Below are 52370 nucleotides of genomic sequence, written 5' to 3' on the forward strand. Positions count from 1 at the left end.
CCTATAGGTGCCCAACTGGGGGGCATAGAAGTCTGTAGGTCACGGGGGCGGCCGCATTAAGCGCATCAGGGATGCGGGAAATGTGGATACGCCGCAAGTTTGCGACCGTAAACACAACATACCGAAGCGCACCGCGCCTCGGCTGTGGGTCATGTTTCGGCTCTTCCCCTTCGTTGCTGCAAGGATGCGTGCCGCCCGATCTGGATTTCTGCCAGCGGGGCGCATGTGAACGGAGGGAGAGACGAGATGATACACAAGCGACAGGCCCTGCCACTGGCCTTCTGCGGGGCAAGAAATGCCCGGTTCGACCGCTCTGCCGTTCGGCGCTCCAATTCTCAGATTGAAACAGCATCCACTTCCAAGACGGCCGCGTTGCGCGCCGCGTGCAACACCGCTCAGGAGATTTCACAATGATTAGAACACTTGATTTCAATGCGTTCAGCGCAGGCACCATCATTGACGACGAATATGCGGATCTGGGCGTGACCGTCTCGGCCAGCGGCGGCTCTGGCGATGCGATGATCTTTGACAGCAGCAACCCGACGGGCGGCGACAGCGATCTGGCCTCCGACACGCTTGAGGGGCTGTTGATCGTCTCCGAAGACGGCGACCAGAGCGACCCGGATGACAACGCCGGCGGCGGCAGCCTGTTCTTTGACTTCGATGAGATGGTGCGCATGAAGGGCGTGACCTTCAAAGACATCGAAGAGACCGGCGGCGAGGGCACCCGTGTCATCTTTTACGATGACAATGGCAACGTGATCCAAAATCACTATGTGCAGCCCACCGGCGATGGCGGTGAGCGTTTCGTGCAGTTCAACATCGACGGCGTGTCGCGCTTCGAAGTGCGTTTTGAAGGCTCGGGCGCGATCGACAATGTGGTTTTCGACGATGGCCAACCGCAGGGCGGCGGCAATGATGCGCCAGTGGCCGAGGACGATGTGCTCGAGATCGACGAAGACACCTCCGGCACCGTCGACGTGCTGGGCAATGACAGCGACGCCAATGGCGACACGCTGACCGTCACCATGGCAAGCTGCCCGGCGGGGCCGGTCGTCATCAATGACGACGGCACGTTGACCTTCACGCCGGACCCGGATTTCAACGGCGAGACCACGATCACCTATACCGTGGATGACGGCAATGGCGGCACCGACACCGGCACCGTGAATGTCACCGTGAACCCGGTGAATGACGCCCCCGTCGCCAATGATGACACCGCCGACACCACCGGCACCGATCCGGTCGTGATCCCGGTTCTCGACAATGACACCGATGTCGACGGCGACACCCTGAGCGTGACAGATGCCTCCAGCGATGATGGCACCGTGACCATCAACGACGATGGCACCATCACCTTTGTCGCCAATGACGGCTTCACCGGCGATGCGACGATCACCTATACCGTGTCCGACCCCGACGGCCTGACCGACGAAGGCTCGGTGACCGTGACGGTGGGCGACGGCGGTTCGACCCGTGACGGCTATGTCGACGGCACAGCGGGCGCAGACTTGATCGACACCGCCTATACCGGCGACCCCGATGGCGACATGATCGACAATGACGACGCGATCCTGCCCGATGCGGAAGGCGACGACGACTATGTTCGCGCCGGCGATGGTGACGACACCATCCTTGCAGGCGACGGCGATGATATCGTCGAGGCGGGCGCAGGCTCCGACGTGGTCGAGGGCGGTGATGGGGACGACATGATCACCACCGGCAACGATGACCTCGCCCCCGATCTGGGCTACCCGGAAAGCGACAGCGACGATCTGGGCTTTGACCCCGACGCCGACCCCGAGAATGACCGCGACTCCGTCGATGGCGGGGCGGGCAATGACACGATCAGCACCGGCGACGACCGCGACACCATCACCGGCGGCACCGGCGATGACGTGATCAACGCAGGCATCGACGACGATATCGTCGACGGCGGTGACGGCGATGACCGGATCGTCGGCGGAGAGGGCAACGACAGCCTGCTCGGCGGCGCTGGCAACGACACGATCTATGCGGGCAACGACCCCGATCTGGGTCTCGACGTGCTCGACATCCCCGACGAAGAGGATGCGTCCAACCCCTTCACCCCCGACCGCAACCCGAACAACGGGATGGACACGGTCGACGGTGGCGCGGGCAATGACGTGATCTATGGCGCCGATGACGCCGACCTGCTGCGCGGCGGCTCGGGCGATGACTATATCGATGGTCAGGTCGACGATGACATCATCGAAGGCAATACCGGCAACGACACATTGCTGGGCGGTCAGGGCGACGACAGCCTGTCGGGCGGTCAGGGCAATGACGAGCTTGACGGCGGCACCGGCGACGACACCCTGCGCGGCAACCGCGACGATGACCTGCTGGTCGGCGGCGGAGGCAATGACCTGCTCGACGGTGGCGGTGAGAATGACACGCTGATGGGCGGCGAAGGCGACGACACGCTGATGGGCGGTCAGGGCGACGACCTGCTCGACGGTGGCGCAGGCGTTGATGTGATGACCGGCGGTGCCGATCAGGACAGCTTTGTCAATGTCAACGCAGGCGACGATGTCGACGGCGGCAGCGCGGGCGTGGATTACGACACGCTCGACCTGCGCGGCTCTGCCCCCGAGGGCGGCCGTTTGGAGATCACCTATACCTCCGACGACCGCGAAGACGGTTTCGTTGACTACTTCAACGAAGATGGCAGCGATGCCGGGCGTCTGAACTTCGTCGAGATCGAGAATGTGATCCCCTGTTTCACCCCGGGGACCAAAATCGCCACGCCGCGCGGCGAGGTGCCGGTCGAGGCGCTTGAGGTCGGTGACCGGGTCATCACCCGCGACAACGGCATCCAGACAATCCGCTGGGTCGGCGCGCGTGAGATGACCGGGGCCGAGTTCGAAATGGCCGCCCATCTCAAGCCTGTACTGATCCGCAAGGGCGCGCTTGGCAACGATCTGCCCGAGCGTGACATGATGGTCAGCCCCAACCACCGCGTCTTGGTCGCCAATGAGAAAACCGCGCTCTACTTCGAAGAGCGTGAGGTTCTGGTCGCGGCGAAACATCTGACCGGGATGGAGGGCATCGACGTGGTCGAGGTGTCGGGCACCAGCTACATCCATGTGATGTTCGACCGCCACGAGGTGATCCTCTCTGACGGCACATGGACCGAGAGCTTCCAGCCCGGTGACATGTCGCTGGCCGGTATCGGTGAAGAGCAGCGTCAGGAGATCTTCGAGCTGTTCCCCGAACTGGCGACGAAGGACGGGATCGAAGGCTACACCGCCGCGCGCCGGTCGCTGAAAAAGCACGAGGCCAGCCTGCTGGTGAAGTAATCCGGCAAAAGCCGAGCGTAACACGGTTTGAGAACGGGGCGGGCGACCGCCCCGTTTTTTCATGCGCGGGCTATTTCTGCTCTGCGCGCCATGCCGCCCAGTCCTCGGGCGTGTCGAGGTCGCGCCGCGCGCGCTGGCCGGGCAGGGGCACAAGCTGCATCCGGTCTGCGGCAGCGCGCACGATCGCGCGGCCCCCATCATCGCCGTGCAGCTGTTTCAACTGATCGAAAAGCGCGGCGGCAAAGACGATGGGATGCCCGGGCTTGCCGTCCTCCGTGGTCGCGCGCCAGATCAGGGTCTCGCCCGTCAGGTCCACCGCAGCCGCGAGATGGGAGAGATCACTGGCCTCAAGTGCGGGCATATCGGCCAGCAGGACCATGGCGGCAGGCGTGTCCAACGGCAGGGTAGCAAAGGCGCGGCGCAGGCTGGCGCCCATGCCCTCAGCGGCCTCGGGGATGGGCAGCGGCGTGATGTCCAATCCGCTGAGCACCCTGTAGCGCGGATGCGGCGCGGGCGGCAGGGCGACGGTGACGGGGCCAATGCCCCGTGCCAGCCGCGCCTGACGGCGCAGCAAGGGCTCACCGCCGATGTCCTCCATCAATTTGTCACGCCCCCGCATCCGAGTGGCGGCACCGGCAGCGAGGAGGATCACGGGCAGAGAGGCTATTGTCATGCCGCCAGACTAGCGGGCGGGCAAGGCGAGGATAAGTGTTTTCTTGTGCCGCACGGGATTGCAGATTCCCGCTAAGCTGCCGTTGGCAGGGCGCTTTTTCGTGCTACCCTTGCCCCATGAATATCAAAGACCTGATCCCGCACACCCTGTTTCGCAAAGCCCGCGAGTACTCTCGCAAACTTTGGGTGCGGGTGGTCTTCATGGGGCTGCTGGCCTTTGTCGCCCTTGGGCTGACCCAGCTTTTCGAGCCTTTGGTGCCCAAGGAAGTCGCCACGAGGCTGACCGGCGAAGCGGCGGATCGTCTGTTGCAGATCATTGCAGATGCGATGCTGGCGGTCACCATTTTTTCGATCACCATCATGGTCACGGTCTACCGCTCGTCCTCGGCCCAGTTCACGCCACGGGCGCATCGTCTGATCATTCAGGACCGCACCACGCAGAACACGCTGGCGGTCTTTATCGGCGCCTATGTCTATGCGCTGGTGGCGATTATCATGCGCGAGTTGGGCATCTATGTCGATGAACGCTCCTTTGTGCTGTTCCTGACCACGGTACTGGTGCTGGCGATCATCGTGATTTTCCTGATCCGCTGGGTGCTGCATCTGCAAAGCTTCGGCAGCCTGATCGACACCACCCGCCAGATCGAGGCGGTGACCACCTCATTGTTCAAGGAGCGTCTAAAGACGCCCTGCATGGGCGGGCATCCCCTGACCGGCCCGGTGCCCGAGGATGCGCGCCCGATCTTTGCCCCCGAGAGCGGCTATATCAAACATATCTACCCCGAGGCGCTGGACCAGCAGGCGCGCGACCATGGGGCCGCAATCTATATGCCCCGGCGGATCGGTGATTTCGTCTTTGTCGGTGAGCCTCTGGTCATGGTCACCCGGCGGGGCCGCCCGCAGGACGATGAGCATGATTGGGACAGTCTTGAGCAGAAGGTCTTTGACACCGTGCAACTGGGCGATCTGCGCACCTTTGACCAAGACCCGCGTTTCGGCCTGCGGGTGCTGGGCGAGGTTGCCTCGAAGGCGCTGTCGCCGGGGATCAACGATGGCGGCACGGCGATTGACGTGATCACCCGCATCGGGCGCGTGCTGTCCTATTACTCGGATGAATCCAAACCGGGCGGCGAGGTCACGCTGCCGTACCTGCATATCCCGCCGATCCCGGCGGATGCGCTGATCGAAGACGGATTTGGGGCGCTGGCGCGCGATGGCGCCTCGGTCGTCGATGTGCAAATGGTCTTGCAGGAGGTGCTCACAGGGCTGATGCAGCACCCCGATCCCGGCCTGTCGACCGCCGCCCGTGAGGCGGCAGAGGATCACCTGCGCCGCGCCTTCGAAGAGGTGCCCTTCGGCCCCGACCGCGCGCGCATCTGGTCCGCCGCCTGCAAAGAGGTGCAGACCGCGGTGGAAACGCCAGCCTAGGCCGGATCAGAGCGGGCGGATCTTGAGCTGGGTGATCCGGTTGCCATCCCGCTCGATCACCTCAAAGCGGAAGTTGTGGAAGGAGAAGACCTGCCCCACGGTGGGGATCATCTGCGCCTCATGGATCACCAGCCCGGCCACGGTATTGGCCTCATCATCGGGCAGGGACCAATCGGTCGCGCGGTTAAGGTCGCGGATGGTCATTGCGCCTTCGACCATCAGATGCCCATCTTCGGATTGTTTAAGCGGGTGATCCGCATCGGGGTCAAACTCATCCGTGATCTCGCCCACGATCTCTTCGAGGATGTCTTCGAGCGTGATCAGGCCTTGGAGCGAGCCATATTCGTCCACCACCAGTGCAAAATGCGTGCGGCGGCGCAGGAATTGGCGCATCTGTTCGTCCAGGGTCGAGGTTTCGGGCACGAAATAGGGTTTCATCACCACGTCGGCCACGTTGAACCCGTTAAGCGCTGCGGCATCGCCGTTGGGGCCGCCGATCAGCTTGTACATGGCGCGCAACAGGTCTTTCGCATGGATCACGCCGATGATGTTCTCCGGGTCATCGCGAAAGACCGGCAGGCGGGTGTGGTTCGATTGCAGGCATTTCTCCATGATTTCGGTCGGGTCTGAATCCGCGTCGATCATCTCGATCCCCGAACGGTGCAGCATGACCTCTTCGACCGCGCGTTCGCGCAGGTCGAGCGCGCCCAATATTCGGTCGCGGTCTTCCTTTTCGACGACACCTTCGGAATGGCCCAGTTGCAGCGCCCCGGCGATTTCCTCGCGCACCGCCAGAATGTTGCTGTCGGGGTCGATCTGCACGCCGAAAAGCCGCAGCACCCCGCGCACGAAATAGCGCACCGCCGTCACCACGGGCGAGAAGACAAGCACCACGATGCTAATCGGGCGCGAGACCAGCGCCGCCGCCGTTTCGGCATTGGTGATGGCATAGGTCTTGGGCAGCACCTCGGCAAAGACCAGCACCAGAAGCGTCATCACCAGCGTCGCCAGCGCCACGCCGCTTTCGCCGAAGAGCCGCGTAAACAGCGCCGTCGCCATCGAGGCGGCAAGGATGTTGACCAAGTTGTTGCCCAAAAGGACTGAGCCGATCAGACGCTCGTTATCCTCGGTGATCTTGAGCGCGCGGATCGCGCCGCTTGCGCCCTTGTCGGCCTGCGCGCGCAGCTTGCCGCGCGAGGCGGCGGTCAGGGCGGTCTCGGAGCCCGAGAAGAAGCCCGACAGGACAAGGAGGAGCAGGATAATTCCGGTGCTGATCCAGAAAGCGGTGTCAAAAAGGGCGGGGCCCGTTTCCATGAGGTCTAAATCCATTCATTATGTGTTGCGAATGTTATGGGCGCAGGGGCTGCGTCATTCAAGGGTTGCAACGGGGCAGGGTGGTGCGATGCAGGCGAAAATCAACTGCGCGGAGCTTGGGGTTTTGGACGGGCCGCTGCTGCTTTTTGGCGGGCCCTATTCCAACCTTCAGGCGGTCGAGGCGCTGGCGGCTTTCGCCGCGACACGCGGCATCGACGGGGGGCAGATGATCTGCACCGGCGACAGTGTCGCCTATTGCGGCGCGCCGCGCGAATGCGTGGCGGCGATCCGGGCGCTTGGCTGTGCCGTGGTGGCGGGCAATTGCGAGGTGCAACTGGCCAGCGGCGCCGAGGATTGCGGCTGCGGCTTCGCGCCGGGCAGCAGTTGCGATATGCTGTCGGGCGCGTGGTACGCCCATGCGGCAGCCCAGTTGGACGCAGGCGCGAAAAATTGGATGGGCCGCCTGCCGGATGTGGCGGTGTTCCGGCATCAGGGTCAGCGCTATGGCGTGATCCACGGCGGGGTGCGCGATGTAGCGCGGTTCATCTGGTCCGAGACTGCGGTGGCGGTGTTCGAAGAGGAATGGCGGGCGCTGGAAGACATCGCGGGCCCCGTCGATCATATCATCGCAGGCCACTCCGGTCTGCCCTTCATCCACGAGACAGCGCGCGGGCGGTGGATCAACGCGGGCGTGATCGGCATGCCGCCCCATGACGGCGGCCAGCAGACGCGGCTGGCGCTTCTCGACGGGGGCGAGGTGAGCTTTCACCGGCTGAGCTACGATGTGGCCGGTGCCCTGGCCGATATGGCCAAGGCAGGCTTGCCGCGCGCCTATGCAGACGCACTGAAAAGCGGTTACTGGCCTTCGGAAGACGTGTTGCCGTCGGGCTTGCGGGTGCCCTCCTTGGCGAGGGGGTGACGCTCCAGCACGAGGTCCGAAAGGCGCTCTTCCAAAACATGGGTATAGATCTCGGTCGTGGCGACATCGGCGTGGCCGAGCATGGTCTGGATCGCCCGCAGATCGGCGCCATTGGCCAGCAGATGCGTGGCGAAGGCGTGGCGCAGGGTGTGGGGCGTGACTTTCTCGGGCGGCACGCCGCCGGTGACGGCGAATTCCTTGATCAGCAGATAGAAGCGATGCCGCGTCAGATGGCCCATCGCCCCGCGTGAGGGGAAGAGGTGCCGCGCGGGCGGTTTGCCCTTGGCCTGGGCCGCCTCATCCGCCTTGTCGCGCGCCACAAGCCAAGCCGCCAGCGCGTCGCGGGCAGGCTCTGACAGGGGCACCAGCCGCTCGCGGCCGCCCTTGCCCGAGATCAGCAGCAGCCGCGGATCGCCCCGCGCGGCGCTGACCGGCAGGCTGACCAGCTCGCTGACCCGCATGCCGGTGGCATAGAGCAGCTCCATCAGGCAGGTGTTGCGCAGTTGATCGGCCAGCGACCGGCCAGAGTTGCGCGCGGCATCCAGCAGCCGGTCGACCTCTTCCTCGGACAGGATCTTGGGCAGGCGTTTGTCCTGCCCCGGTCCGGCGATCTGCACCGCCGGGTTGTCTTCGCGCAGCCCTTCCTCAAAGGCGAAACGGTAGAGTTGTTTGATCGCCGAGAGCCGCCGCGCGCGGGTGGACTTGGCCAGCCCCTGCGCATCGCAATAGACAAGGTAATCTTCGACCTCACCGCGGCTGGCGGTCAGGAAATCATGGTTGCGCTGCGCCAGAAAGGAGTCAAAATCCTTCAGGTCGCGGCCATAGGCCAGCTGCGTATTGGTGGCGGCACCCTGTTCGGCGGCGGCGGCCTCCAGAAAGCTGGAGATCCAATGAAAGGTCGGGGTCTGGGACATCATCATTGCTGGAGCAATACAATCTGCAAGGCGGCACGTCGGGCGGTGTCTTCCAACCCGAGGGCGCGCAGGGTGGCTAGGGCGTCGCGGAGCGCCGATGTGTCACCACTCGCCCCGTCATGCAAGAGCGACAATAGGCGCAAAATCGCCATGCCCAATTCCTTGTCCCGCGCCAGCGCCATCAGGTCGGCCCGGGGGGCGGGATTGGAAAAAGCGTCATGCACCGCCGCGGCCAATGGCGCATCGGGCGCGGGGCCATTGGGCGCATCGCCCACCGCCACGGCGCGCAGCAATTCGTCCTCGGGGGACTTGCCGATCACCCGCGCCGCGGCGGCTTCGTAGTCGGGCGACAGCAGGGCCACATCCCGCGCCAGACGCGCAGTTTGGCCCGCCAGCGGAATGGTCGAGAGCGGTTCGGCAAAGAGCGCGGCAAAGGCCACTTCGAGAGAGGCTTCCCGCATCGCCTCCCACGCGGGCGGCAGGGTCTTGGCCACCGCTTCGGCGCTGCTGGTGCGCAGGGCCGTCTCAAACCGTTGCAACGCCGCGACCCGGTCCCAGACCCCGCCAGAGGCGGCGGGCTGACGGTCGGTGTAAAGCCCCAGCAGCAGGTTGTCGGGCAGGGCGCCCGCACGGGTCAGCCGCTCGGCAGCCTCAAGCTGGGCCTTCCATCCGGCGATGTCGCGCAGATCGGCCACCGCATAGGCGCGCGGCAGGATGTTGGAGGGCAAGGGCTCGCCAATGGTCTCAAACAGGCGGAAGGTCATCGGGTCCATCTGACGCGGCACGCGCAGGGGTTCGGCCCCTTCGTAGAAATCCGGGTTCAAGAAACGGTCGAAGAGTTCGAGCTGCGCCTCGGGCAGCAGGCCGAGCGCTTGGGCCGAGCCAAAGGTGAGGGCTGCGTTCTCCCAATTGCCGGCGCGGGCGTTGCAAAAAATCCGGGTGCCATAGTCGCGGGTCAGATGCGGCGATTTCATCAGCCGCTCGCAGACGCGATGCTCGGTCCCGGTGAGCAGGGAAAGCTGCATCCACAGGTCGAAATGCGCGGTCGAGGTGGTCACCCCGGCCTGTTCGATCAGCGACAGCGCCGGGTCGAGAGCGCCGAGCTCCATCAGCTTTTCGCCCCGCGCCAGCGCCAAAAGATCGCCGTTGCGCGCCTCGCCCTGCGGGGCCTGCGCCTCGGCCAGAAGCACGGTGTAGAGCAGCGCCTGAGCGGCGGGCAGATGCAGGTCCGGCAAGTCGCGGATGCGGTCGATCAGGGCGGTCGTGTCGCTGGCCAGCCAGATGTCCCCGCGCAGCCCGGTGACCGAGCCGGGCACCAGCCCGATGCGGCGCGGCGCGCCATCGCCCAAGGGCGTGACCTGCACGGGCGGCGGCAGCGCACTGTTGGCCACGGGCGGTTCCGGGACCCGGCCCGGGTTGGGCGGGCGTTTGGGCCGGTTTTCGGGCGGCGACTGCGCGCCCAGCCAGTCGATCACCGAAAGCGGCTGATCATTGGCCGGGGATGGCTTTTCCTGCTTTTCAGAGGCTTGCCGCGATTCGCGGCCCAGATTGCGGTCTTCTTCGGATTCGGCCAGCAGGGCCGTGGCGCTGACCGAGCAAATCAACGCAGCACAAAGGGCCCATTTGCCTTTGGACAGGGCGTTTAACACGCCGCTCAATCCGCAGTCAGCGTGACAGGCTGGCGCGTCTCAATTTGTTCGGGCGAAAAATCCACGCCAAAGAAAGGCCCGACATAGGCATAGCCCACAAGACCGATGAAGCCGACAATCAATAGAAATATCAAAAGCTTGAAAAGTTTACCCATGATTTATGCCTGCCCGGAATTCTGCTATTTTGCCAAACTATATATGGCCTTTTCGGCAAGATCACGTCATTCAGAGAAAAATGAGCGGAATTAAGCACAGCATGACCGATGGCGAAGAAACGCCGCCCCGCTACCGTCTGAACAAGACGGTGGCGCTGGTTGGCATGATGGGCGCGGGCAAGACGGCGGTGGGGCGTGCGGTCTCGGCCAAACTGGGCGCGCCTTTTCTGGACAGCGATGCGGAAATCGAAGCGGCGGCCAATCTCAGCGTGCCGGAGATTTTCACCCGCGACGGGGAGCCGTTCTTTCGCAAACGCGAAACCGAGGTGATCGCGCGGCTATTGGCCGAGGAGCGCTGCATCCTGTCGACCGGTGGCGGCGCCTTTCTGGCCGAGGTGAACCGCGACAATATCGCGGCTTACGGCGTGGCGCTCTGGCTCGATGCGGATTTGGAGCTGCTGTGGAACCGGGTGCGCTACAAAGACAGCCGTCCGCTGCTGCGCACGTCTGATCCAAAGGCCACGCTGGCGGCGCTTTATCGCGACCGGGTGCCGCTGTACCGGCTGGCGGATCTTTCGGTGCGCTGCGATCCGCGCCTGTCGATTGACGCCATGGCCAACCGGGTGATCGACAAGCTGCTGACAAGGCCCGATGTTTTGGAGAGAGTGGATGCGTGAGACGGTTTCCGTCGCCCTGCCGGGGCGGGAGTATGACGTGGTCATCGGGCCGGGCTTGCTGGCGGACGCGGGCGCGCTGATCGCACCGCTGCTGCGCCGCAAGCGGGTGGCCGTCATCACCGAAAGCCGCGTCGCCGAATTGCATTTAGACGCGCTGCGGGAGGGATTGGCGGCCGAGGGCATCGCGATGTCGGCGCTGGAACTCGCCCCCGGCGAGGGGACGAAGGATTGGGCGAATCTTCAGCGCTGCGTGGACTGGCTGCTTGATGAACAGGTGGAGCGCGGCGATATCGTCGTGGCCTTTGGCGGCGGGGTGATCGGTGATCTGGTGGGCTTTGCCGCCGCCGTGCTGCGGCGCGGGGTGCGTTTTGTGCAGATCCCCACCTCTCTTCTGGCGCAGGTCGACAGTTCGGTCGGCGGCAAGACCGGGATTAACGCGCGCCAAGGGAAGAACCTGATCGGCGCCTTCCACCAGCCCAGCCTCGTGCTGGCGGATACCGAGGTGTTGGGCACCATGCCCGACCGGGATTTCCTTGCCGGTTATGGTGAGGTGGTGAAATACGGGCTGCTTGGCGACGCGGCGTTCTTTGATTGGCTGGAAGGGCAGGGTCCAGCCCTTGCGGCAGGCGATATGGCCGCCCGGATCGAAGCGGTGCGCCGGTCGGTTCAGATGAAGGCCGATATCGTGGCGCGGGACGAGACAGAGCAGGGCGACCGTGCGCTGTTGAACCTTGGCCATACTTTCGGCCATGCGCTCGAAGCGGCGACGGGCTATTCCGACCGGCTGCTGCACGGCGAGGGCGTGGCAATTGGCTGTGCGCTGGCCTTTGAGCTTTCCGCCCGGCTGGGGCTTTGCCCGCAGGAAGACCCGAGCCGTCTGCGCGCCCATTTGGTCCAGATGGGGATGAAGACCGACCTGCGCGACATTCCCGGCAACCTGCCCGAGGCCGAGGAACTGCTGCGGCTGATGGGGCAGGACAAGAAGGTCGTCGATGGCCGTTTGCGCTTCGTTCTAGCGCGCGGCATCGGGCAGGCTTTTGCCGGGGTCGAGGTGGAGAACGCCGAGGTGCTTGGGCTGCTGCGGGATGCGCTCGGCTGAAGCCCCACGGCTACGGCTTCGCGTAAAGGGCCATCGCCTGCAGTTAAAATTCGGGCTAGGTAATTTTCGGATCAGTTGGCCTGAGACGTGTCTCTGCGCGAGGCGGCTGTCTAGCCGAGGGCCATCGCCTGCCCGTGGGGCGGCGATCCAACCTCGCTTCGTGCCACTTTATGCTTCAACCGTGATGTGCGCTCGCAAAGTCGCGGCTAACCTCACCAAATCGCCTAACCGGTGGGGCGGGCAGGCGATGGCCCGGCGCCTTCGGCTTGATTCCGGGCTGGGTGGTAATCTTGAGCCGTCGCTCAAGGCGGGCAGGGCGCTCCAGCGCCCCACCCAATAGTCTAAATCAGAACGGAATCTCGTCATCGAGGTCACGGCTGCCGCCACCGCCGCCGCCGCCCGAAGAGGACGGGCCGCTGTCATAGCCACCGCCGTAGTCATTGCCGCCACCGCCGTAGCCGCCACCGCCGCCACCACCGTAGCCGCCACCACCGCCGCCGCCCGAGCCGCCGCCGGGACCGTCGAGCATGGTCAGCGTGCCGCCAAAGCCTTGCAGCACGACTTCGGTGCTATAGCGGTCCTGACCGCTCTGGTCTTGCCATTTGCGGGTCTGCAACTGGCCTTCGATATACACTTTGGAGCCCTTCTTGAGGTATTGCTCAGCCACGCGGACGAGCCCTTCTTGAAAGATCGCCACCGAATGCCATTCGGTCTTCTCGCGGCGTTCGCCGGTGTTGCGGTCTTTCCATGTCTCCGAGGTGGCAATGCGCAGGTTGCACACTTTGCCGCCGTTCTGGAACGACCGCACCTCGGGGTCGCGCCCGAGGTTGCCGATAAGGATCACTTTGTTCACTGAGCCGGCCATCTTGCCCCCTCGTTTGTCATTGCTGTGTCATTGCGTCGGGCGCGAATCCGAGCGCGCCCAATTCGGCTGTTTATATCGTGCTTGTTCGCCGGATGACACCGGCTTTCCATCCCGCTGCCCATCGCCGCGGCCCGCGAAACGGCTGGGATTTCGGGGGCTGGTAGAAGGGGCGCATTTGAGTATACTGCGCGCAATGCAACGGCAGGGGGTAGATATGCGAAAGACGGGACTTTTGGCCGGTCTGGCGGCGGTGAGTTTGACGGCAGCCGGAATGATCGCGACGGGGGCGGCACCAGCGGCTGCCGATATGTTCGCCAGCAAGAACCGGGCGGGGCTCTTCGCGTCGCAGAAAAGCATCCTCGATAATCGGGCGTCGAAACAGTATTCCGCCTCCGTGCGGCTGCAGCCGCCCACAGTCGTCACCCCGACGAAATGGGACGTGCCGAAATACAACGGTTCGTACAAAGGAGCCTTTCTCACCCATGCACGCGCCGCGGCCACGCGCCATGGCATCCCGGTCGATCTGTTTTTGCGGCTGGTGCAGCAGGAAAGCGGGTGGAACCCCAAGGCGCTGTCGCACAAGGGGGCAATGGGGCTGGCGCAGTTGATGCCGCAGACCGCGCGGGCGCTGCGTGTCGATCCCGCCGATCCGGTGCAAAACCTCGAAGGCGGGGCGCGTTACCTCAAAATGCAATACCGCGCTTTCGGCAGTTGGGAGCTTGCGCTGGCCGCCTATAACGCGGGTCCGGGGGCGGTGAAGAAATACGGGGGCATCCCGCCCTATAAGGAAACCCGCAATTACGTTAAAGTGATCGCGGGCAGCTAAGTTATTGATATCTAAAGGGTGGTCGCTGCGCTTGAGCGTTTGTCCGCCTATTTGCGCCCGCGTTGGCCCCTCTGGCGTCGGCCTCCTTGGGAACCGCCGGGGCAATCGTGGTGTTCTTTGATCAGAAACTTTGCCGCGGGGCATTCTCGCCGCCAAGATGAAAGTTCAAAGGAGAACGACATGCTGACGAATATCAAAAACATCGCCCTTGCCGCTGGTGTAAGCGCTATCGCGCTGAGCGGCTCTGCCTTCGCTGACAACGAGATCATGGTCTCGAAGATCGACGTTGAATCCTCGGTCGCCGCCGCCGACAGCAATGCCATGGATTTCTATCCTGATCTGGAAGAAGACCTGCGCGCCGAAGTGGCAGAGCGCGTGCCGCTGAGCAGTGACGGCTCCGACCCGCAGATCAAGATCGACATTCGCAAAATCTCTTTGAACGGCGCGACAATGCTGCCCGACAGCAAAGAATTCAATGAGTTGGAAGGCGTTGTTGATATCACAAGCCCCACCGGCGACAATGCGGGCCTGAGCTTCCCGGTGATGATCTCGGCCTATAGCGGCGATGAAATCGCGCCCGAAGGCTATGTCAACGTGCAGCCCTCCGACACAGAGTTCTATGTGGCGCTCGTCTCGACCTTCGCGGATGTCGTGGCCGAAGGTCTGGCCAATGTGAACACCGCCGGCTCGCCCGTTGATCCCTAAATCCGGGCCTGATTTGGCCATACAGGCCGGATCGTCATAACCTCAGGCCGTTCCCCCTTAGACAGCCTGAGGCATGAGGCGTGGTTCTTCGGAACCGCGCCTTTTTTCATTCCGCCGCTGCGCCTGTCTCGATCACCGGCTCCATCTCGGCGAATTGCTGAGCGGTGAGGTGGCATTTGATCTGATGGCCATCGGCCAAGGACACCATTGGCGGCACCTCGCGTTCACACAAATCGCCCGGCACCTGCGATTTCCACCGGCAGCGGGTCTGGAAGGGGCAGCCCGGGGGCGGGTTCATCGCCGAAGGCACGTCACCTTCCAGCACGATGTGTTTCTTTTTGACCTTGGTATCGGCAATCGGCACCGCGCTCAGCAGCGCTTCGGTATAGGGGTGATAGGGCGGGGCGAAGACCTGATCGGTGTCGCCCAATTCGACCACATGGCCCAGATACATCACCATCACCCGGTCCGAGAGGTAGCGCACGATCGACAGATCGTGAGAGATGAACAAAAGCGTCGTCTTTTGCTCGCGCTGGATTTCCATCAACAGATCGGTGACGGCGGCCTGCACGCTCACGTCGAGCGCCGAGACGGGCTCGTCCGCGACGACGATCCGCGCATCCCCGGCAAAGGCGCGGGCGATGCCGACGCGCTGCTTTTGCCCGCCCGACAGTTGGCGCGGCATCCGGCCTGCGAATTCGCGGGGCAGTTTCACCAGATCGAGCAGTTCCAGCATGCGCTGACGGCGCTCTTTCTCACTCTTGCCGATGCGGAAGATCTCCAACGCGCGGATGATCTGCCGCCCCACGGTCATCGAGGGGTTGAGCGTGTCGAAGGGGTTTTGGAACACCATCTGCACATCGGCGACGTTCTTGGTGCTGCGATCGTCGATCGGCACGCCGCCGATGTCTTGCCCGTCGAGGTAGATATGCCCCTCGGTCGCCGTCTCAAGCCCCATCAGCACCTTGGCGAATGTGGACTTGCCACAGCCCGACTCGCCCACGATGGCGAGGGTTTCGCTTTCATGGGCCTCGAAGCTTAGGGATTCATTGGCTTTCACCACTTTGGTATTGCCGCCGCCAAACATGGCATTGGCCGCGACTTGGTAGTATTTCTTGAGCCTGTCCATCTTGAGGACGACCTCGCCGACATCGCCCTTTTCCTTGACCTCGGCCAGTTCCAAAGGCGCTTGCCAGTCGATTTCCTGAAAGCGGATGCAGCGGGTCTCGTGCCGGTGGTTGCCGGGCACGCTCTCCATCGGGATCGGCGCGGCGTCGCAGCGGCCGGGGACGAAATAGTCGCAGCGTGGGGCGAAGTTACAGCCCGGCGGGCGTTCATGGGGCAGGGGAAAATTGCCCGGGATCGCCTTCAGGGGCCGCGCGTTCTTGTCGGCCCCCGGCAGCGGGGTCGAGCGGAACAGCGCCTGCGTATAGGGATGCTGCATCTCGTCGAAGACATCGTGAATCGAGCCTTTCTCCACCGCCTCGCCCGAATACATCACGCAGATCCGGTCGCAGGTCTCCAGCACCAGCCCAAGGTTGTGCGAGATGAAGAGCATCGACGTGCCGTATTTCTTGCCCAGATCCTTCACTAGGTCGACCACCGCCGCCTCAACGGTCACGTCGAGCGCGGTGGTCGGCTCATCAAGGATCAGGAGCGAGGGTTCGGACATCAGCGCCATGGCAATGACGATGCGCTGCTGCTGCCCGCCGGAAAGCTGATGCGGATAGGCCTTCAGAATGCGCTCGGGGTCGGGCAGTTTCACGTCCCTAACCACCTGCAGCGCCCGGGCATGGGCCTCCTTCTCGGACATGCCGGCGTGGATCATCGGCACTTCCATCAACTGCTTGCCGATCCGCATGGCGGGATTGAGGCTCGCCATCGGTTCTTGGTAGATCATCGCGATCTCGCTGCCGCGAATGTCGCGCAGCTCCTCGCGCGACATGGTCGACAGGTCGCGCCCCTTGAACCTGATCGTGCCGCCCACGATCCGCCCGTTGCGCCCCAGATCCTGCATCACGCCCAACGCCACGGTCGACTTGCCGCAGCCGCTTTCGCCCACCAGCCCCACGGCCTCCCCCGGTTGGACATTGACGGAGAAATCCATCACGGCGGGAATCTCCCGCAGGCGGGTGAAGAAGGAGATCGACAGGTTGTTGATCTCAAGAATGGGACCGTCGTAATCAGTCTTTGGCATTTGGCTCTCCCAGTCGGGGGATCAAAAGGGGCCGGGAGGACTGGCCCCCCGGAGGATGTTTCTTAGTCGCGCAGGGATTCTTCGCGCAGCCCATCGGCCAAGAGGTTCAGGCCCAGAACGAGGCTCAGCAGAGCCAGCGCCGGCGCGATTGCGGCATGGGGGTAGAGAGACAGCAGGCGGCGGCCTGCGTTGATCGTGCTGCCCCAATCGGGGCTCTCGCTCTCCAGCCCGAGGCCGAAGAAGCCGAGTGTGCCCAGAAGGATCGTGGTATAACCGATGCGCAGGCAGAAATCGACGATCAGCGGGCCGCGTGCATTGGGCAGGATCTCCCACAGCATGATGTACCACGGGCCTTCGCCACGGGTTTGGGCCGCTGCCACATAGTCGCGGGTTTTGATGTCGAGTGCGAGGCCGCGCACGATGCGGAACACCGTGGGCGCGTTGACAAAGACCACCGAGACGAAGACCACCAGCACGCCGGGGTCGATATCGAAAAGGTCGATGGCGCGCGGCAGGCCGGGAATGCGGTAGCTGTCGGTTTGCACGATCGCGCCCCCGGTTGAGACGAGCGACAGGTAGAGCCAGCCCAGCACCCCCAGCACCACGATCAGAAGCGGCGTGCGGAACGAAGGTTGCGTGTAGTAGCGCGCGTTCAACAGCACGGCGAGGAAGATCAGCGGGAAGATGAACAGGAACACCGCCATGTAGTTCGGAATGCCCGTAAGCACGATCTCCGGCGTGACCAGCAGGTAGAACAGCAGGATCACCGGGAAGGCGAGGATCAGGTTTGCCAGAAAACTGAGGATCGTATCCAGCCGCCCGCCATAGTAGCCCGCAGGCAGGCCCAGCGTGATCCCCACCATAAAGGCAAAGAGCGTCGCGATCGGTGCGATCTGCACCACGACCCAAGATCCTTTGATCAGCCGGGAAAAGACATCGCGGGCAAGGTTGTCACCGCCCAGAAGAAACCAAGGGTACTCCCCCTCATCCGGGCTGCGCAGGGGCGTTCCGGGCAGTTTGTTCTTCATCCCCGAGGTCTGGCTGAGGCTGTCATGCGTCACCAACAGATCGAACAGCCCGCCGAAGATACCGGTGTAGACCCAGAACATGACGATGGCGAAACCGATCATGCCGACGGTGCTGTCGAACAGCTTGCCGTAAAGGCCGAGCCGCCGTTTGAAGTGGATAGAGAGCGCGAAGGTCAGGATCAGCGCGATCCACACGGGCAGCATCTGCTGCGACATGCCGCCGATGATGCCCGCCTGTGGCCCCATGAAGGCGCCTGCGATGATATAGATCAGCAGCAGGAGGATCAGCAGCGCAAAGAGCAGGATCACCGCACGGTTCACCCCGCCTGCCAGCCCGCCTTGCCGGGCGACGGTGCCATCCGGGTTGATCTGGCGTGCCTCACTGGCGGGAAAGAAGGAAACGACGATCTGCACCGCCAAGGCCAAGGCCAGAAGCAGCGCGAGACCGAGGAAGATGATGTTGAGCCCCGCAAGTGAGCCGGTCCATGTCAAAGGTTCCATGTCCAAGCTCCGTTAAGAAATGCGAATGCGCGGGTTGAGGAAAACGTAGCCGATGTCGGAGATCAGCTGCGTGACGAGGACGACGATCACCGACACGACCGACACCGCAAGCAGCAGTTCGATGTCGTTATTGGCCGCCGCTTGCACCAGCAGCCAGCCGAAGCCCTTGTAGTTGAACAGGGTCTCGACGATCACCACGCCGTTCAAGAGCCAAGGGATTTGCAGCATGATCACGGTGAAGGGCGCAATCAGCGCGTTGCGCAGCGCGTGTTTCAGCACGATCTCCGAGAATTTCACCCCCTTCAGCCTTGCGGTGCGGATATATTGCGCGGTCATCACCTCGGTCATCGAGGCCCGCGTCATCCGCGCGATATAGCCCATGCCGTAGAGCGAGATGGTCAGCACCGGCAGGAAGAAGTTCCAGAAGTTCGCGTCTTTCATGGCAGAGGTGGCCGAACCCAGAAACAGCGTCTTGCTGTCGATCCAGCCCCAGTCGGCCAAGAGCGGCGACAGGCCGAAGCGTGAGGAGGCGAGCACCGCGATGAAGATCACGCCCGAGACATATTCCGGCGTCGCCGTGGTGGCGATGGAGAAGGTCGAGAGCGAGCGGTCGAGCTTGGAGCCTTCGCGCATCCCCGCCAGCACGCCCACGATCAGCGCCGAGGGCACCATCAGCACCAGCACCCAGAACATCAGCTTGCCGGTCAGCGCCAGACGGGTAAGGACGGTTTCGCCCACCGGCTCCTTGAAGACGGTCGAGAACCCCCAATCGCCTTGCAGGATGCCGCAGCGGGTGGGGCGCGCCTCAACCGGGGTGCCGGGGGCGAAACAGCGGCCAAAGGTTTCCTCGGGTGTCTCGCCTTCGGTCACCCAGCCGGGGAGCACGCCCAGCCATTCGCCGAACTTGTCGACCGTGGGCTGCAAATAGCCGCGGTTTTCGAGATAGCTGGCCACGGCCTCGTCCGACATGCGGAAGTTGCCTTGAGTCTTGGCGAGTTTTTCGAGGTTCGGATAGAGATTGGTCAGCCAGAACACGATGAAGGTCAGGCAAAGCGCCGTCAGCAACATCACACCCAGCCGGCGCAAAATGAATAGTCCCATGTAGTCCCCTGTAGCAGGGTCGGGCGGTGACTTGGCCCGACGATGCGGCCTTTTGGCCTTTTTAATTCGTGCGGCGCCTTAAGGGCGCCGGTCCTCTGTGCGGCAGTTTTTCTGCCTTGTTGCGTTGGTATGCCGAAGACCTTTTCGCGGTCTTTCTGGCAGTCTGCGCTTGTTCATTGCCCCGCCCCTTTGTGGAGCGGTTCAGCCATGAGGCACGGAAATTGGTCGCGCGTCAACAATCGGCGCGGGGGCTTCGAGGAGTTTTTGCGACATTGCAAAGGTCTGAAAGCGACATTTCGGCCCGGCTCTCAGCGCAGCTTGCTGGGGGGAAGGCCGCTGTGCTGTTGCATGAAACGGGTGAAATAGGCGGCAGAGCCGAAGCCCAAGGTGGCGGCGATCTCGGCAGCGGTGTGGTCGGTTTCAGCCAGCAGACGGCGGGCGGCGTGGCAACTGCGCTCGGTCAGAAGGTCGGCGGCGGATTTGCCGGTGGCCGCTTTGACGGCGCGAGTCAGATGGGTTGGGGTCACGCCGAGAGCTGCGGCGTGTTCGGCCATGCTGGTGCCCTTGGGGGCGTGTCGGGTGACCAAGGCGCAAAACCGCGCGCTCAGCCTGTCGCCTGCCTTGGGCCGGGGGGCGGTATGCGCCTCTGCCATCATCTGGCGGCGCAGCCAGACCGACATCAGCGCCACCTGCGCTTTAAGCGCATCTTGGTGCAGGGGGCGGCCCTGCTGGACCTCCCTTTGGGTCTGTTCGATGAGGGCCGAGATCTCCGATTGCGCGGCCCCGTCTCGGATACGCAATTGGTGCGGGGTCTCGGGCAGGCTTTGATCGCTGTCTTCGGGGATCAGCACCGCATGGCCCAGACATTGATAGCCCAGTTCCAGCGCGAAGAGCGACCGCGCCGGTATCCAAAGTGCGTTATGCGGGCTGATGCCGCGGCGTTGACCATCGAGCAACAGCCGCCCTTGGCCCCGGGTGATCCAGATTAAAAGATGGTGGTCCCGGTCATGGGCGAGGGTCAGCCGCCAGTCTTGCCCCGCCGAAAGCTGGGCCAAGGACTGGGTTTGAATCTCTGTCTCGGGCACGCGGCGCTTTCGTTGAGAAATGGAAACCTTACAAGGGCAATCATCAACGTCAGGCTAGCGGAGGGTTGGGATAACGCAAGAAATTCCGCCCGCTCGGCGGCTATTCCGGCGTCACCCGCTGCCAATCTGCCATCTTGCTGCGCATCCAAGTGCGCTGTCGCTTGGCAAAGCGGCGGGTGGCGACCACGGCGGCTTCGCGGGCGCGGTGCAGCGGCCAATCGCCGTCGAGGTGGCGGATCAGTTCCGGCACGCCAATGGCGCGATGGGCGGGCAGGGATGGGTCATAGCGCGGGCGAAGGGCGGCGACCTCTTCCAAGGCGCCTTGCTCTAGCATCAGGTCAAAGCGCTGCGCGATGCGGGCGTTCAGCCAATCCCGCTCGACATCGAAGACGATCGGCAGGCAGTCCGCCAGCGGCAAAAGCGGCGCGCCGGTGTCGCGCTGCCAGTCCGACAGGCCGCGCCCGGTGGCCTGCCACACTTCCCAAGCGCGCTGCACCCGCGCGCGGTTGCGCTGGTCGATGCCGGCGGCGGTCTCGGCGTCCAGCCCCGCCAACAGGTCTTCGAGTGCCATCTCGTCGCCTTGGGCGCGTACCTCTACCGGGGTGGCCGGAATCTCGGCCAGCCCCTGCGTCAGGGCGGAGAAGTAAAGCCCGGTGCCCCCGGTGATGATCACCCGCTGGTCGCCGCCCAGCAGCGGGGCCACCTCGCGCAGCCAATGGCCAGTGGAATAGGGCGCGTCTTCGGGCAGATGGCCATAAAGGAGATGCGGCGCGCGGGCCTCTTCCTCGGGCGAGGGGCGGGCGCTGATGATGCGCAGGGGGGCGTAGACCTGACTGGCATCGGCGTTGACGATCACGCCGCCCTGCGCCTCGGCAATGGCGAGCGCGAGGGCGGATTTGCCACTGGCGGTCGGCCCGGCGATCAAAACGGGCCGTTCGGCCGGCAAGCCTTGCAACAGGGCGTCCATCTGGGCCTTGGGAATATCCGGCATTTCTTTGCGTCTTCCTTACGTCCCGCATTGAACCTTGGGCGTATTTGCGACATTTTGGCGCGAAATGAAAACCCTTCACCGCCGCAAGGCTAAAATCTCCCCCGGTTGGTGAAATAATTAGGTGTGCCCGATGTCCCAAGACACCCCCCAAGTCTCCTTTAACCGCGTGATGCTAAAGATTTCCGGGGAGGCGCTGATGGGTGACCTCGGCTATGGTCTGCATCCGCCAACCGTCGAACGTATCGCCCGTGAGGTGCAATCGGTGCACCGTCTGGGCGTCGAGATCTGCATGGTGATCGGCGGCGGCAACATCTTCCGCGGGCTGCAGGGCTCGGCACAGGGGATGGAGCGGACCACGGCGGATTACATGGGGATGCTCGCCACCGTGATGAATGCGCTGGCGATGCAATCGGCACTCGAAGGCTTGGGCATCCACACCCGCGTGATCAGCGCCATCACCATGAACGAAGTGGCCGAGCCCTATATTCGCCGCCGCGCCGTGCGCCACCTTGAGAAGAAGCGGGTCTGCATCTTTGCCGCGGGCACCGGCAACCCCTATTTCACAACCGACACCGCCGCGACCCTGCGCGCGAATGAGATGTCCTGCGAGGCGATCTTCAAGGGCACCAAGGTCGACGGTGTCTATGACAAAGACCCGGCCAAGTTCGAAGATGCGAAACGCTATGATCTGGTGAGCTATGACGATGTGCTGCAAAAGCGGCTCGGCGTGATGGACGCCTCTGCCATCGCGCTGGCGCGGGACAACAACCTGCCGATCATCGTCTTCTCGCTGGACGAGCCGGGCGGCTTCCAAGGTATCTTGGCGGGTCAGGGCACCTATACCCGCGTCGGGTAATTCCGGCCCAGATTGCAGGGCATCGCCCCACGGCGGGGCGATTGGCCTCATGCTGCCCGCGCCTCTCACAGCAGGGGCGCGGTGCGCATATGGTGGCGCAACAATGGGCAGTTGTGAAAGCGCCGCGCCACCGTTAGAAAGCCGTAACGCAAGGAAACAACAAGCAGGCTCGCCATGTCAGACGAATTTATGCTCGATACCGATGATCTTGAACGGCGGATGAACGGCGCGATTGCGTCGCTTCGGACCGAGTTCGCATCGCTGCGCACGGGGCGTGGCTCGGCCTCCATGCTGGAGCCGGTGATGGTCGAGGCTTACGGCCAGATGACCCCGGTGAACCAAGTCGGCACCGTCAACGTGCCCGAGCCGCGCATGGTCACGATCAACGTTTGGGACAAAGGTCTCGTCGGCAAGGTTGAGAAAGCCATCCGCGAAAGCGGTCTGGGCATCAACCCGCAGCTCAATGGCACCATCATCATGCTGCCGATCCCCGAGCTTAACGAAGAGCGCCGGACCCAGCTGACCAAGGTCGCGGGCCAATATGCCGAACACGCCCGCGTCTCGATCCGCAACATTCGCCGCGACGGGATGGACCAGATCAAGAAGGCCAAGAACGACGGCGCCATGTCCGAGGACGACCAGAAAATCTGGGAAGGCGAGGTGCAGGATCTGACCAACCGTTTCATCACGCTTATCGACGACCAGCTTGAGACGAAACAGGCCGAAATCATGCAAGTCTGACCCCGCCAAGACGCCGGGAAACAGAACTTGAAAGAAAAGGTCGAGACATGAGCACCGCCGAAATTCAGCCCCAAACGATACCCGGCGGGCCACGCCATGTGGCGATCATCATGGACGGCAATGGCCGTTGGGCCACCCAACGCGGGCGGCCCCGGCTTTTTGGGCATCACGCCGGGGCAAAACGCGTGCGCGAGATTGTCGAATGCTGCCCCGATGTGGGGGTGGAGTATCTGACGATCTTTGCCTTCTCGACCGAGAATTGGAAACGCACGCAGGTCGAAGTGGCGGGGCTTATGTCCCTGTTTCGGCGCTATATTTCCAAGGAAATGCGCAGCCTGAGCGACTATGGCGCGCGGGTGCGGTTCATTGGGGACCGCGACCGGCTGGATGACAAGCTGATCAAGCTCATGGGAGAGCTTGAGGCCCATACCGCCCATAACACACGCATCAATCTGACCATCGCGCTGAACTATGGCGGCCGTGACGAGGTGGCCCGCGCCACCCATCGCTTGGCCCAAGATGTCGCCAGCGGCAAGCTCGATCCTGACTCGGTGGACGAAGAGACCCTGCCGCGCTACCTCGACACCCATGTGCTGCCCGACCCCGATCTGGTGATCCGCACCAGCGGCGAGGCGCGGATTTCGAACTTTCTGCTGTGGCAATCGGCCTATGCGGAATATGAGTTCATCGACACGCTGTGGCCGGATTTCACCCGCGAGGAATTCGCCCGGCTCTGCGCCGCCTATGGCGGGCGCGACAGGCGGTTCGGTGCGGTCAAGACCTGAGGAGAGCTGCGATGAAATCACCTGAACAATGGTCCGACCTGCGCGCCCGCATGCTGTCGGCCAGCGCGATGATCCTGATCGGTCTCTTGGGCATCTGGCTGGGCGGGACCGTCTTTCATCTGCTGGTCGCGCTGATCTGCGGCATGATGGTCTGGGAATTGGTCGGTATGTTGCGCGGGCCGGGGCAGGCGGCAGCTTGGCAACTGGGGCTGGTGACCGGCGCGGCGGTGCTGGCGGCAATCTATCTGCCGGTGGGCTTTGGCCTGCCGCTTTTGCTGGCCCCGGCGCTGGCGGGCTTCGCGCTATTGAGCGCCAACCGCACGCTTTACATGAGTTTCACCGCACTGATCCTGCTGGCGGGCTTTGGCCTTATCCAGTTGCGCGATGACATGGGCTTTGGCTGGTTGATGTGGCTGGTTCTGGTGGTCGTGGTGACCGATGTGGTGGGCTATTTCGCGGGCCGCGCCATCGGTGGGCCCAAGTTCTGGCCCAAGGTCAGCCCCAAGAAAACATGGTCCGGCACCGCCTCGGGCTGGGTCGGGGCGGCTGTTGTCGGGCTGATTTTCTCGTTCAACACGGGCTTTGGCCTGCAACTCGTCGGCATCTCAGTGGCGCTGTCGATGGCCTCTCAGATGGGCGATATGGCGGAGTCGGGCATGAAGCGAAAGATGGGCGTCAAAGACAGCTCGGCGCTGATCCCCGGGCATGGCGGTCTGTTGGACCGTTTTGACGGGATGCTGGGCGCTGCCGTCTTCTTGCTGATCGTCGGGCCGCTGATCGGTTTCCCGCCGGGTGTGAATTGACCCGCTATGCCGCGCAAGATTTCGATACTGGGGGCGACCGGGTCCATCGGTCAGAACACGATTGACCTGATCCGCCGCGCGCCCGACGCCTATGAGGTCGCGGCCCTGACTGGCGCGGGCAATATCACGCAATTGGCGGCGGATGCCATCGCGCTGAAGGCCGAGGTTGCGGTCACCGCCCGCGAAGACCTGCTGGAGGAACTGCGCGATGCGCTCAGCGGCAGCGGGGTCGAAGCCGCAGCGGGGGCCGAGGCGATCACCGAAGCCGCATCGCGTCCGGCGGATTGGACCATGTCGGCGATCATCGGAGCGGCGGGGCTGGCTCCGGGTTTGGCGGCGCTGCGCCAAGGTGGCACGCTGGCACTGGCCAACAAGGAATCGCTGGTCTGCGCCGGGGCGCTGATCATGGGCGAGGCCGACCGCCACGGCGCCACGATCCTGCCCGTGGACAGTGAACATTCCGCCGTGTTTCAAGCGCTGGTCGGCGAAGACATGGCCGCCGTCGAACGCGTTATTATCACCGCCAGCGGCGGCGCGTTTCGCGATTGGCCGCTCGAAGACCTTGCCCATGCCACGCTCGACCAAGCCTCTAGCCATCCCAATTGGGACATGGGGCAGCGCATCACCATCGACTCGGCGTCGATGTTCAACAAGGCGATGGAAGTTATTGAAACACGTGAGTTTTTCGGCGTCTTGCCGGAGACGATCGAGGTGCTGGTGCATCCGCAGTCGATGATCCATGCGCTGGTGGGCTTTTGCGACGGGGGGCTGATGGCCCATGTCGGCCCCGCGGATATGCGCCATGCCATCGGCTATGCGCTGCACCACCCCGCGCGGGGGCATCTCCCGGTCGAGCGGTTGGACCTGACCAAGATCGGGCGTTTCGATTTCACCGCCCCCGATGACGCCCGCTGGCCCGCGCTGCGGCTCGCGCGCGAAGTTATGGCGGCGGGCGGTCTGATGGGCGCGGTTTTCAACGCGGCCAAGGAGGTGGCGCTTGACGGGTTCATCGACGGGCGGCTGCGCTTCACCCAGATGGCCGAGATCGTCGAAGAGGTGCTGGAGCGTCGCGCCGAAGAGGCCGCGCAGGGCCGCGACGACATGACACTTGAACTGGTGGCGCAGGCGGACCATCTCGCACGCAAGGCGGCAGAGGCCGCAATTCAGAAAAAGGCAGGGTAGCACGTTGGACATCATGGGGTTTTTGCCGGAGTTCGGCGGGCTGATTTGGACGATTCTGGCCTTTGTCGTGGCGCTGTCGGTGATCGTGGCGATCCACGAATACGGCCATTACATCGTGGGCCGTTGGACCGGGATCAAGGCGGATGTCTTCAGTCTCGGCTTCGGCCCCGTGCTCTTCTCTCGCGTCGACAGGCGCGGCACGCGCTGGCAATTCGCGCTGCTGCCCTTTGGCGGCTATGTGAAATTCGCAGGCGACTCCAACGCGGCCTCAGGCAAGGATGAGACCGCGATGGAAGCGCTGGCCGACGACCCCGAGGCGCTGCGCCACACGATGCACGGCGCGCCGCTCTATGCCCGTGCGCTGACCGTGGCGGCGGGGCCGGTGTTCAACTTTGCCCTGTCGATCCTCATCTTCTTTGCCGTGGCGATGACAGCGGGCACCGCCCGTGATCCGCTGACCGTGGGCGCGCTGCGCGCGCTGCCCAGTGATGCCTATGAGCTCGCCCCGGGCGATATTCTGCGCGCGGTCGAAGGCACCCCGGTGCCGTCCCTCTCTGCCGGGGAAGGCTATGGCGATTTCCTGACCAACCTGCCGCAGGAAGCGGTTCTGAGCTATGACATCACCCGCGATGGCGAAGAGCTGACCGTGCCCGGCCCCTATCTGATGCCGCCGCTGGTCAGCAATGTCGCCCCGCAATCTGCAGCGCAAGAGGCCGGTCTGCGCAGCGGCGATGTGATCACTGCGGTGAATGGGCAAGAGATCGTGGCCTTCGGGGAATTGAAAGAGGTGGTCGAAGCCTCGGAAGGGGCGCCGCAGGAATTGACCGTCTGGCGCGATGGCGAGAGCCTGCCTTTCACCCTTGTCCCCAAAGCCACGGATGAGCCGCAGCCCGATGGCAGTTTCAAACAGAACCTGCGCATCGGCATCGTCGGCGGCATGGCCTTTGTGCCTGCGACCGACACCCCCGGCGTGGGCGAGGCGCTCGGCACCGGCTTGGGCAACACTTGGCGCATCATCACCGGGTCGATCTCGGGCCTGCGTGAGATGATTGTGGGCAATATCAGTACCTGCAATCTCAGCGGCCCGGTGGGGATCGCTCAGACCTCGGGCGCGATGGCCAGCCAAGGGGCGCAGTCCTTCATCTATTTCATCGCGGTGCTGAGCACGGCGGTCGGCCTGCTGAACCTGTTCCCGATCCCGGCCTTGGACGGCGGGCATCTGGTGTTCTACGCCTATGAGGCGGTGACCGGCAAACCGCCCAGCGATGGCGCGCTGCGTTTCTTGATGAGCATCGGCATCGCCTTGGTGCTGACCCTGATGCTCTTTGCGCTCGGCAACGATCTGTTCTGCCCCTGAGCGGCACGTCGACTGCGAAAGACAGCCTGCGCCTTGCCCTTCGGGGCAGGGCGCAATGCCTTCAAATGGCCACAATTGAACAAAATCGTGCCGCAATCCTTGGCTATGGTTCTCTTTCATCGAGAAGGAACCGGAAATGCACGTCTTGCAAGGAACATACCGCGGCCTGAGCCTGCTTTTGGACCTGAACTGGGACCGTGCCTTCTTTGGTGCGGCCATCGCCGCCGCGCTTTCCGCCGGGGCTTTCGTCGCCTCTCTCTGACCGCCTCCCCATGCCCTGAACGTGCGCATTTGAGCGTTATCGGCTCATGATGTCATTCCGGCCCAAGCTGCCGCATGATATGGACTATTTTTCCCGCCGTTGCTTTTGACAAACCCCGTTAACCTGCGTAGTCAGGTTGACAACAATGTCGTAAAAAAACGGGTCGGTGTAATGGGACTGAGGAACGAGGGCAGAATGCCCGTCGAATGGGCAGAGCGCAGCAATATCGGCAAGACCCTTCGGGGGGCATCGCTTTGTGTCATGTTGTCCGTCGCCTGGCTCGTGCCCGGCAGCCAAGCGCAGGCACAGCAATATCAGTTCGACACGGTCGTCATCGACGGCAACGAGCGGATCGGTGACAGCGCCATTCTGCGCCGCGCGGGCATCGGGCGCGGGCAGGCGGTGACGGGCGGTCAGCTGAACGACGCCTATCAGAACCTGCAAAACTCGGGCCTGTTCGAATCTGTCTCGCTTGAGCCGCAGGGCGGCACGCTGGTCATCACCGTGGTCGAACTGCCCACGCTGAACCGTGTCAGCTTTGAAGGCAACCGCCGCATCAAGGATGAGATGCTGGCAGAGCTCATCGGGTCGACCGAGCGCCGGGTGTTCAACCCCAGCCAAGCCGAACAAGACGCCGCCGCCATCGCGGAAGCCTATAGCAACGAGGGCCGCCTGTCGGCCCGCGTACAGCCGCGCATCATCCGCCGCGACCAGAACCGCGTCGATCTGGTGTTTGAGATTTTCGAGGGCGACAATGTCGAGATCGAGCGTCTGAGCTTTGTTGGCAACCGCGTCTATTCCGACCGCCGCCTGCGCCGTGTGTTGGGCACCAAACAGGCCGGTCTGTTCCGCCGTTTGGTCAAACGCGACACCTATGTCGAGGGCCGCGTCGAGGCCGACAAACAGATGCTGCGGGATTTTTACCTGTCGCGCGGCTATGTCGATATGCGGACCGAGGCGGTGAATGCCGAGTTGACCGAAGAGCGTGATGGCGTCTTTGTGGCCTATAACATCACCGAGGGGCAGCAGTTCCGTTTCGGCGAGGTGAAGCTGGAATCCGACGTGCCCGGCCTGAATGCGGCGGCTTACCGCGATTTGCTCAAGATCCGCCCCGGCGTGATCTACTCGCCCACTCTGATCGAGAATGACATCGCCCGGATCGAGCGCCAAGCGATCCGCGATGGTGTCGATTTCCTGCGCGTCGAGCCGGTGATCGACCGCAATGACCGCGATCTGTCGCTCAACGTGACCTACAGGCTCTCTCGTGGGGAGCGCATTTTTGTCGAGCGGATCGACATCGAAGGCAATACCACCACGCTCGACCGTGTGATCCGGCGCGAGTTCGACAGCGTCGAGGGTGACCCTTTCAACCCGCGCGAAATTCGCCAAGCGGCGGAACGCATCCGCGCGCTGCAGTATTTCGAGACGGCAGAGGTCAACGCCCGCCAAGGCTCCAGCCCCGAGCAGGTCGTGATCGACGTGGATGTCGAAGAGAAGCCCACAGGCTCGCTGAACTTCGGCGGCTCCTTCTCGAACAACGACGGTTTCGGTGTGGCGGTCAGCTTCCAGGAGGAAAACTTCCTCGGGCGCGGCCAGCGGCTGAATCTGTCGATCTCCACCGCCGAGGATGCCACCCGCTATGGCGTGACCTTCGTCGAGCCGCGCTTCCTTGGCCGCGACGTGGCGCTTGGCCTCAAACTGGACTATGCCGAGACCAATTCCTCCTACACCAGCTATGACACCGAACGTCTGGTGTTCCAGCCCAGCCTGACCTTCCCGGTGAGCGAGAATGGCCGTCTGTCGACGCGCTATACCTTTGAAGGGATCGAGATGCTGGAGCGGGATGATCAGACGGCAACGCCTGTTCCCCAAACCAACAGTGCCACGATCCAGAACGAAATCGACGCGGGCGCGCTCTTCTCCTCCTCCGTCGGCTACACCTATACCTATGACACCCGTCGCAGCGGGCTGGACCCGACGCAGGGCGTTCTTTTCGAGTTCGGGCAGGACTTCGCCGGTCTGGGTGGGGATAACGAATATATCAAGACCACGGCCAAAATCGCGGGCGAGAAACGTATCTTTAACGAGGAAGTCACCCTGCGTGCCACGCTCGAAGGCGGTGCGCTGTCTTGGAACAGCGGCACCAACCGCGCGGTCGACCGCTTTATCCTTGGCCCGTCCATCATGCGCGGCTTCGAGCCGGGCGGCATTGGGCCGCGCGACCAGAGCAACGGTGTGGACGACGCGCTTGGCGGCAACCTCTTTGCCGTGGCTCGTTTCGAGGCGGAGTTCCCGCTGGGTCTGCCTGAGGAATATGGCATCACCGGCGGCGTCTTCTATGACGTGGGCAACCTGTGGGATCTGAGTGACGTCAACACCACCGGCGGCAGCATCGTCGGCGAAAGCGGTTCGTTCCGTCATGTGATCGGCCTCTCGCTCTTTTGGGACACGCCGCTTGGCCCACTTCAGTTCAACGTCTCCGACGCGCTGAAGAAAGAGAGCTTTGACAAAGAGCAAAGCTTTGAGGTCACCCTGCGGACCACGTTCTAAGCCGATGCGCCGCGCTTTCATCCCCTTGGTGATGATGCTGGCTGGGGCCACCCCCGGCCTTGCGCAGCAGGCGCCCGGCACAGAGCCTCAGACAAACACGCCCGCCCCGGCGCGGGGCGGCGTGATCAGCCCGGTGCTCACCATTGATTCCGAACGCCTGTTCCGCGAGAGCGCCTTTGGCCAGCGCGTCAGCCGCGAGATCGAAGCCCAGAGCGAGGATCTGGCCACCGAGAACCGCGAGATCGAGGCGGCGCTTGAAGCGGAAGAGCGCGAACTTACCGAAAAGCGATCCCAGATGAAGCCGGCGCAGTTTCGGCTTTTGGCCGATGCGTTTGACGAAAAGGTTCAGCGCACGAGGGCAGAGCAGGCGGCAAAGAACCGGGCGCTGAGCGAGGCGCTGGATCTCGAGCGGGAGCGGTTTCTGGCGGCGGCGGCCCCGGTGCTGGAGCAGTTGATGCGCAATTCCGACGCGGCGGTCATTCTGGAACGGCGGCGGGTCTTCGTCTCTTCCTCCGCGATCGAGGTCACGGATGAGGCGATTGCGCTTCTGGACGAGACGATTGGCAGCGGGCTGGCGGACACCGAGTAGCCGCGGCACCCTGCCGCGATGCTTGCCCCCAGCCGTCCGAATTGGTAGCCCTTCAGCAACCTTCTGAGACAAAGGACAGTCCATGACCGAAGAGCTGCTGCGCGCCGATATCCAAATGATCCAGCGCATCCTGCCGCACCGCTACCCGTTTCTGCTGGTCGACAAGGTCGAAGAGATCGCGGGCACCCAGAGTGCTGTCGGCTACAAGAATGTCACCATGAACGAGCCGCATTTTCAGGGCCATTTCCCCGGCACGCCGATCATGCCGGGCGTGACCATCGTCGAGGCGATGGCCCAGACCGCGGGCGTGATGGTGGGCACGGCCCTTGGCATGCAGGACCGCGACATGCTGATCTATTTCATGTCCATCGACAAATGTAAGTTCCGCCGCAAGGTCGGCCCCGGCGATGTGCTGCGGATGGACCTCAAGACCCTGCGCGGCAAGCCTGGGGCGAAGATCTGGAAATTCGGCGGCGTGGCCACCGTCGAGGGCGAAATGGCCGCCGAGGCCGAGTTCATGGCGATGTTGGATCTCCCGCAGGACGCAGCATGAGCAATATCCACCCCAGTGCCGTGATCGAAGAGGGCGCGCAGATCGACCCCTCGGCGCGCGTCGGCCCCTTCTGTGTGGTCGGGCCCGAGGTCGTGCTGAAGGCGGATGTGGAACTGAAATCCCATGTCGTCGTCACCGGCCGGACAGAGGTCGGCGCGGGCACGGTGATTTTCCCATTCGCGGTGATCGGTGAGATCCCGCAGGATCTGAAGTTCAAGGGCGAAGCCAGCCGTCTGATCATCGGGGAGCGGAACCGCATCCGCGAACATGTCACCATGAACTGCGGCACCGAAGGTGGCGGCGGGGTGACCCGCGTGGGCAATGACGGGCTCTTCATGGCTGGCTGTCACATCGCCCATGACGCCGTGGTCGGCAATCGGGTCATCGTGGTGAACAACGCCGCCGTCGCCGGGCATTGCGTGCTCGAAGACGACGTAATCATTGGCGGGCTGTCGGGCATTCATCAATGGGTGCGGATCGGGCAGGGTGCGATCATCGGCGCGGTGACGATGGTGACCAATGACGTGATCCCCTACGGCCTCGTGCAAGCGCCGCGTGGTGATCTGGATGGGCTGAACCTTGTCGGCCTGAAACGCGCAGGCGTGGCGCGCAGCGACATCACGGCGCTCAGGGCCGCGTTCCAGATGCTGGCGCAGGGCGAGGGGACATTCTCGGACCGGGCGCGGCGTTTGGGAGACGAGACCCAAAGCGATTACGTCCGCCAGATCGTCGATTTCGTCATGGCCGACACGGGCCGCCATTTCCTGACGCCGAAATGAGCCTTGCGCTGATCGCCGGGCGCGGTGGCCTGCCCGCGCGGGTGGCGGCGGCGCAGGAGGTGCCGCCTTTGGTCTGCGCCTATGAGGGCTGCGCCCCCGATGGGCTGAAGGCCGATCTGACCTTCCGGTTGGAGACTTTGGGCAGCCTGCTTGCGCATCTTCTGGGCCTTGGCATCCGTGAGGTGTGCCTCTGCGGGGCGATTGACCGCCCTACGCTCGATCCTGCCAAGCTCGACATGCGCACCGCACCTCTGGTGCCGCAGTTCAAAGCCGCCCTTGCCGCGGGGGACAATGGCGCGCTTGAGGTGATCAAGACAATTTTCGAAGATCATGGCCTGCGGGTGGTCGGGGCCGATGAACTGGTCCCGGACCTGCTGGCCGACAGCGGTGTGCTGTCACGCGAACTGCCCGACGATCAGATGCGTCGGGACGCGGTGCGCGGCACGGCAGTGCTCGATGGGTTGGCTCGCTTGGACATCGGGCAGGCCTGCGTGATCGGGCGTGAACAGGTCTATGGGGTTGAGACCATCGGGGGCACGGATCACCTGCTCGCAACCCTGCCAGAAGCGGTACAGGGCGCGCGCGCAGTGCTCTGCAAAGGTCCGAAAACCGGCCAAATCCGTGAGATCGACCTGCCCACAATCGGCCCCGACACGCTGCGTGCCGCCCATGCGGCGGGGCTGGCGGGCGTGGTGGTCAAGGCGGGCGGCGTGATGCTGCTGGAGCGGGATGCTTGTGCGGCGCTGGCCGATGAATTGGGATTGGTACTGTGGGTTCGAGAGGGGGACGCGGGATGAGGGTGTTCATTCTGGCAGGCGAGCCTTCGGGCGACCGGCTGGGCGGCGCGCTGATGGCTGGGCTGAAAGAGCTTTGCCCCGAGGTGACATTCGACGGCATCGGCGGCCCGCAGATGATGGCTGAGGGGCTGGAAAGCCGGTTCAATATGGATGAGCTCAGCGTCATGGGGCTGGCCGAGATCCTGCCGAAATACCGCGCGTTGATGGCCCGGATCAACGAGACTGCGCAGGCGGTGATCGAGACAAGGCCGGATGTGCTCATCACCATCGACAGCCCTGATTTCTCACTGCGCGTGGCGCGGAAGGTGAAAGAGAAATCCGACATCAGAACAGTGCACTACGTGGCCCCGACCGTCTGGGCATGGCGCCCCGGCAGAGCGGAGAAAATGGCCCGTTCTGTCGATCACGTCCTCGCCCTGTTCCCCTTCGAACCGCCCTATATGGAAGCGGCGGGCATGGCCTGTGACTTCGTCGGCCACCCGGTGGTGGCCGAGCCCGTGGCAGATGACGCCGCCGCCGCGTCGTTCCGCGCCGAACACCGCCTCGCCGATGCGCCGCTGCTCTTGGCCTTGCCCGGTTCGCGCCGGGGGGAGGTCACGCGGCTGGCCCCGGTGTTCCAGCAGGTCGTCGCGCGATTGGTGGAGGCCGAGCCGGCCTTGCGCGTCGTGGTCCCTGCGGCATCCCCCGTGGCGGCTTTGGTCAAACAGGTCACGCGCAATTGGGCGGGCAATCCGCTGGTGCTGGACCCGCGCGACCAAAACGCCGAGGCGTTCACCGCGAGCAAACGCGCCGCTTTCCGCGCAGCGGATGTGGCGCTGGCGGCTTCGGGCACCGTGTCGCTGGAACTGGCCGCGGTGAACACGCCGATGGTCATCGCCTATGACATGAATTGGATCAGCCGCCAGATCATCGGGCGGATGCTGCGGGTGGATACGGTGACGCTGGTCAACCTCGTCTCGGAAACCCGCGTGGTGCCGGAGTTCATCGGCGCGAACTGCCGCCCCGGCCCGATTGCCGAAGGCGTCTTGCAGGTGCTGCGCGCGCCCGGCGCTCAGAAGGACGCAATGGCGCTGACGATGGCGCGTTTGGGGCAGGGGGGGGAGGCGCCCGGCCTGCGGGCCGCGCGCGCGGTGCTGGCACGGCTCTAGGGGCCGTCAGCCCCGGTGAATCCAGCCGCCGCCGAAGATACGTGTGCTTTCAGGGTCATAGAAAACACAGGCCTGCCCGGGTGAGACGCCTTCCTCGGCGGTGAGCAGCTCGACCTCGGCCTCCGTCTCGGAAATCGGGCGCAGGATCGCATCGCGCGGCGGACGGGTTGAACGCACGCGCACGGCGATGTTCCATTCCGCCTGCGAGGTCAGGGGCGCATCGCCCAGCCAGTTGATCTCGCGCACCGGGATTTTGCGGGTGGCGAGCATGGATTTCGGACCGACGACAACTTCTTTCCGCTCGGGGTCGAGCCTCACAACGTAGAGCGGATCGGCCAGACCCCCGATGCCGAGGCCGCGGCGCTGGCCGATGGTGTAGTGGATCACGCCCTCGTGGCTGCCCAGCACGTTGCCCTCGGTATCGACGATATGGCCCGGATCGGCGGCCTCGGGGCGCAGTTTACGGATCACCGCAGCATAGTCGCCGTTGGGGACAAAGCAGATGTCCTGGCTGTCGGGCTTGTCGGCAACCTCCAACCCGTATTTCGCGGCGAGCTTGCGGGTGTCGTCCTTGCTTGGCAGATGGCCCAGCGGGAAGCGCAGGTAGGAAAGCTGCTCTTCGGTGGTGGAGAAGAGGAAATAGCTCTGGTCGCGGTTGCCATCGGCGGCAGCGTGGAGTTCGGGGCCGTTCTCACCCATCTTGCGCTGGATATAGTGACCGGTGGCCATACAGTCGGCCTCCAGATCCTTGGCGGTTTCCAGCAGGTCTTTGAACTTCACCCGTTCGTTGCAGCGGATGCAGGGCACCGGCGTCGCACCGCCAAGGTAGCTGTCGGCAAACTCGTCGATCACGGCGTCTTTGAAGACGTTTTCATAGTCGAGCACGTAATGCGGGAAGCCCATCTCCTCGGCCACGCGGCGGGCATCCTGAATGTCGACCCCCGCGCAGCAGGCGCCCTTTTTGGCCAGCGCCGCGCCATGGTCGTAGAGCTGCAGGGTGACGCCCACAACGTCATAGCCCTCATCCTTGAGCATGGCCGCGACGACGGAACTGTCCACGCCGCCCGACATCGCCACGACGACGCGCGTATCGGCAGGCGCTTTGGCAAAGCCAAGCGAATTGAGCGGCGGGGTCTGATCAAGGGCCATGGGTCTCTCCGGAGTTTGTGCGCGAATATAGGAAAATCCTACCTAGTCACAAGGGCGGGCTTCACGCCGCGTTAAGGCAGGTGGGGGTTATTGGACGCCAAAACAATGGCGGATGATGCGATGTACCTGAAAAAAGTCGATGGACCACGGTCTGTTACCCTCGCTGACGGGAGCGTGATGTCCCGTGCCGATTTGCCAAGCGCCGAAACCCGCAGATGGGTCGCCTCGCGCAAGGCGGCGGTGGTGCGGGGGGTGGTCTATGGGCTGATCACCCAATCCGAAGCGCTGGAGCGTTACGGTATCAGTGATGAGGAATTTATGGAGTGGTTACATGCGGTTACCGAACATGGAGAGGCGGCTCTGAAGGCCACGGCCTTGAAAAAATATAGACAACTTTAAGTTGTTAATCTATCCTGTCGAGTATCGGTAACGGGTAGTTAACCTTTTTTGCTCAGGGTGAGCCCATCGTCCAAGATGAGCCGGAGTAACCGAAATGCGTGTATTGTTAGTTGAAGACGACCCGACGACCTCTCGCAGTATCGAACTGATGCTGACCCATGCGAATCTCAACGTCTACGCCACCGATCTGGGCGAAGAGGGAATCGATCTGGCCAAGCTTTACGATTATGATTTGATCCTGCTCGACCTCGATCTGCCGGATATGAACGGCCATGACGTGCTGCGCCAGTTGCGGCTCGCCCGGATCGAAACGCCGATCCTGATCCTTTCAGGCTCCGACGATACGGAAAACAAGCTGAGGGGCTTTGGTTTCGGCGCCGACGATTATTTGACGAAACCCTTTCATCGGGAGGAACTGGTCGCCCGGATCCATCCCATCATTCGGCGGTCCAAGGGGCATTCGCAATCCATCATCAAGACGGGCCAAGTGGCGGTGAACCTCGATGCCAAGACCGTCAGCGTGAACGATACCCCCGTGCATCTGACCGGCAAGGAATATCAGATGCTCGAACTCCTGAGCCTGCGGAAGGGCACCACCCTGACCAAGGAAATGTTTCTCAAGTATCTGTATCAGACCGTTTCATCCTTTATTTATAAAGGCTTGTCGGTTTTGGGGTTCAGCCCGGTAAAAGACCGGTAAAACTTTCCCCTTCCGTTCACGGGCCGTTCCAGCGTCATTTTCGTGCCTTCTGAGCCTCTTTCGCTCGCGCCTTCTGGCCCGCTGGCCCTGAGTACAAGCGCACCATTCCGGCGCTTGTGTGGCCTGTCAGCGCCTTAACGTGTTCGTCTGTCATGCCGGGCAGTGAGGCAATCTCAGAGGCCGCAGAATGGCGCAGAGCGTGATTGTCATAAGCCTCGGCCCCGATAGCCTTGCGCAGTTCCATCATGCGGTTATACGCGCTGTTGTACTTCATGGGGCGACCGTCTGGCAGGGTGATGATGTACAGCCCCCGGCGCTGTGTGGCGTCGAGCATATCCCGCAGGCGGTCGGTGAACGGAACGAATAGCCGCGCCTTGGTCTTGCTCTGAGTGACCCATATTCCCCCATCTTCAATGTGGCCCCACTGCATTGCCAGCACATCGCTGATGCGTTGCCCGGTGCCTAGCAGCATTTCAAATATCAGCAGCGTGTCAGGGTCAGCGGTATCGCGGGCGGCTTGGATCAGTTCGAGCGGCCAAGGCTGGCGCGGTGGTTTCTTGGTCTTGAGATGTTCAAAGCGCGGGTGAACGGGGTTGCGCTCTATCCACCCCAGCTTGATTGCGTGCTGCATGAGCACTGACAGCGCCCCTACGCGCCGCTTAGCGGTGGTCGGCTTGTCTGTCATGCTGTCGCGCATGTCATAGACGTGGTGCGGCTTAATTCGGGCAGGATCGTATGGGCCGATCTTCTCTTCGAGATAGCGAAACGATTGCCGGTAGCTTTTCTGCGTGTTGTGCGACAGCCCCTCCCACTTGGGCGAGGACAGGTAAGACGCGATCAGCTTCTTGACGGTGCGCTTGGACGTTGGAAGGGCGCGGCCACTCCGCAGGCGGGCATATTCCTGCGCGAACTCGGCGCTTGCCGGATCGTCGGGCATACGGTGCGAAACCCCGTCATGCCGATAGTACAGATAGCCGTTGCGGCCCATCCGGTAGACATATCTCGGCAAAAAGCGCTTCACCATTTGACGTTATCCAAAGTCACGCCTTTGACGGGCGCGCGGTCAAACTCAACCTCAATGCGCTTGCCTTCGATGATAACCTTGCGGACAATGCGACCCGTGGCCTCCCACTTGGCAACAAGGTCCATCGCCTTCTTGTCGGTCGGCTGGCTCATGCGTCCTTCCCTTCTTTCATTGCCCGTAGGATTGCTAAGAGCCATGCCCGCGCCGCGCTTTCCAAACTTACCGCCATAGTTGACGGCATGAATTCTTCCCGCGCCGGACCAATATGAGAAACGTAGCCGTTCACGTTTTCCTCGGCTCGCCAGTCCCAAGTCGGCAGCACCGCGTTGTGAAGCGCAAGGGCGGCGTCGAGGCTTCCGTTGTAGGCATCTGAGGTTAGGTAAACTTCGTCCATATTCTGCGTGATCGGGTAAATCGCCCGCTCATAAAGTGGCGAGAACTTCCCATCGACGGTTCCCGCCTCAACGGCTGCAATCAGGTCGTCTAGTGCGTTACTCATGGCTGTCCTCCGAGATAGCGCGTAGGGCGGCTCTTGCATCACGCGCCGTTTGTCCTGCGCTTGGATCGGCCCGCAGGTAGTCAAGTTCGGCATGGTCCGGGTCAATAAGCGCAAGCAAAAAGGCGCGGGTCAGGGCGTGATATTCGCCGCCGCCCTTGGGCCAATATCTATCGTAAGCACCACCGGCAAAGGCACCCGCAATTACCGCAGTCCTTTCCAGTTCGCGCTGTTCCTCGGTCAGTTTTTCGCCGCTCATAAATGCATCGACAGCGGCCAACAGCACCTTCGCCGCCTCCTGCGGCGTTATGGCAAGGGCGGCGATAGCGGCGCGGGCCATGTCCTCGTACTCGCCCCAGATAGTAGGGTCGTGGGTTGATGTGTCGTTCACAGCCTCGGCCATAACCTTCGCCACCTTCTCAACGCGCTCTTGCTCAGTCAAAACATCACCTCCATCACAACACACGCGGCGACGACTATCAGCGTCCCTATGATTGCGGCATCAGCATCAGTCATTGGTGTCTCCTTCGATAAGGGCGGCAATGTCTCGGTGTACGTGGTGCAGAGGCTTGCCATAGCTGCGGTTGCAGATGGTCATGGACTCTTTCACGCCATGCTCAAATCCGTCATTCCAGCCGATCACGAACGGGCGGTCTGAGCGCAAGCGGTCAAGGTCGTCACGCAGCGCCCTGATAGCCTCGGCATCTGCGTGTTTCTCGGTGCGCATGATGGCGTTCTCCGCCTCCAACTCCTTGATGCGCTCGGCTTGGGCGCGGAAGGTGGCCTGCGTTCCGTGCAAGCCATGCAGGCCAGCCATAGCGATTGCCCGCTCCACCGCCTCGCTTGAAATATCCACGGTCATGCTTCACCTCGTGCTTTCTTCAAATCAGCCAATAGCGCGGCCTTGTCTGCGGTCAGGCGTTCTATCACCTTCCACAGTCGGTTAATCTCGGCCTGCTTCTTGGCGTTGCGGCCCTGCTGGACAGACAGGTTGCGTTGCAAGACTTCGTTGGGCGGGGTCATTTCCATGTGCCTTTCTCAAATTGGCGGATCAGGGTGTTCCCCATTGCCCGCAATACATCGTCAAAGCCCCATTCCTCGCCGCCTGAGCGCCTATCAAGCGCATCGTGACACGCGGAACAGGCGAAGATGCCGAGATAGTCTGGCGGCTTCTGTGCGGTGCCTGCCCAGCCAAACATGCGGATATGCGCCAGCACGGTTGTTTCGGGGTCGTGGTTGCAGCAGGACAGGCGCAGTTGGCAGTCCTCGCCACGCGCTGCGGTGCGGGCTTTCGTGGTGCCTGCCGACTTGCGGCGCATGGGGGTGCGGCGGAGGGGCTTGTTCATGGGTTCAGCACCATGATTGCGCAGCGGACCACGGTGCATCCGCTATCCTTGGCCCTCTCCACATCGTGATGCGTTAGCGGCTCCAGCAGTCGCTGCCACGCTTCCATCTCGCTCGTGCCAATCGCAAGGCCGTTTGCTCCGTCCGCGATTCCTCCGTCCTGCATGATGCAGAATAGCATTTCATCTGGGTTCGGGATCACTGCTTATCCTCCGGCTGCGTAAGCACGACCCCTAGCCCGCGAAAGTGAGCCGCTACGGCGTCGAGGTATTGCGTTTTCTGCTTGGTCGTCATTTGGCGGGTTACTCCGAAGTCAAACGGCACCATCATCAGGCGCAGCTTTTGCTCATAGGGCAGGGGGCGGATCACGGCGTCATACTCTGCGGCAAAGTGTTCATTCTCGGCGCGTAGGATCGGGATGCCGAAATGCAGCTTGGCGTACCCACGAAAGCCCTCTGCGGTATCGGTGCCTAGCTGCTCAGCCGCTTCAAGCATCCACATGCGCTGCGTCCGGTTTTGGTCTTCGCTGCGTTTCTTTCCCTGCGTGATGCTCACGGTAAATGGCTGCTTACGCTCGCTTAGAAGGGCGATCAGGCTGTCTAGCTGCTGCTGGTTCGTCACGGTTCGCGTTGCCATCTAACTCCGCCTTTCGTCTGTCTTTCGCTGCGATAATATCGGGATCATGCTTGGCCTGTATGCCGATGCTGCCCTCCCACCATGCCCGCAACGCAGATACGCTGCGGGCGCTGTTTATCCGGCGGATCAGGTAGGCCCGCCCGTGGGGTGTCAAAACGGGATTTCCGTTTGCATGTGTCCGGCCACGGCTGACCGTACTAAGCCATGAAACGAAACCCGGTCGTATCGGTTCGTCATGTCAAACTTTCCCTCGTTGAAGACCCGCGCGGCATGTGCAATTGCAACTTCTGCCATGAAATACGGGCGATCACGCGTCACCAGCAGGTTCACGTCGCCTTTGCGGTATGACGTGAAATCGCTTTCATATTCGAGGCAATCAAGGTCAGGCATAAACCCGGCGTCTTCGGGTTCCTTTCCCCCATCCAGAAGGCAAAGAACGTCAATGTCATTGCCCTTGCCGCAAATAAGGCTGGACCCAACCAAGCAAACTTGCTCTGACGGGATGCCCAGTTGCTTCGCAATGCTGTATGTGTCAAACTGCATATCTCCTCACAAGTAACTGTAATTAAAGGGAATTTCGTCGTCTAGGTCACGACCGCTATTCGGGTTGCCGCCCCCGCCGTAGCCGCTCGGCGCGTCATAGTTGCCCGTGCTGCCGCTGTCATAGCCCTGCGATTGACCGCCGCCGCTCGGCCCGTCCAGCATCGTCAGGGTGCCGCCGAAGCCTTGCAGCACAACCTCGGTGCTGTACTTGTCCGCGCCGCTCTGGTCCTGCCATTTGCGCGTCTGCAATTGCCCTTCGATGTAGACCTTGGAGCCTTTCTTGAGGTACTGCTCCGCGATGCGAACCAAACCCTCTTGGAAGATGGCAACGCTGTGCCATTCGGTCTTTTCGCGGCGTTCCCCGCTGTCGCGGTCTTTCCATGTCTCGGAAGTGGCAATCCGCAGGTTGCAGACCTTGCCCCCGTTCTGAAACGTGCGGACTTCGGGATCGCGCCCTAGGTTGCCAATGAGAATGACTTTGTTGACTGATCCGGCCATTAGTATGCCTCTTGCTCTTGGGTTACGGTCACGCCAGCAATGGCGCGGGTCTTGTGGTTCCGCCGCACGTATTCATCGACAAAGGCAACGATTGCGTCGGGGTCGGTCTTGTAGATATCGGCCAGCGCGGTCTTGTGGCTGTCGATCGTGTAGCGGGTGACTGTGCGCAGCCCTTTGACCTGATCTTTCTTCGCAGCCTGCGCGGCCTTCTCGGCCTCAATCGCGGCATCTTTCGCTTGTTGAACTTCACGCTGTGCCTCAAGGTTGGATGCATCTGCGGCGCGGGCCTTTTCCTCAGCTTCACGGCGGGCCTTGTTCGCGGCCTCCCATGCTGCCCGTTCGGCGGCTTCCTTCTCGGCTTTCAGCTTGCGCTTGAAGGCATCGACGGTTGAGACAAGGCAGCCTTCAATCCGCTTGGCGTCCTCAATAGTCGGCTTCCACCGGTCCAACTCGGCCTGATACACGGCGCGGAGAGGGGCGGTCGCGGCCTTCTGGCCCTTCTCAAGCGATAGACGCCATTCCCGCATGGACTTGCGCAGGGCGTCTACCGCCTTCATCTGCGCTTCATTCTCAACGGGTGCGCCATCGGTCCAGTTGGCGGCTTCTTCGCGGTCGGCCTCGAAAGACGCGTTGATTTCGTCAATGGGGTCAGGGGGATTGTTCCCCCCAACTACCGCGCGTGGGTTCATATCGTTCACGTCAGGCTCCCTTCAAATTCTGGAATTTCATCGTCCAAGTCGTGGTTCGTCTGTGCGAGGCTCTGCTTGCGGAAGTCCTTCGCGGCCTCAACGTGAGCGGCCTTCTCAGGTGCCTTGCCGCGAAGCCAAGCCAGATCGGCCTTGAACTTGTCGCTGGTCCAAATGCCTTTCAGTCGGTCTTCGCTTTCAGCGCCTTTGATTGCAGCAATCATCTGATCGGCCACGGCTTCGGGGTTGGGGGCGGCTTGCTGTGCTGGCTTAGATTGACGTTGAGCGGGGGTGTTGTCGGTCACGCTCTGCGCGTCGTCATCTACCTCGGCGGAAAGACCTAGCGCGGCTTTGAGCGTGTAGCGTTGCAGGTACGTCACGGCGCTGCCTATAGCCTGAAAGCCGTTCTTGTTGCCCGACTGATCGGCCCCGCCCATCAGGGTAGTTTCCTCGACGTGGCCTGCGCGGTGCTGAATGATGCAAGTCACCTTTACCCCGCCTTGCCCCTGATCGGTGCGGAAGCGGTAGGAAAGACCATTTTTGGACAGGATCGGGTCAATGATCTTGGCGATGCCTGCCAGTGTCTCGTGCTTGTAGTGCGTCCGGCCTTTGCTGGACGTGAAGTCCACCGTTGAATCCTTGACGATTGGCGGGATTTCAGCGCGAGCTTGGGAAAGCGCGTCGGCAAACTGGCGCATAGCGTTCTGCCCGTCGATACGCTCTTTCATTGCAAGCATACGTTCCAGCTTGTCCAAGTCGCTGCTGGGGTCCATGGCGATCCGCTCAATCATATTGACCATGGGATCGGCGGGCAGGAAATGCTCTTGCGCTTCTGTCTTGGTTACGGCGTTCATGTCAAAATCCTCTCAGGGTGAAGGGCGTGTTCGCGTTGAAGTGCGCGAGGTTGGCTATCGACTTACTGGCGATATGCCCGCCGATCAGGCCCGCGACGGATAGCGCCAGACCGGCAACGAACATCGGCACGGTCAGCATCTTGCGCGGCTCTGTCTGCTGGCGCTGGACGTGTTCGGAGGGGTGGGAGCGGGTGATCATTCCAGCACCTCGCGAACTTTGATGAACCCGTGATGAGAAATCGGGGACGCGACCATTCGCAATTCGTCGATCCAGAATTCGCGCGGCTCTTTGTGTTCCTTGACGACGCGAAACTTGAGAACGTTAGACCAACTGGGCCGCTCATCGGCTGAGTTCCAGCCTGCGAGCATACGTTCGCGCCCTAGCTTGTTGGACCGGTCCTCATGCCAAAGGAATTCAACCTCGGACTTATCGTGCACGCCAGCGGGCTTCATGTCCTCGCCATTCCAGCGGTGCCATTTGCCATCATTATAATCGGTCACTGCATCACCTCTGCCATGCTCTCCGCTTCCAACCGCCATTCGTCGGCCAAGCGTTCAGCGTATCCGGTGACGTTCTCGCAGGCGTGGGCTGCGTCCTCGTATTCCTCGCGATCCCGGCGGGCGTAGAAGTCGCCTGCGCTGAGAATAGCGTCGGCAAGCTGGCCTAGGTCGCTGTCACCTTCATGCAATGAAAGCGCTTCCAGCAGGCGGGCAGACGTGGACTTGCGGTTGCCATTCCCGGCAAGCTGCGCGGCGGTAAGCACCGGGTCGCAGGCGCGGGGGATGTGGTGGGGGAATGTGCTGTGAAGGGTCATTGGTGGGCCTCCTTGCGCAGGCTCCAAGCCTCGTCAGCGAGATACCAAGCGCGATCTTCGATCATCCAGAACCGCTCAATCGGTTCACCGTGACGCTCGTGTATTCTTACGAATGCCTTGGGACCGCTAACCGACAGGACTTCCCAAAACAGTTCCGTCCAGCTACCATCGCCGTTAGAAAAGCTTTTAGAGACGGTGTAGAAATGCCCAGCTTCGGGCTTGTCGCCTTCATCCGCCATCATCCGAGCGGCTTCGCCTGCGGCCTTCATGTCGGCCCGTGCCTGCGCCATTTCGGCAGGTGTGGGGAATTGCCAGCCCATCATGCGTTCTCCTGTGCGTGCTGCGCCGCGATCTGGCGGCATTCCTGAGCGGTCCCGGTATGCTTGGCACCGCAGGGCAGTATCAGCGTGTAGCGGTCCTCTAGCGGGCTGTGCTGGTCCGCGGAGTAGCCGCCCGGTGCCGTGAACAGCCCGTCGCCTTGGCGGGTCCAGCGGGGGATCATTGGGTGGCCTCGGCGCGGGCGTTCCATGCGGCCACAGCGCTTTCCTTCGTAACCCGGTGCATTTCGATTTCGCATTTGGGGCATACAATCCTAAATAGCCGCGAAAATGGCGTCCGCTCGCTCTCAGGTGCCGCCCCACAGAAAGGGCATGTCTTGAGTTCGGCGCTCACAACCGCACCGCCTGCGCCGCACTAGGGGGCGTCTGCTCGTCGTCTACGCGGTGCCAGTCGAGGGGCGGCAGGTCATAGATGCTGGGGAGGTCTTGCTCAAAGCAGTCAACAAGCTGGTTGAGCGCTTCGGCGGTAAATCCCGCAGCCTCGCCAGCAGCAGTGATGTGCGCGAAGATCGGGGTGGGGTCGTTCGTGTCGGTGTGTTGCATTGCGTTCTCTCCTTGCCTTGTGGCTGGCCGTTGTGGCCTGTGCTATGGAGAGTATGTTAAGAAATTTAGCAATGCAAGACTTTTCTGCTAAAAATATTAGCTAGTCATATTAGCATTGACCCAAGGCAGGTTAATTGCCTAGCCTAGGACATTGGTACAAAGGGTGAACATTATGCACAGAATCGAACAACTGCGCGAGGGCGCAGCAGCGACAGGTTTTACAATTGATTTCTTGGAAGCGTTAACTCAGGGCTTGTCGCGCCAAGCGTTGCGCAAGGTCATCGGCAACGCATCGTCTATGCCTTCGTACATGAAGTCGAGCGACAGCCCGTATTTGTTGCGCAAGTCTAACGCGGCATTCAAAGACATGCGGTGAGTGCCAGCCTCCCAAAGGGAGAGGGCAGACCGCTTCGCCCCTATCGACTTGGCATATTCGTCTTGTTTCATGCCTAAGAGGTTGCGGTGCCACTTTAGGCGCTCGGCAATGTCAGAATAGGGGCGGGGCGTATCGGGTGTCTTTTCCATACTTCGCATGATGCCCTGCCAACAAAATTGGCGCAAAGCTGAACTGTTAGCTTGACCATTGCTAAATAGTTTAGCATTATGCGGGGTATGAGCAAAAAACCCGTCCATCAGATAATTGATGCGCTGACACCAGAGGCCATCATGGCCCGGCTCGGCGTATCCTTCCACATGATCCGACACGCCCGTACTTCGGGCATGTTCCCTGCTAGTTGGTATGACGACATTGAGAAAATGTCTCGTAAGGCTGGCATTGACTGCCCCCGCTCTTTGTTCAATTGGAAAACGTCTGCCAATAATGTTGGCACCCGCTCCAAGGATTGCAAGGGCGAGGTGGCGCAATGACGGTATCAGCATCCGAGGCGCAGCGGTACGTTACTGCGTCAGTTCCTCCCTGTGCCTGCCGTTGTCATGGCGGCGGGCCAACTACCCCGGTGGCGTTTCCTGCCGTCACCGGGGGTCTTTCTTTCGCATGGGGTGACGTATGAGGGGCTACACACTTCCGACAGGCAAAATCCAGATCAGCTTTAGCGGTGGTCGCACCAGCGGCTACATGCTGCACCAAATTCTTGCAGTGAACGGAGACTTCGACCCAGATCGGGTGCAGGTGGTCTTCTGCAATACGGGCCGCGAAATGCCTGAAACGCTCGACTTCGTGCAGGAGTGCAGTGAGCGGTGGGGCGTCCATATAACCTGGGTTGAATACCGCGACCACGAAGACCCGCGCCAGCGCTTCGAGATTGTATCTCACAACAGCGCCAGCCGCAACGGTGAGCCGTTTGAGGCGCTAATCCGCAAGAAGAAATACCTGCCCAACCAGCAAACGCGGTTTTGCACTTCGGAACTGAAAGTTCGCCCCGCCAAAGAATACCTTCTTAGCCTTGGCTGGGATAAGTGGCGGGCGGCAGTCGGCATCCGCGCAGACGAACCGCGCCGCATCAATCGTGAGCCTTTGAAAGAGCGCTGGCAGCGTTGGTATCCGTTGGCCGATGCACAAATCACGCGGCATGAGGTGGTTAATTTCTGGCGCAATCAGCCGTTTGACCTTGGCTTGGACGTGGTGAACGGGAACTCAGCCCTCGGCAATTGTGACGGGTGTTTTCTCAAATCCGAAGCGCATCAAGCCATGCTGGCCCGTGACTTCCCTGAGCGCCACGCATGGTGGGAGGAAATGGAGCGTTTGGCGGGCTGTCTGACCTCCAACCCTAACGGTGCACGCTTCCGCAAGACCTATACCAAGTCAGAACTGCGCGACTTCGTTGAGCGACAAGGGGATTGGATTTTCGACACGGAAGGTGCGCTTTGCCAAACCGATGGCGGGGAGTGCATGGGATGATTAGCAAGACATGCCCAAGCGCAACCTTCCGTATCTGGATTGGGGGCGACTACCAAGCCGCTCTTGCCGCCTGTCGTAGCTTCACCATGCGCGGCCTATGCGTATCGGTGCAGCCCGTCGATTACGTCTACACGATGGGGATGGAAGCGGGCGTTTGCGTAACGCTGATTAACTACCCGCGCTTCCCGCTCGACGCTAGCGAGATCGAAAAGACCGCCACAGAACTCGGACACTTTCTCTGCGAATGGCTTTGCCAAGGCAGCTTCACCGTTGAGGGGCCAAAGCAGACCGCTTGGTTTAGCCGCCGTGAATCCGACCAAACGGAGGACGCATGACCCAGACCGACCAAATCCTCTCCGCTCTCAAGGCAGGCCGTCACATCACGCCGATGGACGCGCTGCGGGAGTTCGGCTGCTTCCGCCTTGGGGCGCGTGTGTATGACCTCAAGCAAGCTGGCCACAAGATCCACACCGCCCGCGTCGAGACAGACACCGGGGCGCGGGTCGCAAGCTATTCGATGGAGGCGCAGGCATGATCTACCTCGCATGGCCCCACAAAGACCTGTCACCGAACAGCCGCAAGCATCGGCTGGCGGTTGCCCCTCTGCGTAAAAAGGCGCGGACAGAGGCCATGTGGGCTTGCAAGGCGGCTCATATGAACTTCGCGCACCTGCGGGACGTGGGCCTGCATCTGCGCATCACGTTCAACCCGCCTGATCGGCGGCGGCGTGACTTAGACAACATGCTTGCCAGCATCAAGCCTCACCTAGACGGCATATCTGACGTGATCGGCGTGGACGATAGCATGTGGGGGCTGACCCTCGTGCGCGGCGAAGTCGTCAAGGGCGGGGCTGTGAAGGTCGAGGTTGTGGACCGGGCAGGCACGACAATGACGGGGGCCGCATGAGTCAAGCACCTTCAATGCCGATGTATTGGGACGCCTATCTGGCCGACACAACGCATCTGACGACCGAAGAGCACGGGGCATACATGCTGTTGCTTGCCGCTATGTGGCGGCGCAATGGCTGGGTGCCTGACGACGACAAAGACAACGCCCGAATTCTCGGCCTGACCCCTGCCAAATGGCGCAAGATCAAGGCTCGCTTGCTGACCACAATTTCCGGCTTTCTGGTCGAAGATGGGATGATCTCGCAAGAAAAGCTGCTGAAAACTTGGAAAAATACGCAAGAAAAAATCGACAAGAACCGCGAGAATGGTGCCAAAGGTGGAAGGCCCAAATCGAGCAAAAACAAAGACATAGCAAAAGCGGACGGTTCTGTTTCGGTTAACCCAAACGAAACCATACCAGAACCAGAGCCAGAACCATATAAGATTGATGATGATAGCGCGGGCGCGGACCTGACCTTTCGCGAGAAGGTTTTGGTTGCCGCAGGCCATGACGCGTCTGGTGTCACAGCAAATGGCAAGATCGTCGGCAACGGGCCGGACTTCATGAGGTTCGACAAGGCCCGCCGTGAACTCTCTTTCAGCGAAGGCGATGCCCTAGAAATCGTGGCGCAGACGATGCGGCAGAAGGGCGACGGCCCGCCTAGCAGCCTGAGTTACTTCGTCCCCCCGATGCAGAAAATCGCCGGAATCCGTGACGCCCCGGCTGTCTCGGCAATCATTCCCCAGCAGGTGAACGGCGCGACCCGGCAGCGCATTCGCCCCGACCTCAACGCAATCTTTGCAACAAACCCGGAGTTGAACCGATGAACACCCGCGCCGAAGCACTGACAGACGAATTCACCCTCTGGCTCGACCGATACAGCCCGCGCCGCGCATTGCAGGCAAACGAGCAAGCGATGGCCGCAGAGATCAACGCCCTGATGCGGGTTATCCTCAAGATGGCCCCGGCCTCGGATTACCTTTCTTGGCTGGCGAAGGTCACGAACCAGCTTGACTACCAGATGAAAACCGCCGCTTGGCCGACCGTTGCAGAGGTTGGTGCAGCTTGCAGCAACATGAACAAATCGCAGGCTCTGCACTCTCAGCGCAAATTCCCCAGCCTTGACCCGGTTGCCATCGCGGCGAAGCGGATGAACGCGGGCGAGGACGTGGCCGATGGCTGGCTTTACGGGCGCGGTGCAGTTGAGTTGATCAAGTCCGGCGCGGTTAGCCGTGAGACGATGCGCAAGTACCGCTCGGCGCTGTTCTTCGCATATCGCGACCTTCTTGGCGAGGAAAAGGCGAAGCTGCGCGAGGCCGACTTTATTGCCCGCCATGAAGCCGCAGAAAGCCTTGATGCAGCCGCCACAGAGCCGCCGCGAGGTGAGCCGTTCAAGCGGATGCCGACAAGCCCCGATGACCAATACGCGGAAGTCTACGCATGACCCGCGCCAACCCCACAGGAGAGACAGCATGAATGTCGGATCAATCATTTTTTGGCGTGACAACAAGTTTGGGCATCACCGCTTTTGGGAGGTGCGCAGCATCCTTCTGGGCGCTGAGGGGCAAGAAAGCCTGATCGGCATTCGCAGCCTGAACTATGAGCCGGGAACGGATGAAACTGGCAGCCCCATCCCTGAGCTTATGGTTCCGGAGTGCCTGATCCGTGGCCTTGTGTTTAACCGGGAGGGCGCAGCATGACCGACCGAGTAGCAGCCGACGAACTCCGCGCCTTTGTGGAGCGGATCGAACGCCTCAACGCTGAGAAGGCCGACATTGCTGAGGCCACGAAGGATGTCTTCGCGGAACTCAAGGGCCGTGGGTATGACGCCGCCACTGTCCGCAAGGTAATCGCCCGCCGGAAGATGGACCGGGACGCCCGCGACGAAGGTGACGCCGTTCTCAGCATGTACGAGGAGGCGCTAGCATGACCGGACAATTCGCCCACTGGACCCGCTCTGACATAGCCCATGCCTTTGACGTTCACGGCTTTGACATGGCCCGCATCGCCCGGATGACAGGCCGCACCATCCGCGATGTGAAGGCTGTTCTCTGCGGGGTGCCAGCATGACGCAACTCAACCGCTATAACCCCGAAACACTCACCCCCGCCCAACAAGCGCAGATCGACCAGTGCAGCCGGATGCTGACGGACGGGGCCAACCCCAGCGACATGCGAGAGCTCGGTTTTGCGCAGGCCGCTATCGACGCGGCGATTAACGCAGCAGGAAAGGACAACGCATGAGCCACATCGGACTAATCGCATCTGACGAGCAGGTACACGCCCACAGCGGCGCAGCGGCATCGCGCGAAATGTGGCAGGCCGTTCTGCACCGGGCATTCATCGACGCCACCTATGACGGGCCACAGGAGGCAGAGCAGCGCGAACAGCAAGAGGCGCACAACTGGATCAGCCGATGCGGGCAAGACTTCCGCACGGTCTGCGACCTCGCCGGGATGGACGCTGAATTTCTCAGCAACTGCTATAACGCAGGCCGGGTGGATCGCCACTTGCTGAAAGGCAAAGAGGAATGCCGCACAAACGTGAACCTGCCGCGCGGTGCAATCACTCAGGCTGTTGTGGACTCCGTAAAAGGCGAAATGACACCGCAGGAAATCGTCGGCGCGGTGCAGAAGCGATATCCCGACCTACCCGCTCCGAGGGTGGGGGATATCCTCCGGCACTCTGCGCTTAGAACAGGGAAAGTCGTCAGGCGGAAAGACGGCGATGCTTGGCTGTATTCCCTTCCCGAAGCAGCAGCACAGGAGGCAGCGCAATGACCGCAATGATCCGCCATCACACCACACAAGCGCACATCAAGGCAGCAAGCAGCACCCCGGCATTCACTCTGCGCAATGATCCGGCACCCGAAGGGCTGGAGGATTGGCTGGCCGCGAAGATGCGCGAGGATGCACAGCGACCGAAAACCAAGGAGCCGAGGGCGACACCCCGGCAGCAGCAGATTGCGGACCTCATGGCAGATGGCCGCGAGCGCACAGCGTCTGATGTTGCAACGGCTTTGGGCCTTTCCGGTCGGGCGGGGATAGAGAGCGCCCGCGCGGCATTAAGCGCCCTGCACAAGCAAGGTACCCTTGCGCTTGGGTTTATCTGCAAGGGCCAGTTGAGGATTAGCGTCTGGCGCTTGTCTCAGGGAAGGCCCAGCACCGCCCGCGAAGCCATCATGGGTGCCCTATCGGACGGGGATCGCCTGAGCCTCGCTAAAATCGTCAAACGGTCTGGCTTTCTCAGCAAGAACCCCATGGCCTCGCTAGACACCACCCTGCGCCGGATGCTGGCAGAGGGCATCGTTACGCGCGGGAAATACGGAAGCTGCTACGAGTACCAGCTTGCCCACGTCTCCTGCAAGGACCGGATAGCGGCGGCAAAGGCGGAGGCTGACGAAAAGTGACCCCCGCCGAACTGAAAGCCCACAACGCGCAGCAGGCCCGGACGATCAAGCGGCAGTGGGTAGAGATGGCCGCACTCAAGCGGCGAGTGGCAAAGGAGCGCGGGCGCAATGCCCCGCTTCAACGGATGGTGGACTTCCTGCAAGCGCGGGTGGCCGAACTGGAAGACCCCAAGGGGCAGGCAGAAAGGTTTTTCAAAGATGGCGAGTAAGGCAGAGCGACTACGGACCAAGCGGGCGAGAAAGGCGCTGCCCGCGTTGGCTCCGATTGAGAAGAAGCAGCCGCACCGGGTAGGGGGTAAGTTCGCCCGCGACGACGACCCGCGAAAAACGGCTCTTACAGCACGACAAAGGCGGTTAGCTATGGACGACTACCGGAAAGACCGAGGGCGCGTCACAGACCCGCTCCTAGGCGCTGAAATCGGCTATGTGATCCGACATGAGTGCAAAGAGCGCGAGGCAGCGCAGCTTTGGGACGTTTGGCAGCAGTATTGCGCGGCACAGCGGGCCTACCGGATGCGCATTCTCGGCACGACCGGAGAGCCCAAGGGCGCGGCGATCCAAATGGTTCCAGATGCCATGCAGGCTGACACGTCTATGCGGGTTGATATGCGCAGCGACGACGAGCGAGACCGTCAAGCGGTGTCAGGCTATATGCGGTGGAAGGGCTGGCTATGGTGCCTCACTGCGACAGAGCGCGGGCTGATCCACCATGCAGAGCGCGGCACGGGCAAGGTGTTGTGGGGTGATGGCGAGCCTACAAGGGAGGGTATTGCCACACTAGATGCGCTAAAGAACCTTTCGGAGCGCACAAAGGCTTGATCCGCGATCCCACCGGTGTTATAATCGCGAGGCGTCGGGCAGATATTAGACCCGGCGCTTTTGATTCAAGCCGCTTTCTTGACAGGTGGTGGCGTCCGGTAACGCTAGCTGAAAGAACCGGACAGAGGGCAGGGCCGCGCGAGGCTTCGCTAACCGGACCCCTCGTAGCTTACCATCTGTCAAGAGCGCGTCTGGCATTACCCCATGTGGCAGCATGATAACCCGGCAAACGTCAGTAGCATAAGCTGGCCGGGGCGCGTCTCAACATAGCCGCATTGATGCGGTGCGATAGGCCGACAGGGTACGTGATTAGGACCATCCTGTTACGGGTAGGGTCGCACCTCATGAGTGTGGACGTATTTCAGACCGGCCTGCGGGCGGCTGTTATAAATCGCATACAGCGGGGATTGCGTCCCGTGTCGCACGCTCAACCTGTCCGCCACTGCTGCCCCTGATCGCGGCACGGCGTATCACTCGATCAGGCACAGGCGCTGACCCCGTACAGGCAGCGCGACATTCATTCGCTGCTATGAACCGCTTGGGCAAAGGCAGCAACGGGGCGAACGCAAGGCCGCTATCCCAAGCCATGAGCCGGATACCCCACACATTCTGCGTTGGTGTAGCTTAGTGGTAAAGCAGCGGTCTCCAAAACCGTGAACCGGGGTTCGATTCCTCGCACCTTCGCCAACATACGACACGCGCCTCTGCACTTGGCTACGGCCTCGGACATGCGCGGGTCATCTAACACTCGGGACAGGCAGACCCTTCGCGGGTGGTAAAACTTGCGTAAATCTGCCTCACAATTCTTAGCATGGATGCTGACATGGATGGCACCATCCATTTTTCTCAGCGCACATAGGCGCAGCGCGGCGGCGATACGCAATCACACAGTAACAGCAAGAGGCGCGACCGCTCAAACCGGCGCGGCAATAGCTATGTCCGATAATAAAATAGGGGCTGACAATTTAGCCAAGCGCAAGGGCGCAGGTAGGCCCAAGGGCAGTAAGAACAAAACAACTGCGACCGCCAAGTCTATCATCGAGGAAACGGCTGACCGCTTAGGCGGCGCTAATCGTCTAGTGAAGTGGGCGCAGGAAGCCCCCGAGAATGAGCGGGCGTTCTGGGCTACCATTTATCCCAAGCTGCTGCCACTCCAAGTTAACGCTGACGTTGCAACCACGGTTATCCGCAAGACAGTGTACGAAGCCAAGCCTTGAGCGAGCTAGAGCTAGAGTTCCGCGTCCGATGGTATCAGCAGGAATTCCACCGCGCCCTAGTCGAGCGGACACACGACAGGCTAATGGCTATCTGGCACCGCCGCGCGGGTAAGGACGAGATTGTTCTAAACGCCATCTCTGATCTGTCGGATAGGGAGATCGGCACGTACTGGCATTGCTTCCCTGAGTACAAGCAGGCCCGCAAGGCCATCTGGAACGGCATCAACGCGAAGACGGGCAAGCGCCGCATCTTTGACCACTTCCACCCTAGCGAAATCGTTAGGATGCAAGATGATGATATGTT

At 62.1% G+C, this 52370-nt stretch carries 69 protein-coding genes and 1 pseudogene (1 of these 70 running past the window's edge); 38 read left to right on the forward strand and 32 right to left on the reverse strand.

Annotated elements, in window-relative coordinates:
* The first annotated feature begins 410 nt into the window (after window positions 1–410).
* Window positions 411–3323 (forward strand): Hint domain-containing protein, encoded by a 2913-nt coding sequence (locus ACGYLC_RS08865; RefSeq protein WP_394422648.1) that lies wholly within the window; start codon window positions 411–413, stop codon window positions 3321–3323.
* Window positions 3324–3393: 70 nt separating this feature from the next.
* Here ACGYLC_RS08865 and ACGYLC_RS08870 read toward each other — a convergent pair whose 3' ends face one another.
* The gene (locus ACGYLC_RS08870) at window positions 3394–3996 is read right to left on the reverse strand and encodes an NTP transferase domain-containing protein (protein ID WP_394422650.1); all 603 of its coding nucleotides are present in this window, start codon (window positions 3994–3996) and stop codon (window positions 3394–3396) included.
* Window positions 3997–4112: 116 nt separating this feature from the next.
* Here ACGYLC_RS08870 and ACGYLC_RS08875 point away from each other — a divergent pair, with 116 nt between their 5' ends.
* Entirely contained in the window at window positions 4113–5423 is a 1311-nt protein-coding gene (locus ACGYLC_RS08875) for a DUF2254 domain-containing protein (RefSeq protein ID WP_394422652.1), read from the forward strand.
* A gap of 6 nt (window positions 5424–5429) precedes the next feature.
* Here the strand turns inward: ACGYLC_RS08875 and ACGYLC_RS08880 are convergent, their stop codons facing one another.
* Entirely contained in the window at window positions 5430–6737 is a 1308-nt protein-coding gene (locus ACGYLC_RS08880; protein WP_394422653.1) for an HlyC/CorC family transporter, read from the reverse strand.
* Between the two features lie 88 nt (window positions 6738–6825).
* Between ACGYLC_RS08880 and ACGYLC_RS08885 the strand changes: the two genes are divergently transcribed.
* Window positions 6826–7656: a metallophosphoesterase family protein gene (locus ACGYLC_RS08885; RefSeq protein ID WP_394422655.1), complete on the forward strand. Its 831-nt coding sequence runs from the start codon at window positions 6826–6828 to the stop codon at window positions 7654–7656.
* Here the strand turns inward: ACGYLC_RS08885 and ACGYLC_RS08890 are convergent.
* From ACGYLC_RS08890 to ACGYLC_RS08900, 3 genes are read right to left on the reverse strand one after another with little or no spacing between them, the layout of a single operon-like run.
* Window positions 7593–8576, reverse strand: coding sequence for a site-specific tyrosine recombinase XerD (locus tag ACGYLC_RS08890; RefSeq protein ID WP_394402892.1), 984 nt, complete (start codon window positions 8574–8576; stop codon window positions 7593–7595). The genes ACGYLC_RS08885 and ACGYLC_RS08890 overlap by 64 nt on opposite strands.
* A complete protein-coding gene (locus ACGYLC_RS08895; protein WP_394422656.1) occupies window positions 8573–10219 on the reverse strand; it encodes a hypothetical protein in 1647 nt (548 codons plus the stop codon). The genes ACGYLC_RS08890 and ACGYLC_RS08895 overlap by 4 nt, the downstream gene beginning before the upstream one ends.
* 5 nt (window positions 10220–10224) lie before the next feature.
* Window positions 10225–10374 (reverse strand): hypothetical protein, encoded by a 150-nt coding sequence (locus ACGYLC_RS08900; protein WP_007120408.1) that lies wholly within the window; start codon window positions 10372–10374, stop codon window positions 10225–10227.
* An 80-nt stretch (window positions 10375–10454) separates the two neighbouring features.
* Between ACGYLC_RS08900 and ACGYLC_RS08905 the strand changes: the two genes are divergently transcribed.
* Together ACGYLC_RS08905 and aroB are read left to right on the forward strand one after the other, a co-directional pair.
* Entirely contained in the window at window positions 10455–11051 is a 597-nt protein-coding gene (locus ACGYLC_RS08905) for a shikimate kinase (RefSeq protein ID WP_394402896.1), read from the forward strand.
* Window positions 11044–12150: a 3-dehydroquinate synthase gene (gene aroB / locus ACGYLC_RS08910; protein WP_394422657.1), complete on the forward strand. Its 1107-nt coding sequence runs from the start codon at window positions 11044–11046 to the stop codon at window positions 12148–12150. The genes ACGYLC_RS08905 and aroB overlap by 8 nt, the downstream gene beginning before the upstream one ends.
* A 346-nt stretch (window positions 12151–12496) precedes the next feature.
* On the opposite strand, the gene ACGYLC_RS08915 is transcribed toward aroB, so the two are convergent.
* Entirely contained in the window at window positions 12497–13015 is a 519-nt protein-coding gene (locus ACGYLC_RS08915) for a single-stranded DNA-binding protein (RefSeq protein WP_394422658.1), read from the reverse strand.
* A gap of 271 nt (window positions 13016–13286) precedes the next feature.
* On the opposite strand from ACGYLC_RS08915, the gene ACGYLC_RS08920 reads away from it, so the two are divergent.
* Window positions 13287–13841 (forward strand): lytic transglycosylase domain-containing protein, encoded by a 555-nt coding sequence (locus tag ACGYLC_RS08920; RefSeq protein ID WP_394422857.1) that lies wholly within the window; start codon window positions 13287–13289, stop codon window positions 13839–13841.
* Between the two features lie 180 nt (window positions 13842–14021).
* A complete protein-coding gene (locus ACGYLC_RS08925; protein ID WP_394402169.1) occupies window positions 14022–14546 on the forward strand; it encodes a hypothetical protein in 525 nt (174 codons plus the stop codon).
* 106 nt (window positions 14547–14652) lie between these two features.
* Here ACGYLC_RS08925 and ACGYLC_RS08930 read toward each other — a convergent pair whose 3' ends face one another.
* The 5 genes from ACGYLC_RS08930 to miaA all read right to left on the reverse strand — a co-directional run bounded on the left by ACGYLC_RS08930 (window position 14653) and on the right by miaA (window position 21449).
* On the reverse strand, window positions 14653–16743 hold the full coding sequence (locus ACGYLC_RS08930; protein WP_394422660.1) for a dipeptide ABC transporter ATP-binding protein: 2091 nt from the start codon (window positions 16741–16743) through the stop codon (window positions 14653–14655).
* 62 nt (window positions 16744–16805) lie between these two features.
* Window positions 16806–18272, reverse strand: coding sequence for an ABC transporter permease (locus tag ACGYLC_RS08935; protein WP_394422662.1), 1467 nt, complete (start codon window positions 18270–18272; stop codon window positions 16806–16808).
* Between the two features lie 12 nt (window positions 18273–18284).
* Entirely contained in the window at window positions 18285–19373 is a 1089-nt protein-coding gene (locus tag ACGYLC_RS08940; protein ID WP_394402161.1) for an ABC transporter permease, read from the reverse strand.
* A 308-nt stretch (window positions 19374–19681) separates the two neighbouring features.
* Window positions 19682–20458, reverse strand: coding sequence for a helix-turn-helix domain-containing protein (locus tag ACGYLC_RS08945; RefSeq protein WP_394422663.1), 777 nt, complete (start codon window positions 20456–20458; stop codon window positions 19682–19684).
* A gap of 100 nt (window positions 20459–20558) precedes the next feature.
* Window positions 20559–21449 carry a tRNA (adenosine(37)-N6)-dimethylallyltransferase MiaA gene (miaA, locus tag ACGYLC_RS08950; protein WP_394422665.1) on the reverse strand — a complete coding sequence of 297 codons (891 nt, stop codon included), beginning with the start codon at window positions 21447–21449 and terminating at the stop codon, window positions 20559–20561.
* Between the two features lie 130 nt (window positions 21450–21579).
* On the opposite strand from miaA, the gene pyrH reads away from it, so the two are divergent.
* The 13 genes from pyrH to lpxB all read left to right on the forward strand — a co-directional run bounded on the left by pyrH (window position 21580) and on the right by lpxB (window position 33851).
* The gene (gene pyrH / locus ACGYLC_RS08955; RefSeq protein WP_394422666.1) at window positions 21580–22305 is read left to right on the forward strand and encodes a UMP kinase; all 726 of its coding nucleotides are present in this window, start codon (window positions 21580–21582) and stop codon (window positions 22303–22305) included.
* A gap of 174 nt (window positions 22306–22479) precedes the next feature.
* A complete protein-coding gene (gene frr, locus ACGYLC_RS08960) occupies window positions 22480–23046 on the forward strand; it encodes a ribosome recycling factor (RefSeq protein WP_007120421.1) in 567 nt (188 codons plus the stop codon).
* A 47-nt stretch (window positions 23047–23093) separates the two neighbouring features.
* Window positions 23094–23831 carry a polyprenyl diphosphate synthase gene (gene uppS, locus ACGYLC_RS08965; protein ID WP_067261562.1) on the forward strand — a complete coding sequence of 246 codons (738 nt, stop codon included), beginning with the start codon at window positions 23094–23096 and terminating at the stop codon, window positions 23829–23831.
* An 11-nt stretch (window positions 23832–23842) separates the two neighbouring features.
* A complete protein-coding gene (locus ACGYLC_RS08970) occupies window positions 23843–24634 on the forward strand; it encodes a phosphatidate cytidylyltransferase (protein ID WP_394402152.1) in 792 nt (263 codons plus the stop codon).
* 6 nt (window positions 24635–24640) lie between these two features.
* Window positions 24641–25816: a 1-deoxy-D-xylulose-5-phosphate reductoisomerase gene (gene dxr, locus ACGYLC_RS08975; RefSeq protein WP_394422668.1), complete on the forward strand. Its 1176-nt coding sequence runs from the start codon at window positions 24641–24643 to the stop codon at window positions 25814–25816.
* A 13-nt stretch (window positions 25817–25829) separates the two neighbouring features.
* Window positions 25830–27173: an RIP metalloprotease RseP gene (gene rseP / locus ACGYLC_RS08980; protein WP_394422858.1), complete on the forward strand. Its 1344-nt coding sequence runs from the start codon at window positions 25830–25832 to the stop codon at window positions 27171–27173.
* Between the two features lie 136 nt (window positions 27174–27309).
* Window positions 27310–27435, forward strand: coding sequence for a hypothetical protein (locus ACGYLC_RS08985; RefSeq protein WP_269451576.1), 126 nt, complete (start codon window positions 27310–27312; stop codon window positions 27433–27435).
* 195 nt (window positions 27436–27630) lie between these two features.
* A complete protein-coding gene (bamA, locus tag ACGYLC_RS08990; RefSeq protein WP_394422670.1) occupies window positions 27631–29985 on the forward strand; it encodes an outer membrane protein assembly factor BamA in 2355 nt (784 codons plus the stop codon).
* Window positions 29986–29989: 4 nt separating this feature from the next.
* Window positions 29990–30574, forward strand: coding sequence for an OmpH family outer membrane protein (locus ACGYLC_RS08995; RefSeq protein ID WP_394422672.1), 585 nt, complete (start codon window positions 29990–29992; stop codon window positions 30572–30574).
* Between the two features lie 82 nt (window positions 30575–30656).
* Window positions 30657–31127, forward strand: coding sequence for a 3-hydroxyacyl-ACP dehydratase FabZ (fabZ, locus tag ACGYLC_RS09000; protein WP_271687454.1), 471 nt, complete (start codon window positions 30657–30659; stop codon window positions 31125–31127).
* The gene (gene lpxA, locus ACGYLC_RS09005; protein WP_394402140.1) at window positions 31124–31906 is read left to right on the forward strand and encodes an acyl-ACP--UDP-N-acetylglucosamine O-acyltransferase; all 783 of its coding nucleotides are present in this window, start codon (window positions 31124–31126) and stop codon (window positions 31904–31906) included. Before fabZ ends, lpxA begins: the two co-directional genes overlap by 4 nt.
* Complete coding sequence (locus tag ACGYLC_RS09010; protein ID WP_394422674.1) at window positions 31903–32703, forward strand: LpxI family protein; 801 nt, start codon at window positions 31903–31905, stop codon at window positions 32701–32703. The genes lpxA and ACGYLC_RS09010 overlap by 4 nt, the downstream gene beginning before the upstream one ends.
* Window positions 32700–33851 carry a lipid-A-disaccharide synthase gene (gene lpxB, locus ACGYLC_RS09015; RefSeq protein ID WP_394422675.1) on the forward strand — a complete coding sequence of 384 codons (1152 nt, stop codon included), beginning with the start codon at window positions 32700–32702 and terminating at the stop codon, window positions 33849–33851. The genes ACGYLC_RS09010 and lpxB overlap by 4 nt, the downstream gene beginning before the upstream one ends.
* A gap of 6 nt (window positions 33852–33857) precedes the next feature.
* Here the strand turns inward: lpxB and mnmA are convergent, their stop codons facing one another.
* On the reverse strand, window positions 33858–35000 hold the full coding sequence (mnmA, locus tag ACGYLC_RS09020; protein WP_394422677.1) for a tRNA 2-thiouridine(34) synthase MnmA: 1143 nt from the start codon (window positions 34998–35000) through the stop codon (window positions 33858–33860).
* 120 nt (window positions 35001–35120) lie between these two features.
* Here mnmA and ACGYLC_RS09025 point away from each other — a divergent pair, with 120 nt between their 5' ends.
* Window positions 35121–35399: a DUF1153 domain-containing protein gene (locus tag ACGYLC_RS09025; RefSeq protein WP_394422859.1), complete on the forward strand. Its 279-nt coding sequence runs from the start codon at window positions 35121–35123 to the stop codon at window positions 35397–35399.
* A 94-nt stretch (window positions 35400–35493) separates the two neighbouring features.
* Window positions 35494–36030 (forward strand): annotated as a pseudogene (locus ACGYLC_RS09030) (response regulator); the annotation flags it as partial.
* 103 nt (window positions 36031–36133) lie between these two features.
* On the opposite strand, the gene ACGYLC_RS09035 reads toward ACGYLC_RS09030, so the two are convergent.
* The 20 genes from ACGYLC_RS09035 to ACGYLC_RS09130 all read right to left on the reverse strand — a co-directional run bounded on the left by ACGYLC_RS09035 (window position 36134) and on the right by ACGYLC_RS09130 (window position 44581).
* Window positions 36134–37123 (reverse strand): tyrosine-type recombinase/integrase, encoded by a 990-nt coding sequence (locus ACGYLC_RS09035; RefSeq protein WP_394422679.1) that lies wholly within the window; start codon window positions 37121–37123, stop codon window positions 36134–36136.
* Window positions 37117–37275 carry a hypothetical protein gene (locus ACGYLC_RS09040; RefSeq protein ID WP_394422680.1) on the reverse strand — a complete coding sequence of 53 codons (159 nt, stop codon included), beginning with the start codon at window positions 37273–37275 and terminating at the stop codon, window positions 37117–37119. Before ACGYLC_RS09040 ends, ACGYLC_RS09035 begins: the two co-directional genes overlap by 7 nt.
* Window positions 37272–37622: a hypothetical protein gene (locus tag ACGYLC_RS09045; protein WP_394422681.1), complete on the reverse strand. Its 351-nt coding sequence runs from the start codon at window positions 37620–37622 to the stop codon at window positions 37272–37274. The genes ACGYLC_RS09040 and ACGYLC_RS09045 overlap by 4 nt, the downstream gene beginning before the upstream one ends.
* A complete protein-coding gene (locus ACGYLC_RS09050; RefSeq protein WP_394422683.1) occupies window positions 37615–38061 on the reverse strand; it encodes a hypothetical protein in 447 nt (148 codons plus the stop codon). The genes ACGYLC_RS09045 and ACGYLC_RS09050 overlap by 8 nt, the downstream gene beginning before the upstream one ends.
* Before the next feature lie 66 nt (window positions 38062–38127).
* Window positions 38128–38481 carry a hypothetical protein gene (locus tag ACGYLC_RS09055; RefSeq protein WP_394422684.1) on the reverse strand — a complete coding sequence of 118 codons (354 nt, stop codon included), beginning with the start codon at window positions 38479–38481 and terminating at the stop codon, window positions 38128–38130.
* Window positions 38478–38642, reverse strand: a complete 165-nt coding sequence (locus tag ACGYLC_RS09060) for a hypothetical protein (protein WP_394422686.1) — start codon at window positions 38640–38642, stop codon at window positions 38478–38480. The genes ACGYLC_RS09055 and ACGYLC_RS09060 overlap by 4 nt, the downstream gene beginning before the upstream one ends.
* Window positions 38639–38965, reverse strand: coding sequence for a DUF1364 domain-containing protein (locus ACGYLC_RS09065; protein WP_394422687.1), 327 nt, complete (start codon window positions 38963–38965; stop codon window positions 38639–38641). Before ACGYLC_RS09065 ends, ACGYLC_RS09060 begins: the two co-directional genes overlap by 4 nt.
* Window positions 38966–39161: 196 nt before the next feature.
* Entirely contained in the window at window positions 39162–39599 is a 438-nt protein-coding gene (locus tag ACGYLC_RS09070; RefSeq protein WP_394422689.1) for a hypothetical protein, read from the reverse strand.
* Between the two features lie 150 nt (window positions 39600–39749).
* The gene (locus ACGYLC_RS09075) at window positions 39750–40142 is read right to left on the reverse strand and encodes a hypothetical protein (RefSeq protein WP_394422690.1); all 393 of its coding nucleotides are present in this window, start codon (window positions 40140–40142) and stop codon (window positions 39750–39752) included.
* Window positions 40143–40148: 6 nt separating this feature from the next.
* Complete coding sequence (ssb, locus tag ACGYLC_RS09080; protein ID WP_394422692.1) at window positions 40149–40640, reverse strand: single-stranded DNA-binding protein; 492 nt, start codon at window positions 40638–40640, stop codon at window positions 40149–40151.
* Entirely contained in the window at window positions 40640–41329 is a 690-nt protein-coding gene (locus ACGYLC_RS09085) for a hypothetical protein (protein ID WP_394422860.1), read from the reverse strand. The genes ssb and ACGYLC_RS09085 overlap by 1 nt, the downstream gene beginning before the upstream one ends.
* Before the next feature lie 5 nt (window positions 41330–41334).
* Window positions 41335–42180 (reverse strand): ERF family protein, encoded by an 846-nt coding sequence (locus ACGYLC_RS09090; RefSeq protein WP_394422694.1) that lies wholly within the window; start codon window positions 42178–42180, stop codon window positions 41335–41337.
* A 1-nt stretch (window position 42181) separates the two neighbouring features.
* Window positions 42182–42379, reverse strand: coding sequence for a hypothetical protein (locus ACGYLC_RS09095; RefSeq protein WP_394422696.1), 198 nt, complete (start codon window positions 42377–42379; stop codon window positions 42182–42184).
* Window positions 42376–42681 (reverse strand): hypothetical protein, encoded by a 306-nt coding sequence (locus ACGYLC_RS09100; RefSeq protein WP_394422698.1) that lies wholly within the window; start codon window positions 42679–42681, stop codon window positions 42376–42378. The genes ACGYLC_RS09095 and ACGYLC_RS09100 overlap by 4 nt, the downstream gene beginning before the upstream one ends.
* On the reverse strand, window positions 42678–42995 hold the full coding sequence (locus ACGYLC_RS09105) for a hypothetical protein (protein ID WP_394422700.1): 318 nt from the start codon (window positions 42993–42995) through the stop codon (window positions 42678–42680). The genes ACGYLC_RS09100 and ACGYLC_RS09105 overlap by 4 nt, the downstream gene beginning before the upstream one ends.
* Complete coding sequence (locus tag ACGYLC_RS09110; protein WP_394422701.1) at window positions 42992–43318, reverse strand: hypothetical protein; 327 nt, start codon at window positions 43316–43318, stop codon at window positions 42992–42994. The genes ACGYLC_RS09105 and ACGYLC_RS09110 overlap by 4 nt, the downstream gene beginning before the upstream one ends.
* Window positions 43315–43497 (reverse strand): hypothetical protein, encoded by a 183-nt coding sequence (locus ACGYLC_RS09115; RefSeq protein ID WP_394422703.1) that lies wholly within the window; start codon window positions 43495–43497, stop codon window positions 43315–43317. Before ACGYLC_RS09115 ends, ACGYLC_RS09110 begins: the two co-directional genes overlap by 4 nt.
* The gene (locus ACGYLC_RS09120; protein WP_394422704.1) at window positions 43494–43667 is read right to left on the reverse strand and encodes a Lar family restriction alleviation protein; all 174 of its coding nucleotides are present in this window, start codon (window positions 43665–43667) and stop codon (window positions 43494–43496) included. The genes ACGYLC_RS09115 and ACGYLC_RS09120 overlap by 4 nt, the downstream gene beginning before the upstream one ends.
* Complete coding sequence (locus tag ACGYLC_RS09125; RefSeq protein WP_394422706.1) at window positions 43664–43876, reverse strand: hypothetical protein; 213 nt, start codon at window positions 43874–43876, stop codon at window positions 43664–43666. Before ACGYLC_RS09125 ends, ACGYLC_RS09120 begins: the two co-directional genes overlap by 4 nt.
* A 246-nt stretch (window positions 43877–44122) precedes the next feature.
* On the reverse strand, window positions 44123–44581 hold the full coding sequence (locus tag ACGYLC_RS09130) for a helix-turn-helix transcriptional regulator (protein ID WP_394422707.1): 459 nt from the start codon (window positions 44579–44581) through the stop codon (window positions 44123–44125).
* Between the two features lie 301 nt (window positions 44582–44882).
* On the opposite strand from ACGYLC_RS09130, the gene ACGYLC_RS09135 reads away from it, so the two are divergent.
* From ACGYLC_RS09135 to ACGYLC_RS09210, 16 genes are all read left to right on the forward strand, one after another.
* Window positions 44883–45734: a phosphoadenosine phosphosulfate reductase family protein gene (locus tag ACGYLC_RS09135; protein ID WP_394422709.1), complete on the forward strand. Its 852-nt coding sequence runs from the start codon at window positions 44883–44885 to the stop codon at window positions 45732–45734.
* Window positions 45731–46069, forward strand: a complete 339-nt coding sequence (locus ACGYLC_RS09140) for a hypothetical protein (protein ID WP_394422711.1) — start codon at window positions 45731–45733, stop codon at window positions 46067–46069. Before ACGYLC_RS09135 ends, ACGYLC_RS09140 begins: the two co-directional genes overlap by 4 nt.
* A complete protein-coding gene (locus ACGYLC_RS09145) occupies window positions 46066–46269 on the forward strand; it encodes a helix-turn-helix domain-containing protein (RefSeq protein WP_394422712.1) in 204 nt (67 codons plus the stop codon). The genes ACGYLC_RS09140 and ACGYLC_RS09145 overlap by 4 nt, the downstream gene beginning before the upstream one ends.
* A 119-nt stretch (window positions 46270–46388) precedes the next feature.
* Window positions 46389–46640, forward strand: coding sequence for a hypothetical protein (locus ACGYLC_RS09150; RefSeq protein WP_394422714.1), 252 nt, complete (start codon window positions 46389–46391; stop codon window positions 46638–46640).
* Complete coding sequence (locus tag ACGYLC_RS09155) at window positions 46637–47449, forward strand: YdaU family protein (RefSeq protein ID WP_394422715.1); 813 nt, start codon at window positions 46637–46639, stop codon at window positions 47447–47449. The genes ACGYLC_RS09150 and ACGYLC_RS09155 overlap by 4 nt, the downstream gene beginning before the upstream one ends.
* Window positions 47446–48066: a hypothetical protein gene (locus ACGYLC_RS09160; RefSeq protein ID WP_394422717.1), complete on the forward strand. Its 621-nt coding sequence runs from the start codon at window positions 47446–47448 to the stop codon at window positions 48064–48066. Before ACGYLC_RS09155 ends, ACGYLC_RS09160 begins: the two co-directional genes overlap by 4 nt.
* Window positions 48067–48094: 28 nt before the next feature.
* Window positions 48095–48322: a hypothetical protein gene (locus ACGYLC_RS09165; RefSeq protein WP_394422718.1), complete on the forward strand. Its 228-nt coding sequence runs from the start codon at window positions 48095–48097 to the stop codon at window positions 48320–48322.
* A complete protein-coding gene (locus ACGYLC_RS09170) occupies window positions 48319–48552 on the forward strand; it encodes a DUF2312 domain-containing protein (protein ID WP_394422719.1) in 234 nt (77 codons plus the stop codon). Before ACGYLC_RS09165 ends, ACGYLC_RS09170 begins: the two co-directional genes overlap by 4 nt.
* Window positions 48549–48692: a hypothetical protein gene (locus tag ACGYLC_RS09175; protein WP_394422720.1), complete on the forward strand. Its 144-nt coding sequence runs from the start codon at window positions 48549–48551 to the stop codon at window positions 48690–48692. The genes ACGYLC_RS09170 and ACGYLC_RS09175 overlap by 4 nt, the downstream gene beginning before the upstream one ends.
* The gene (locus ACGYLC_RS09180; RefSeq protein WP_394422721.1) at window positions 48689–48865 is read left to right on the forward strand and encodes a hypothetical protein; all 177 of its coding nucleotides are present in this window, start codon (window positions 48689–48691) and stop codon (window positions 48863–48865) included. Before ACGYLC_RS09175 ends, ACGYLC_RS09180 begins: the two co-directional genes overlap by 4 nt.
* Window positions 48862–49401, forward strand: coding sequence for a hypothetical protein (locus tag ACGYLC_RS09185; protein WP_394422722.1), 540 nt, complete (start codon window positions 48862–48864; stop codon window positions 49399–49401). Before ACGYLC_RS09180 ends, ACGYLC_RS09185 begins: the two co-directional genes overlap by 4 nt.
* On the forward strand, window positions 49398–50030 hold the full coding sequence (locus ACGYLC_RS09190; protein WP_394422723.1) for a hypothetical protein: 633 nt from the start codon (window positions 49398–49400) through the stop codon (window positions 50028–50030). Before ACGYLC_RS09185 ends, ACGYLC_RS09190 begins: the two co-directional genes overlap by 4 nt.
* The gene (locus ACGYLC_RS09195; RefSeq protein WP_394422724.1) at window positions 50027–50239 is read left to right on the forward strand and encodes a hypothetical protein; all 213 of its coding nucleotides are present in this window, start codon (window positions 50027–50029) and stop codon (window positions 50237–50239) included. The genes ACGYLC_RS09190 and ACGYLC_RS09195 overlap by 4 nt, the downstream gene beginning before the upstream one ends.
* 151 nt (window positions 50240–50390) lie before the next feature.
* Window positions 50391–50849: a hypothetical protein gene (locus tag ACGYLC_RS09200; RefSeq protein WP_394422725.1), complete on the forward strand. Its 459-nt coding sequence runs from the start codon at window positions 50391–50393 to the stop codon at window positions 50847–50849.
* Between the two features lie 935 nt (window positions 50850–51784).
* Window positions 51785–52066 (forward strand): hypothetical protein, encoded by a 282-nt coding sequence (locus tag ACGYLC_RS09205; RefSeq protein ID WP_394422726.1) that lies wholly within the window; start codon window positions 51785–51787, stop codon window positions 52064–52066.
* 83 nt (window positions 52067–52149) lie between these two features.
* Window positions 52150–52370: the 5' portion of a hypothetical protein gene (locus tag ACGYLC_RS09210; RefSeq protein ID WP_394422727.1), read on the forward strand. The gene runs 1072 nt beyond the window's last position; the window shows 221 of its 1293 coding nt (coding positions 1–221); it begins with the start codon at window positions 52150–52152; its stop codon lies off the right edge, out of view.

The sequence above is a fragment of the Sulfitobacter sp. 1A12157 genome, from assembly GCF_043557345.1.
Taxonomy (GTDB): domain Bacteria; phylum Pseudomonadota; class Alphaproteobacteria; order Rhodobacterales; family Rhodobacteraceae; genus Sulfitobacter.

Excerpts from the sequence above, each read along its gene's own strand:
- miaA (WP_394422665.1), bottom strand. The coding sequence starts at position 21,449 with ATGCCGGATATTCCCAAGGCCCAGATGGACGCCCTGTTGCAAGGCTTG.
- ACGYLC_RS09105 (WP_394422700.1), bottom strand. The coding sequence starts at position 42,995 with ATGACCCTTCACAGCACATTCCCCCACCACATCCCCCGCGCCTGCGAC.
- ACGYLC_RS09155 (WP_394422715.1), top strand. The coding sequence starts at position 46,637 with ATGAGTCAAGCACCTTCAATGCCGATGTATTGGGACGCCTATCTGGCC.
- ACGYLC_RS08900 (WP_007120408.1), bottom strand. The coding sequence starts at position 10,374 with ATGGGTAAACTTTTCAAGCTTTTGATATTTCTATTGATTGTCGGCTTC.
- lpxB (WP_394422675.1), top strand. The coding sequence starts at position 32,700 with ATGAGGGTGTTCATTCTGGCAGGCGAGCCTTCGGGCGACCGGCTGGGC.
- lpxA (WP_394402140.1), top strand. The coding sequence starts at position 31,124 with ATGAGCAATATCCACCCCAGTGCCGTGATCGAAGAGGGCGCGCAGATC.
- ACGYLC_RS08890 (WP_394402892.1), bottom strand. The coding sequence starts at position 8,576 with ATGATGATGTCCCAGACCCCGACCTTTCATTGGATCTCCAGCTTTCTG.
- ACGYLC_RS09160 (WP_394422717.1), top strand. The coding sequence starts at position 47,446 with ATGAACACCCGCGCCGAAGCACTGACAGACGAATTCACCCTCTGGCTC.
- ACGYLC_RS09115 (WP_394422703.1), bottom strand. The coding sequence starts at position 43,497 with ATGATCCCCCGCTGGACCCGCCAAGGCGACGGGCTGTTCACGGCACCG.
- ACGYLC_RS09085 (WP_394422860.1), bottom strand. The coding sequence starts at position 41,329 with ATGAACCCACGCGCGGTAGTTGGGGGGAACAATCCCCCTGACCCCATT.
- frr (WP_007120421.1), top strand. The coding sequence starts at position 22,480 with ATGTCAGACGAATTTATGCTCGATACCGATGATCTTGAACGGCGGATG.
- ACGYLC_RS08865 (WP_394422648.1), top strand. The coding sequence starts at position 411 with ATGATTAGAACACTTGATTTCAATGCGTTCAGCGCAGGCACCATCATT.
- ACGYLC_RS09065 (WP_394422687.1), bottom strand. The coding sequence starts at position 38,965 with ATGAACAAGCCCCTCCGCCGCACCCCCATGCGCCGCAAGTCGGCAGGC.
- ACGYLC_RS09140 (WP_394422711.1), top strand. The coding sequence starts at position 45,731 with ATGATTAGCAAGACATGCCCAAGCGCAACCTTCCGTATCTGGATTGGG.
- ACGYLC_RS09060 (WP_394422686.1), bottom strand. The coding sequence starts at position 38,642 with ATGACCCCGCCCAACGAAGTCTTGCAACGCAACCTGTCTGTCCAGCAG.
- ACGYLC_RS09175 (WP_394422720.1), top strand. The coding sequence starts at position 48,549 with ATGACCGGACAATTCGCCCACTGGACCCGCTCTGACATAGCCCATGCC.
- ACGYLC_RS08925 (WP_394402169.1), top strand. The coding sequence starts at position 14,022 with ATGCTGACGAATATCAAAAACATCGCCCTTGCCGCTGGTGTAAGCGCT.
- ACGYLC_RS09180 (WP_394422721.1), top strand. The coding sequence starts at position 48,689 with ATGACGCAACTCAACCGCTATAACCCCGAAACACTCACCCCCGCCCAA.
- aroB (WP_394422657.1), top strand. The coding sequence starts at position 11,044 with ATGCGTGAGACGGTTTCCGTCGCCCTGCCGGGGCGGGAGTATGACGTG.
- ACGYLC_RS08870 (WP_394422650.1), bottom strand. The coding sequence starts at position 3,996 with ATGACAATAGCCTCTCTGCCCGTGATCCTCCTCGCTGCCGGTGCCGCC.
- ssb (WP_394422692.1), bottom strand. The coding sequence starts at position 40,640 with ATGGCCGGATCAGTCAACAAAGTCATTCTCATTGGCAACCTAGGGCGC.
- ACGYLC_RS09190 (WP_394422723.1), top strand. The coding sequence starts at position 49,398 with ATGACCGCAATGATCCGCCATCACACCACACAAGCGCACATCAAGGCA.
- ACGYLC_RS08995 (WP_394422672.1), top strand. The coding sequence starts at position 29,990 with ATGCGCCGCGCTTTCATCCCCTTGGTGATGATGCTGGCTGGGGCCACC.
- uppS (WP_067261562.1), top strand. The coding sequence starts at position 23,094 with ATGAGCACCGCCGAAATTCAGCCCCAAACGATACCCGGCGGGCCACGC.
- ACGYLC_RS09185 (WP_394422722.1), top strand. The coding sequence starts at position 48,862 with ATGAGCCACATCGGACTAATCGCATCTGACGAGCAGGTACACGCCCAC.
- ACGYLC_RS09090 (WP_394422694.1), bottom strand. The coding sequence starts at position 42,180 with ATGAACGCCGTAACCAAGACAGAAGCGCAAGAGCATTTCCTGCCCGCC.
- ACGYLC_RS08875 (WP_394422652.1), top strand. The coding sequence starts at position 4,113 with ATGAATATCAAAGACCTGATCCCGCACACCCTGTTTCGCAAAGCCCGC.
- ACGYLC_RS09145 (WP_394422712.1), top strand. The coding sequence starts at position 46,066 with ATGACCCAGACCGACCAAATCCTCTCCGCTCTCAAGGCAGGCCGTCAC.
- rseP (WP_394422858.1), top strand. The coding sequence starts at position 25,830 with ATGGGGTTTTTGCCGGAGTTCGGCGGGCTGATTTGGACGATTCTGGCC.
- ACGYLC_RS08985 (WP_269451576.1), top strand. The coding sequence starts at position 27,310 with ATGCACGTCTTGCAAGGAACATACCGCGGCCTGAGCCTGCTTTTGGAC.
- ACGYLC_RS08920 (WP_394422857.1), top strand. The coding sequence starts at position 13,287 with ATGATCGCGACGGGGGCGGCACCAGCGGCTGCCGATATGTTCGCCAGC.
- mnmA (WP_394422677.1), bottom strand. The coding sequence starts at position 35,000 with ATGGCCCTTGATCAGACCCCGCCGCTCAATTCGCTTGGCTTTGCCAAA.
- pyrH (WP_394422666.1), top strand. The coding sequence starts at position 21,580 with ATGTCCCAAGACACCCCCCAAGTCTCCTTTAACCGCGTGATGCTAAAG.
- ACGYLC_RS08935 (WP_394422662.1), bottom strand. The coding sequence starts at position 18,272 with ATGGAACCTTTGACATGGACCGGCTCACTTGCGGGGCTCAACATCATC.
- ACGYLC_RS08880 (WP_394422653.1), bottom strand. The coding sequence starts at position 6,737 with ATGGAAACGGGCCCCGCCCTTTTTGACACCGCTTTCTGGATCAGCACC.
- ACGYLC_RS09075 (WP_394422690.1), bottom strand. The coding sequence starts at position 40,142 with ATGCAGTTTGACACATACAGCATTGCGAAGCAACTGGGCATCCCGTCA.
- ACGYLC_RS09205 (WP_394422726.1), top strand. The coding sequence starts at position 51,785 with ATGTCCGATAATAAAATAGGGGCTGACAATTTAGCCAAGCGCAAGGGC.
- ACGYLC_RS09070 (WP_394422689.1), bottom strand. The coding sequence starts at position 39,599 with ATGGCAACGCGAACCGTGACGAACCAGCAGCAGCTAGACAGCCTGATC.
- ACGYLC_RS08905 (WP_394402896.1), top strand. The coding sequence starts at position 10,455 with ATGAGCGGAATTAAGCACAGCATGACCGATGGCGAAGAAACGCCGCCC.
- ACGYLC_RS08885 (WP_394422655.1), top strand. The coding sequence starts at position 6,826 with ATGCAGGCGAAAATCAACTGCGCGGAGCTTGGGGTTTTGGACGGGCCG.
- dxr (WP_394422668.1), top strand. The coding sequence starts at position 24,641 with ATGCCGCGCAAGATTTCGATACTGGGGGCGACCGGGTCCATCGGTCAG.
- ACGYLC_RS09110 (WP_394422701.1), bottom strand. The coding sequence starts at position 43,318 with ATGATGGGCTGGCAATTCCCCACACCTGCCGAAATGGCGCAGGCACGG.
- ACGYLC_RS08915 (WP_394422658.1), bottom strand. The coding sequence starts at position 13,015 with ATGGCCGGCTCAGTGAACAAAGTGATCCTTATCGGCAACCTCGGGCGC.
- ACGYLC_RS08940 (WP_394402161.1), bottom strand. The coding sequence starts at position 19,373 with ATGGGACTATTCATTTTGCGCCGGCTGGGTGTGATGTTGCTGACGGCG.
- ACGYLC_RS09010 (WP_394422674.1), top strand. The coding sequence starts at position 31,903 with ATGAGCCTTGCGCTGATCGCCGGGCGCGGTGGCCTGCCCGCGCGGGTG.
- ACGYLC_RS09040 (WP_394422680.1), bottom strand. The coding sequence starts at position 37,275 with ATGAGCCAGCCGACCGACAAGAAGGCGATGGACCTTGTTGCCAAGTGG.
- ACGYLC_RS08970 (WP_394402152.1), top strand. The coding sequence starts at position 23,843 with ATGAAATCACCTGAACAATGGTCCGACCTGCGCGCCCGCATGCTGTCG.
- ACGYLC_RS09170 (WP_394422719.1), top strand. The coding sequence starts at position 48,319 with ATGACCGACCGAGTAGCAGCCGACGAACTCCGCGCCTTTGTGGAGCGG.
- ACGYLC_RS09045 (WP_394422681.1), bottom strand. The coding sequence starts at position 37,622 with ATGAGTAACGCACTAGACGACCTGATTGCAGCCGTTGAGGCGGGAACC.
- ACGYLC_RS09135 (WP_394422709.1), top strand. The coding sequence starts at position 44,883 with ATGAGGGGCTACACACTTCCGACAGGCAAAATCCAGATCAGCTTTAGC.
- ACGYLC_RS09165 (WP_394422718.1), top strand. The coding sequence starts at position 48,095 with ATGAATGTCGGATCAATCATTTTTTGGCGTGACAACAAGTTTGGGCAT.
- ACGYLC_RS09095 (WP_394422696.1), bottom strand. The coding sequence starts at position 42,379 with ATGATCACCCGCTCCCACCCCTCCGAACACGTCCAGCGCCAGCAGACA.
- fabZ (WP_271687454.1), top strand. The coding sequence starts at position 30,657 with ATGACCGAAGAGCTGCTGCGCGCCGATATCCAAATGATCCAGCGCATC.
- ACGYLC_RS09055 (WP_394422684.1), bottom strand. The coding sequence starts at position 38,481 with ATGACCGTGGATATTTCAAGCGAGGCGGTGGAGCGGGCAATCGCTATG.
- ACGYLC_RS09200 (WP_394422725.1), top strand. The coding sequence starts at position 50,391 with ATGGACGACTACCGGAAAGACCGAGGGCGCGTCACAGACCCGCTCCTA.
- ACGYLC_RS09125 (WP_394422706.1), bottom strand. The coding sequence starts at position 43,876 with ATGCAACACACCGACACGAACGACCCCACCCCGATCTTCGCGCACATC.
- ACGYLC_RS09025 (WP_394422859.1), top strand. The coding sequence starts at position 35,121 with ATGTACCTGAAAAAAGTCGATGGACCACGGTCTGTTACCCTCGCTGAC.
- ACGYLC_RS08930 (WP_394422660.1), bottom strand. The coding sequence starts at position 16,743 with ATGCCAAAGACTGATTACGACGGTCCCATTCTTGAGATCAACAACCTG.
- bamA (WP_394422670.1), top strand. The coding sequence starts at position 27,631 with ATGCCCGTCGAATGGGCAGAGCGCAGCAATATCGGCAAGACCCTTCGG.
- ACGYLC_RS09035 (WP_394422679.1), bottom strand. The coding sequence starts at position 37,123 with ATGGTGAAGCGCTTTTTGCCGAGATATGTCTACCGGATGGGCCGCAAC.
- ACGYLC_RS09150 (WP_394422714.1), top strand. The coding sequence starts at position 46,389 with ATGAACTTCGCGCACCTGCGGGACGTGGGCCTGCATCTGCGCATCACG.